The following is a 57,671-nucleotide window of genomic DNA, read 5'->3' on the forward strand; positions in this document are numbered from 1 at the left end:
CCTCAAGGCCGTGCTGCGCCGCGCCGGCCCGAACGATGGCGAACCCCCGATCGAAGTCGGCGGCCTGCTGCTCGACCAGATCAGCCACCGCGTGACCATCGACGGCCGTCCGGCCGAGATGGGCCCGACCGAATACCGTCTGCTGCAATTTTTCATGACCCACCAGGAACGCGCCTACACGCGCGGGCAGTTGCTGGATCAGGTCTGGGGCGGCAACGTCTATGTTGAAGAGCGCACCGTCGACGTGCACATCCGACGCCTGCGCAAGGCCCTCGGCGACGCCTACGAAAATCTGGTACAAACCGTGCGCGGCACCGGCTACCGGTTTTCCACCAAGGCCTGATCCGACCGCCAGACTCGCTGACAAGGACCGTATTTTCCGTGAATCAAAACTGGCATGGCACCCTGATTCGCCACATGCTGTTGCTGGTCACAGCGTGTCTGGTGATCGGCCTGATCACCGGCTACTACGGCTGGAGCCTCGCTGCCGGCCTGGGGATTTACCTGGCCTGGACGCTCAAGCAATTGCTGCGTCTGCACGAATGGCTGCGCCTGCACCAACCCGATGAAGCACCGCCCGACGGCTATGGCCTGTGGGGCGAGGTGTTCGACAGCATCTACCACCTGCAACGCCGCGACCAACGGGTACGCGGGCGTCTGCAAGCGGTGATCGACCGGGTGCAGGAATCCACCGCCGCGCTGAAAGATGCGGTGATCATGCTCGACAGCGACGGCAACCTGGAATGGTGGAACCGCGCGGCCGAAACCCTGCTCGGCCTCAAGACCCCGCAGGACAGCGGCCAACCGGTGACCAACCTGGTACGCCATCCGCGCTTCAAGGAATACTTCGAGCAGGAAAGCTACGCCGAACCGCTGGAAATCCCCTCGCCGACCAATGATCGGGTGCGCATTCAGCTGTACCTGACGCGCTACGGCAACAACGAACACTTGATGCTGGTGCGCGACGTCACGCGCATCCATCAGTTGGAACAGATGCGCAAAGACTTCATCGCCAACGTCTCCCATGAGCTGCGCACGCCGCTGACCGTAATCTGCGGCTATCTGGAAACCCTGCTCGACAATGTCGAGGAAGTGAACCCGCGCTGGAGCCGCGCCTTGCAGCAGATGCAACAACAGGGCGGGCGCATGCAGACGCTGCTCAATGACCTGCTGTTGCTGGCGAAACTGGAAGCCACCGATTATCCGTCGGACAACCAACCGGTGCAGATCGACACGCTGCTGCAATCGATCAAGAGCGACGCCCAGCAGTTGTCCGGGCAGAAGAACCAGAAAATCACCCTCGAAGCCGATGCGCGCATCCTGCTCAAGGGCAGCGAGGCGGAACTGCGCAGCGCCTTCTCCAACCTGGTGTTCAACGCCGTGAAGTACACCCCGGCCGAGGGCAACATCCGCATTCGCTGGTGGGGCGACGAGCAAGGCGCGCACCTGAGCGTGCAGGATTCCGGGATCGGTATCGACAGCAAACACCTGCCGCGCCTGACCGAACGCTTCTACCGCGTCGACTCCAGCCGCAACTCCAACACCGGCGGCACCGGGCTCGGCCTGGCGATCGTCAAACACGTGTTGCTGCGCCACCGCGCGCGGATGGAGATCAGCAGCGTGCCCGGTCATGGCAGCACGTTCACCTGCCATTTCGCCCCGGCTCAGGTGGCCCAGGCACGGGCCATCAGCGCCGCCGAGTGATACCGGCCAGCACGCGCCACTAGGCAATCACCATGTCAGCCGCTACATTGGCTGACTTGCGTCTGCCTTTCAGGCGCGATTTCTTCTCTCTTACGAATCACACGGAACCTGCAAAACTCCATCATGGACCCTTCCCCTGGCTTGTCCCTCGCTACGATTTTCGCCGACTTCGGCATGATTCTTTTCGCTCTGATCCTGGTTTTGCTCAACGGCTTCTTCGTTGCGGCGGAATTCGCCATGGTCAAACTGCGCTCGACCCGGGTCGAGGCCATCGCCGACAAGAACGGCTGGCGCGGGCATATCCTGCGCACCGTACACAGTCAGCTCGATGCGTACCTCTCGGCGTGTCAGCTCGGTATCACCCTCGCCTCCCTTGGCCTCGGCTGGGTCGGTGAGCCGGCGTTCGCGCACCTTCTCGAGCCGCTGCTGAGCGCGGTCGGCGTGCAGTCGCCGGAAGTGGTCAAGGGCATTTCGTTCTTCACCGCGTTCTTCATCATTTCCTACCTGCACATCGTGGTCGGTGAGCTGGCGCCCAAGTCGTGGGCGATCCGCAAACCGGAGCTGCTGTCGCTGTGGACGGCGGTGCCGCTGTACCTGTTCTACTGGGCGATGTACCCGGCAATCTACCTGCTCAATGCCAGCGCCAACGCGATTCTGCGGATCGCCGGCCAAGGCGAACCCGGCCCGCACCACGAACACCATTACAGCCGCGAAGAACTGAAACTGATCCTGCACTCCAGCCGTGGTCAGGATCCGAGCGACCAAGGCATGCGCGTGCTGGCCTCGGCAGTGGAGATGGGTGAACTGGAAGTGGTCGACTGGGCCAACTCCCGTGAAGACCTGATCACCCTCGAATTCAACGCGCCGCTGAAAGAAATCCTCGCGATGTTCCGTCGCCACAAGTTCAGCCGTTACCCGGTGTACGACAGCGAGCGCCAGGAGTTCGTCGGCCTGCTGCACATCAAGGACCTGCTGCTGGAACTGGCGGCGCTGGACCACATTCCCGAGTCGTTCAACCTGGCTGAACTGACCCGTCCACTGGAGCGCGTGTCGCGGCACATGCCGCTGTCGCAACTGCTGGAGCAGTTCCGCAAGGGCGGCTCGCACTTCGCCGTGGTTGAAGAGGCCGACGGCAACATCATCGGCTACCTGACCATGGAAGACGTGCTGGAAGTGCTGGTCGGCGACATTCAGGACGAACACCGCAAGGCCGAGCGCGGGATCCTCGCGTATCAGCCGGGCAAGCTGCTGGTGCGTGGCGACACGCCGTTGTTCAAGGTTGAACGCCTGCTCGGTATCGACCTGGATCACATCGAAGCCGAAACCCTCGCCGGGCTGGTCTACGAAACCCTGAAACGGGTGCCGGAAGAGGAAGAAGTGCTGGAAGTCGAAGGCCTGCGGATCATCATCAAGAAGATGAAAGGGCCGAAGATTGTGCTGGCGAAGGTGTTGATGCTGGATTGAGTGCAATGCGGGAAACCGCATTGCCTGCTAAAAGATCGCAGCCTTCGGCAGCTCCTACAGGGATATACATTCCAAAGTAGGAGCTGCCGAAGGCTGCGATCTTTTGCTTTCTACTGTTTGCCCAACGCAAAGTTGGGCAACGCCCCCAGCGGCTGGTTGAACTGATACGGAATCGATACCAGCCCCTGCCCCGTATTGCGCTGCACCACAAAGTGCAGATGCGGGCCGCTGCTGTTGCCGGTATTGCCTGATAGCGCCAGCGGGCTGCCGACCGTTACTCGCTGCCCTTCGCGCACGCTCACCGAACCTTGCTTGAGATGCAGGTACACACCCATGGTGCCGTCATCGTGCAGCACCCGGACGAAATTGCCGGAGGCATCATTGCCGCGTCCGCTCTGTGAATTTTCGGTTTTCACCACCACTCCGGCCCGTGCGGCAATGATCGGTGTACCCACCGGCATGGCGATGTCCATCGCATACTTGTTCTTCGGTCCGTAGTGGCTGTACTGGCCGTTGGCACCCTGACTCAGACGAAACGGCCCGCCCCGCCACGGCAACGGGTAACGATAGCTCTGCGCGGCGCCTGCAGGGTCACCCAGCGAATACTGGAATTGCGGGGAATACACCAGCGGCTGGCCGCTGGTTATCGCTGTGAGCAACGCCAAGCGGGTATTGCTGCGTGCCGGCAGCACCCGGCGGATGGTTTGCGCCGGGGCGCCACGCACATTGCTCATCCCGGTAAACGCCAGCGCCACCTCGACCGGCGCATACAGGTCATTGCGCACGAACACCACGTCGCTGCCCTTCTGCTTCTTGATGTCGAGATACACCTGACGCTCGAGGTGCTCGACCATGCGGTCCTGAAACACGAACACCTGCGAGCCTTTGCTCGGGCGGTCGCTGTACGAGACCACGCCGTTGGCATCGGTGGATTTGTAGATGGTCATGGCCACAGTCGAGGTGGAGGCCAGGAAAAGACCACAGAAAAACAGCAGGCGCGCGAGCATGGGCAAAGTTCTGTCGAGTAAGGCCTGGAAAAGAGCCTAGCAGCTGAGACAGACCAGGCTAGTCGACAGATGTTTCAAATTGGGCAGTCTGGAAAATGGACGTCGTCAGTGATGACCCCTTCGCGAGCAAGCCCGCTCCCACCTTGGAATGCATTTCAAAGGTGTGAGCGGGCTTGCTCGCGAAGGCGGTGTGTCAGGCGACGAAGATCAAGCGCCCGGAACGAAGTGCTTCTGCGCCGTGCCGCGGGCGATCAGGCGGGAGATGTAGTCGAGCTTCTGCGCATCCTGGTCGACGAAACGGAAGGTCAGCTGCAGCCAGTCGCTGTCGGCTTTCTGTTCGTGAGCGACGATGGCGTGCAGGTAGCCGTTGAGGCGGGCGATTTCGGCGTTGTCGCCCTGCTCCAGATCGAGCACGGCGCTGTCGAGAATCTGCGGCAGGGTGTCGGTGCGTTTCACCACCAGCAGCGCTTCCTTGATGCTCAGGGCCTTGATCACGCATTGCTGGGTGCCGCTTGGCAGGCGCAGCTGGCCTTGGCCACGACCACCGGCTGGCGCTTTCGAGGCAGCCGGTGCCTGTACCGGCGGGCTGTTGAGCAGACCCCGCGACGGCGCAGCGGCTGGCGTTGGCGCGACAACCGCTGGCTTGGCGAACGGATTGACCGCAGCAGCGGCCGCCGGCGCAGCACCGACCACGGCAGGCTTGCCACCGGTCAACGCGCTCAGGGAGTCGTTGCCGAACGCCGAGTTCATCTTGGTCGGCGCGCTGTTCATCAGGGTGTCGAGCTTGCCGACCTTGTTCAGCGCCTGCTTGACCTTGGTCAGCAGTTGTTCGTTGGTGAACGGCTTGCTGACGTAGCCGGAAACCCCGGCCTGAATCGCCTGGACGACGTTTTCCTTGTCGCCACGGCTGGTGACCATGACGAATGGCATGGTCTTGAGATTGTCTTGCTCGCGGCACCAAGTCAGCAGTTCGAGACCGGACATTTCCGGCATTTCCCAGTCGCACAGCACCAGGTCGAACGCTTCCCTGGCCAGCATGGCCTGAGCCTTTTTGCCGTTGACGGCGTCCTCGGTGCGGATCCCCGGGAAGTAGTTACGCAGGCACTTTTTCACCAGGTCGCGAATGAACGAAGCGTCGTCCACGACCAACACACTGATCTTGCTCATCCAACACCCCTATAAAAATCCCGGCAAGCATACCGCTTTGCTGATGGCACATTGCCAACAATCTTCAGTCACGCCGGGACTTTTCGTTCGCGGGTGCTGCTTTTCAATTCGATTCGCCCTAAACAAAAACGCCCGGCCAAAGGGCCGGGCGCTTTTCTCAGGCAATCTTACTTATCGTCAGCATCGCCCGGAACATTAGCGGTTTCGCCGCTTGTGCCTTGAACTTCTTCTTTCATGCGTTTGAGGCCCAGATGGCGCACATCGGTGCCGCGCACCAGGTAGATCACCAGTTCCGAGATGTTGCGCGCGTGGTCACCGATACGCTCCAGCGAACGCAGCACCCAGATAATGCTCAGAACCCGCGAGATAGAGCGCGGGTCTTCCATCATGTAGGTCGCCAGCTCGCGCAGGGCGGTCTTGTATTCGCGGTCGATGACCTTGTCGTATTGCGCCACCGACAGGGCCAGATCGGCGTCGAAGCGGGCAAACGCGTCCAGCGCATCGCGAACCATGTTGCGCACCTGGTCGCCGATGTGACGCACTTCGACGTAACCGCGCGGCGCTTCGCCTTCTTCGCACAGCTGAATGGCGCGGCGGGCGATCTTGGTCGCTTCGTCGCCGATGCGTTCCAGGTCGATCACCGACTTGGAGATGCTGATGATCAGACGCAGGTCAGACGCCGCCGGCTGACGACGGGCGAGAATGCGCAGGCATTCTTCGTCGATGTTGCGTTCCATCTGATTGATCTGGTCGTCGATCTCGCGCACCTGTTGGGCCAGGCCAGAGTCGGCCTCGATCAGCGCGGTGACCGCGTCGTTGACCTGCTTCTCGACCAGCCCGCCCATGGCCAGCAGGTGGCTGCGCACTTCTTCCAGTTCAGCGTTGAACTGCGCGGAAATGTGATGAGTGAGGCCTTCCTTAGAAATCATGTTGTTTGCTCCGCAAAAGCTTTGAGCTGCAAGCTACGAGCTGCAAGCTGAAATTTGTCGATACGCTGTACTGCTTTGACTTGCCGCGCGCGGCTTGAGGCTCGCAGCTGCATGGCTGAACGGCTAGCCGTATCGCCCTGTGATGTAGTCTTCGGTCTGCTTCTTCGCCGGGTTGGTGAACAGGGTGTCGGTGTCGCCGAACTCCACCAGTTTGCCCATGTACATGAACGCCGTGTAGTCGGAAACCCGCGCGGCCTGCTGCATGTTGTGGGTGACGATGACGATGGTGAACTTGGACTTCAGCTCGTAGATCAGCTCTTCGACTTTCAGGGTCGAGATCGGGTCGAGGGCCGAGCACGGTTCGTCGAGCAGCAACACTTCCGGTTCAACCGCGATGGTGCGCGCGATCACCAGACGCTGCTGCTGACCACCGGACAGGCCGAGTGCCGAGTCGTGCAGACGGTCTTTGACTTCGTCCCACAGTGCCGCGCCTTTCAACGCCCACTCGACCGCTTCGTCGAGGATGCGCTTCTTGTTGATGCCCTGGATGCGCAGGCCGTAGACCACGTTTTCGTAGATGGTCTTGGGGAACGGGTTGGGCTTCTGGAACACCATGCCGACGCGGCGACGCAGTTCGGCGACGTCTTCGCCCTTGCGGTAGATGTTGTTGCCGTACAGGTTGATCGCGCCTTCGACACGGCAACCGTCAACCAGGTCGTTCATGCGGTTGAAGGTGCGCAGCAGCGTGGACTTGCCGCAGCCGGACGGGCCGATGAAGGCGGTCACGCGCTGTTTCGGGATGTTCATGCTGACGTCGAACAGCGCCTGCTTCTCGCCGTAGAACAGGCTCAGGCCCGGGACTTCGATGGCTACGGTTTCCTGCTCGAGGCTCAAGCTCTGCTTGTCGCGACCCAGGGCCGACATGTTGATGCCGTGGGTATGTGTTTCGTGCTGCATGGGAGGCTCCCTGTGCTAACAAATTCGGTTCGGTTTTTGTAGGAGTGAGCCTGCTCGCGATTCAGGCGCTGCGGTTTATCTACGAAACCGCGGTGTTGCGATCGCGAGCAGGCTCACTCCTACATAAGAAATCAGCTATCCAGTGCTTTGTATTTTTCGCGCAGGTGGTTACGAATCCACACGGCCGACAGGTTCAACGTGGCGATCACCAGCACCAGCAGCAGCGCCGTGGCGTACACCAGTGGCCGTGCGGCTTCGACGTTCGGGCTCTGGAAGCCGACGTCGTAGATGTGGAAGCCCAGGTGCATGATCTTCTGGTCCAGGTGCAGGTACGGGTAGTTGCCATCCACCGGCAGCGACGGCGCCAGTTTCACCACACCCACCAGCATCAGCGGCGCCACTTCACCGGCGGCACGGGCCACGGCGAGGATCATGCCGGTCATCATCGCCGGGCTGGCCATTGGCAGGACGATCTTCCACAGCGTTTCCGCCTTGGTCGCGCCCAGTGCCAGCGAGCCTTCACGCACGGTGCGCGGAATACGCGCCAGACCTTCCTCGGTCGCCACGATCACCACCGGCACCGCCAGCAGCGCCAGGGTCAGCGAGGCCCAGAGCAGACCCGGCGTACCGAAGGTCGGCGCCGGCAATGCTTCCGGGAAGAATAGACGGTCGACCGAACCACCCAGCACGTAAACGAAGAAGCCCAGACCGAACACGCCGTAGACGATGGCCGGAACGCCGGCGAGGTTGTTCACCGCGATGCGGATGATCCGGGTCAGGGCGTTCTGCTTGGCGTATTCACGCAGGTACACCGCCGCCAGCACGCCGAACGGGGTGACGATCATGGCCATGATCAGAGTCATCATCACGGTGCCGAAGATCGCCGGGAAGATCCCGCCCTCGGTGTTCGCTTCACGCGGGTCGTCGGACAGGAACTCCCAGACCTTGCTGAAGTAGAAGCCGATCTTGGTCATCGTGCCCATGGCATTCGGCTGATAGGCGTGCACCACTTTGCCCAGGCTGATTTCGATCTCTTTGCCGTTGGCATCGCGGGCGGTCAACGCGTCGCGGTTGAACTGTGCATGCAGATCGCTCAGACGGGCTTCGATGTCCTGATAGCGCGCGTTCAGCTCGGCGCGCTCGGCGTCCATGTCCGCTTGCGCGGTGGCGTCGAGTTTGCCGTCGAGTTCCAGTTTGCGCCCGTGCAGACGGATGCGTTCCAGCCCTGCGTTGATCGCACCGATGTCGGTCTTTTCCAGCGACTTGAGTTGCGCGGCAAGGCCGTTCACACGGTTGATCCGCGCTTGCAGCTCAGGCCAGGCCGCTTCGCCTTCGGCGATCACCTTGCCGTCCTGTTTGACGTTGACCAGGTAGCCGTAGAAGTTGCCCCACTCGCGACGCTCGATCGCCATCAACTCGGGCGGCGTGGTCTGGTTGGTCAGCCACTCGCCGACGATCCAGGTGAAGTCATTGCCGTTCAAGTCACGGTTGCCGACCTTGATCAGCTCACGGGTCATGAATTCCGGGCCCTGATCAGGCACTGGCAGGCCGGCGCTCTTCAGACGGGCACGCGGCACTTCTTCTTTCTGTACTACTTCGCCGATGACCAGGTGATTGGCCTGGCCCGGTACGTCGTAGTTGGCGTGGATCAGGTCCGCCGGCCAGAAGTGACCCAGACCGCGCACGGCAATCACCGCCAGCAGGCCAATGGTCATGATGACCGCGATGGACACCGCGCCACCGCTGATCCAGACGCCTGGGGCGCCGCTCTTGAACCATCAATTCAGGGAGTTCTGTTTCACAGAATTCTACCTTTCTTAAAGCGACGAGTATTTCTTGCGCAGACGCTGACGAATCAGTTCTGCCAGGGTGTTCATGACGAAGGTGAACAACAGCAGCACCAGCGCCGAGAGGAACAGCACGCGGTAGTGGCTGCCGCCGACTTCCGACTCGGGCATTTCCACCGCGACGTTGGCGGCCAGGGTGCGCAGGCCTTCGAACAGGTTCATTTCCATGACCGGGGTGTTACCGGTGGCCATCAGCACGATCATGGTTTCGCCGACCGCACGACCCATGCCGATCATCAGCGCGGAGAAGATCCCCGGGCTGGCGGTGAGGATCACCACGCGGGTCATGGTCTGCCACGGCGTGGCACCGAGCGCCAGGGAACCGAGGGTCAGGCCACGCGGCACACTGAACACGGCGTCTTCGGCGATCGAGTAGATGTTCGGGATCACCGCGAAACCCATCGCCAGACCGACCACCAGAGCGTTGCGCTGGTCGTAGGTGATGCCCAGGTCGTGGGAGATCCACATGCGCATGTCACCGCCGAAGAACCAGTTCTCCATGAACGGGCTCATGTACAGCGACAGCCAACCGACAAACAGAATCACCGGAATCAGCAGCGCACTCTCCCAGCCATCCGGGACTTTCAGGCGGATCGACTCAGGCAGGCGACTGAAGGTGAAACCGGCGACCAGAATGCCGATCGGCAGCAGCATCAGCAGGCTGAAGATGCCCGGCAGATGCCCTTCCACATACGGCGCGAGGAACAGACCGGCGAAGAAACCGAGGATCACCGTCGGCATCGCTTCCATCAGTTCGATCACCGGCTTGACCTTGCGGCGCATGCCCGGGGCCATGAAGTAGGCGGTGTAGATCGCAGCGGCAACCGCCAGCGGTGCCGCCAGCAGCATCGCGTAAAACGCGGCTTTCAGGGTGCCGAAGGTCAGTGGCGAGAGGCTCAGTTTCGGTTCGAAATCGGTGTTGGCCGCGGTCGATTGCCAGACGTATTTAGGCTCGTCGTAGTTCTCGTACCAGACCTTGCTCCACAACGCGCTCCACGACACTTCCGGGTGCGGGTTGTCGAGCAGCAGCGGTTGCAGCTTGCCGCCGGCCTCGACGATCACCCGGTTGGCGCGCGGCGACAGACCAAACAGGCCCTGGCCTTCGGCGACCGGCTCGACCAGCAGGGTGCGGTGCGCGGTGCTGTGGAACACGCCGAGCTTGCCGCTGGCATCGAGGGCGAGGAAGCCCTTGCGGCGTTCTTCGGCGGTGATTTCAACGATTGGCGCCGAGCCCATCTGGAAGGTACGGATCTGCTTCAGGCGCAGCTCGCCATCGGTATCACGCGCCATGAACCACTGGGCCAGGCCACCCTTGGAGTCACCGATGATCAGCGAGATGCCGCCCACCAGTTGCGTGCTCGCGGTGACTTCGGCGTCAGCGTTTTCCAGCAGTTTGTAGCGACCGTTGAGGCTCTTGTCGCGCAGGCTGAACACGTCGGCCTGAGCACGCCCGTTGACCACGTAGAGCCATTGCTGGCGCGGGTCGACGAAGATGTTTTTCACCGGCTCAGTCATCTGCGGCAGCTCGATACGCTTCTGCTCGTTGGTGACTTCACCGGTCATCATGTTTTCTTCGCTGGTCAGCGACAAAACATTGAGTTGCGAACCGGTCGAGCCCACCAGCATCAGGGTCGTGTCGGTGGCGTTGAGGCTGACGTGCTCCAGTGCCCCGCCGCTCTCGTTCACCGCGATCGGCGTGTTGCCGTACGGGTACTCGATGGCCGGAGTAATGGTTTTCTTGCCATCGGGGTAGCTGACTTTATAGGTGTGACGGAACACCAGCGCCTGGCCGTTGGACAGGCCCACGGCCACCAGTGGATGACCTGGCTGATCTTCACCGATGGAAGTTACGGTAGCGCCGGCAGGAACCGGCAGATCGACGCGCTTCAATTCAGCGCCACTGTCGATGTCGAAGAACAGCGCCTGGCCCTTGTCGGAAACGCGCATCGCCACCTGATTCTGCTCTTCGAGCGAAATCATCAGCGACTTGCCGGCGTCCTGCATCCAGGCTGGGGTAATGGCATCTTTCGCGGTCAGGCTGGCACCGTGGAACAACGGTGCAACGACGTAGGCGAGGAAGAAGAAGATCAGCGTGATGGCTGCCAGCACCGCCAGACCGCCAACGAGGACGTACCAGCGGGTGAAGCGATCCTTGAGCGCGCGAATGCGGCGCTTGCGTTGCAGCTCAGGCGTATTGAAATCAATGCGCTTGGGAGGGGAAGTCGTAGTCATTGGGGAATTGGCCAGATCATTCATGCGCACACCCTAGCGATCCTGTATGACAGAAAGATGACAATGCAGTGACGCACCAAATCCACCGCCAGCGGGTACTGGAGGAGGATTGAAAATTCGATAGGTCGTTGGACCTTTTTTGGAACAGCCTGAAACCTGTGTAGGAGCTGCCGAGGGAACCGAGGCTGCGATCTTTTGATCTTGCAATCAGAGGCCAGATCAAAAGATCGCAGCCTCGTTTCACTCGACAGCTCCTACAGGGTTCCTGCAGGTTCGGGGCTCAGCCCGAACCTAGGGTGTTACTTCTTTGCGACTTCAGCGCCGCCTTCCTGCAGACCCAGGTCAGCCAGTGCTTTGGCAGCAACCTTGGCTGGCAGTGGGATGTAGCCGTCTTTCACCACAACTTCCTGACCCTGTTTGGACAGAACCAGTTTCACGAACTCGGCTTCCAGCGGGGCCAGAGGCTTGTTCGGTGCCTTGTTCACATAAACGTAGAGGAAGCGCGACAGCGGGTACTTGCCGTTCAGGGCGTTTTCTTCGGTGTCTTCGATGAAGTCAGTGCTGCCTTTCTTCGACAGAGCAACGGTTTTCACGCTGGCGGTCTTGTAGCCGATGCCCGAGTAACCGATGCCGTTCAGCGAGGAGCTGATCGACTGCACGACCGAGGCCGAACCTGGTTGCTCGTTGACGTTAGGCTTGTAGTCGCCTTTGCACAGGGCTTCTTCCTTGAAGTAGCCGTAGGTGCCGGATACCGAGTTACGACCGAACAGTTGCACTGGCTTGTTGGCCAGGTCGCCGGTCACGCCCAGGTCGCCCCAGGTTTTCACGTCGGCTTTGGCGCCGCACAGACGGGTGGACGAGAAGATCGCGTCAACTTGTTCCATGGTCAGGTGCTGGATCGGGTTGTCCTTGTGCACGAACACCGCCAGGGCGTCCACGGCAACCGGGATTGCGGTTGGCTTGTAGCCGTATTTCTGCTCGAAGGCCGCCAGTTCGGTGTCCTTCATCTTGCGGCTCATCGGGCCCAGGTTGGAGGTGCCTTCAGTCAGCGCAGGTGGCGCGGTGGCGGAGCCAGCGGCCTGAATCTGGATGTTTACGTTCGGGTATTCTTTCTTGTAGTTCTCAGCCCACAGGGTCATGAGGTTGGCCAGAGTGTCGGAACCAACGCTGGACAAGTTGCCCGATACACCGGTGACTTTGGTGTAAGCCGGAATTGCCGGGTCAACGCCAGCGGCTACCGCGTGGGCAGTCGCAACGCCAGCAGCGACAAAAGTCATTGCCGCCATCAAACGCTTCAGTTTCATGCCTTACTCCTAGCAGATAGGGTGTGTTAAGTCGGGGCCAAGTATCAGCAGGCCGTGTGAACACTCTATGGCTGAAATATGACAATTGGATGAAAGGCCAGTATCCGGGTTTTGCAAGATGATTCGACGATCTCAGAGAACAACACAGAACTAATGTGGGAGCGGGCTCGCTCGCGAAGAGGCCGTGTCAGCCTATTCATATGCAGACTGACACAACGCATTCGCGAGCAAGCCCGCTCCCAAAGGTGAAGATTTTCAGCGCCCCTTCTTCCAGAGCCACGCTCCCACCAGAATCCCCATCGTGCACAGTACCGCCACATAGTAAGCCGGGCCCATCGCACTCTCTTTAAGCAGCAGGCTGACCACCATCGGCGTCAGGCCACCGAAGATCGCGTACGCCACGTTGTACGAGAACGACAATCCGCTGAAGCGCACCACCGGCGGGAATGCCTTGACCATCACGTATGGCACCGCACCGATGGTGCCGACCAGCAGACCGGTCAGCGCATACAGCGGGAATAGCCAGTTCGGGTGATCGGCGAGGCTGTGATAGAAGGTCCAGGAGTTGATCAGCAAGCCCAGCGAACCGAAGACAAACACCCGGCCTGCGCCCAAGCGATCGGCCAGCGCACCGGAGATGATGCAACCGACGCTGAGGAACACGATCGCCAGGCTGTTGGATTGCAGCGCCACCGTTGGCGAGAAGTGATAGACCGTCTGCAGCACGGTCGGGGTCATCAGGATCACCACGACGATGCCAGCGGACAGCAACCAGGTCAGCAGCATCGAGATTGCGATTGCCCCACGATGGTCACGCAGCACGGCGCGCAGCGGCACTTCTTCGGCCAGCGCCTTGCGCAGTTGCAACTCGGCGAACACCGGAGTCTCGTGCAGCCAGCGGCGCAGATACACCGAGAACAGGCCGAATACGCCACCGAGCAGGAACGGGATGCGCCAGGCGTAATCCGCAACTTCCACCGGTGTATAAATGCTGTTGATCGCGGTGGCGACCAGCGAGCCGAGCAGGATACCCGCCGTCAGGCCGCTGGTCAGGGTGCCGCAGGCGTAGCCGATGTGCTTTTGCGGCACGTGTTCGGAAACGAAGACCCACGCCCCCGGCACCTCACCGCCAATCGCCGCGCCCTGGATCACTCGCATCAGCAACAGCAGGATCGGCGCCCACATACCGATCTGCGCATAGGTTGGCAGCAGGCCCATGATCAGGGTCGGCACGGCCATCATGAAAATGCTCAGGGTGAACATCTTCTTGCGTCCCAGCAGGTCGCCGAAGTGCGCCATGACGATGCCGCCCAGCGGCCGCGCCAGATAGCCCGCGGCGAAGATGCCGAAGGTCTGCATCAGGCGCAGCCACTCGGGCATGTCGGCCGGGAAAAACAGCTTGCCGACCACGGTGGCGAAGAACACGAAGATGATGAAATCGTAAAACTCCAGCGCACCGCCCAGGGCCGATAGCGACAAAGTCTTGTAGTCATTGCGGGTCAGGGGGCGTGCAGGTTGCTCGGGCTGCGCGAGGCTCGAAGGCGCTGTGGTCATGGCAAGGGCTTCTCTTATAGGCGGATCTACCGCCACAACAACGCTGGCTGTGGCTTGGGCAGGTTCGGCACCATAGCAAATTGTTCGAAAAAGCACATAGAGGCGCGTATTTGCCGGTCAAAATCAGAACCCGAAGGTCGTCGCGGAGTCTACCGACCGATATACTCGCAACCTTGCTCCGGTTTGTAGGGGGTTGCTGTGCGAAAACGTCGTTGGCCCGGCCTTTGAACGGGATCAGCCGGTTTCGCAGAGTTTCCCCTTTAGGCGCCTATGGAAAACGTGACGAACGCAGTATGTTCGGTGCTGAATCGTTTTTCCTGAAGACGGCTACCACCAGCAATACCAACGAAGAGTCACGGGTCAGAGGCACCCCCGGCATGATAGAGCTCGAACAAGAAGATCCGATCCCGCAAGGCGACCTGGCCCTGCAAATTACCGCACTCCCCCGCGAAACCAACGGCTTTGGCGATATTTTCGGCGGCTGGCTGGTGGCGCAGATGGATCTCGCGGGTACCGCGATGGCCAGCCGCGTGGCCGGTGGCCGTGTGGCGACCGTGGCCATCGACCGCATGGCCTTTCTGGTGCCGGTCGCGGTGGGCGCGCAATTGTCCTTTTATACCCAGACCCTGGAAATCGGCCGCAGCTCGATCCAGATGATGGTCGAAGTGTGGAGCGACGATCCGCTGTCCAGCGAATGGCGTAAAGTGACCGAGGCGGTGTTCGTCTTCGTCGCCATCGACGGCAGCGGTCGCACCCGCTCGGTACCGCCGCGCGCGCGTTAAACCTCACCGCGGTTTTGCGGTCGATAGTCGTCCCAAGTGTCTGATCGAGAGTTGTCCCATGAACACGCCCAATGTTGAAGCCGTGAAACTGGATGAACTGAACTGCTGGCGCATCCGCCACGGTCAGGCCGAAGTGCTGGTGGCCCAGCAAGGCGCGCATATCCTCAGTTATCAGATCGACGGCCAGCCGCCGATCATCTGGCTCAACGACAAGGCCGTGTTCAAGACCGGCAAGAGCATTCGCGCTGGTGTCCCGGTGTGCTGGCCGTGGTTCGGGGTCTTCGCGCGCAACCCGCAAAGCGTGCAGGAAATGCGCGTCAGCGAAGAGCCGGCACAGGCCCACGGCTTTGTCCGCGCGATGGACTGGGAGCTGGGCGGTATCGAGGCCGAAGCCGATGGCATCAAGGTCGAGTTCAAGCTGCCCTACCCCGAAGGTGGCTTCCCGGGTTGGCCGCATCAGGTCGACCTGACCCTGACCCTGCATCTGAATGATCAGTTGCACATCAGCCTGACCAGCCACAATCGCGGTGCCGAAAGCGTCAGCATCAGCCAGGCATTGCACAGTTACTTCGCCGTCAGTGATGTGCGCAACGTGCACGTCGACGGTGTGGACGGTCTGGATTACATCGAGACCCTGGACAACTGGAACACCCACCACCAGCAAGGCGATCTGCGCTTCGCCGGCGAAACCGACCGCATCTACCTCGACGCTCCACCGCAGTTGAGCATCGTCGACCCGACCTGGGAGCGACGCCTTGTGCTGACCGCTACCGGTTCGCGCACGGCAGTGATCTGGAACCCGTGGATCGACCGTGCAGCGGCGTTCAGCGACATGGACAACGATGGCTGGCAGCGCATGCTGTGCATCGAGACGGCGAATGTGCTGGATGATGTGGTGAACCTGGCGTCGGGTGCGAGCCATACCATGGGCGTCAGCGTCGGCAGCAAACCGCTGTAACCAGCACCGCAATCAATGTGGGTGAAAGCCTTTGTGGTGAGGGGATTTATCCCCGATGGCCTGCGGAGCAGGCCCCTGCCCTTGATGCAAAGCGGGGGTCGCTTCGCAACCCATCGGGGATAAATCCCCTCGCTACAATTGTTCAGGTGTTAGAGATCGGACTCCTGCACCACCCGCACCTTGTCCGCTTCCAGCGCATACGCCGCATCGGCCAGATCGTTGCTGACCTTTTCGATCTTCAGCGTGCCGGTCACCCACAGCGGTGTGTAGATGTCATCCAGCTTCAAGCCTTTGGGATAACGCACCAGCACCAGTTGATTCGGTGGCGGTGGCGGTACGTGGATGCACGCGCCCGGGTACGGCACGAGGAAGAACAGCGTGCTGCGGCCCTTGGCGTCGGATTCCAGCGGCACCGGATAGCCGCCGATGCGGATGTGCTTGTCGTTCATCGACGCCACGGTCTTGGTCGAATACATCACCGCCGGCAGGCCCTTGGCCTGTTTCATCCCGCCCTTCTCAGTGAAGGTGCCGGTGGCTTCCGGGGAGTTGTGATCGATTTCGGGCATGGCCTCGAGGGCTTTCTGGTCCGACTTGGGCATCAGTTCCAGCCAGTCGGTTTCCGGCAGTTCGCCGGCGTGGGCCAGACCGCTGCCCAGCAAAAGGAGAGTCAACAGAAGACGGCGCATGAAGGTGCTCGGTAAAAGATGCTCGGATAAAGGAAGGACGTTGAATCGCCGAGCATTCTAGCCCTCCCTGCCGCGCTGGCAGAGAGGACTTGGTCGCTTGGATCAGTTCTTTTTGATCAGGCCGTAGATCACCAGCAGCACGATCGCGCCGACCAGTGCACCGATGAAGCCCGCGCCCTGACCGGCCTGATAGATACCCAGAGCCTGGCCGCCGTAAGTGGCCGCCAGCGAACCGCCGATACCGAGCAGGATGGTCATGATCCAACCCATGCTGTCATCGCCCGGTTTGAGGAAGCGTGCCAGCAGGCCGACGATCAAGCCGATAAAGATGGTTCCGATAATTCCCATGGCATTTCCCTCTGACGCTGAATAGTAGATATGCCAAAGCCTAGTCAGACTTTGGCATCCTGCCATGAGAGAACGACGGTGCCTGAATGGTTCCGCCGCTGCCAGATGAAACTGTCGTTACTCGGCGATCAGCGCTTCGACCTTGACGATCTGCGCCTGCAGCGTGGCCATGTCGGCGCAGCGCAGGTTGGCGTGACCGACCTTGCGCCCGGCCTTGAAGGCTTTGCCGTAGTGGTGCAGATGGCAATCTTCGATAGCGATGACCTTCTCCACCGGCGGAACCACGCCGATGAAGTTGAGCATGGCGCTCTCGCCGACCTTGGCGGTCGAACCCAGCGGCAGGCCGGCAACGGCGCGCAAGTGGTTTTCGAACTGGCTGCACTCGGCGCCTTCGGTGGTCCAGTGCCCGGAGTTGTGCACGCGCGGGGCGATCTCGTTAGCCTTCAGGCCTCCGTCGACTTCAAAGAACTCGAACGCCATCACGCCGACGTAATCCAGTTGCTTGAGCACGCGGCTGGAATAGTCTTCAGCCAGCGCCTGTAGCGGGTGATCGGTACTGGCCACCGACAGCTTGAGGATGCCGCTGTCGTGGGTGTTGTGCACCAGTGGATAGAACTTCGTTTCACCATCGCGGGCACGCACGGCGATCAGCGAGACTTCGCCGGTGAACGGCACGAAGCCTTCCAGCAGGCAGGCCACGCTGCCCAGCTCGGCGAAGGTGCCGACCACGTCTTCCGGCTTGCGCAGGACTTTCTGGCCCTTGCCGTCGTAACCCAGAGTGCGGGTTTTCAGCACGGCCGGCAGACCGATCGAAGCCACGGCGGCGTCCAGGTCGGCTTGCGATTGAATGTCGGCGAAGGCCGGGGTCGGGATGCCCAGGTCCTTGAACATGCTCTTCTCGAACCAGCGGTCACGAGCGATGCGCAGGGCTTCGGCGCTCGGGTACACCGGGACGAATTGCGAGAGGAACGCCACGGTTTCGGCCGGGACGCTTTCGAACTCGAAGGTCACCAGATCGACTTCATCGGCCAGTTGACGCAGGTGATCCTGATCGCCGTAATCGGCCCGCAGGTGTTCGCCCAGCGCGGCGGCGCAAGCGTCCGGCGCAGGGTCGAGGAAAGCGAAGTTCATGCCCAGCGGAGTGCCCGCCAGCGCCAACATGCGGCCCAACTGGCCGCCACCGATTACACCGATCTTCATCTCAACAACCTCAGGCAATACGTGGGTCTGGATTGTCCAGGACGCTGTCTGTCTGCTCGGCACGGAAGGTTTTCAGTACCGCGTGGAACTGTGGATGCTTGGCGCCGAGGATGCTCGCCGAGAGCAGCGCGGCGTTGATCGCGCCGGCCTTGCCGATGGCCAGGGTGGCAACCGGAATGCCCGCCGGCATCTGCACGATCGACAGCAGCGAATCGACGCCCGAGAGCATCGACGACTGCACCGGAACGCCCAGCACCGGCAGGTGGGTCTTGGCCGCACACATGCCTGGCAAGTGGGCTGCGCCACCGGCACCGGCGATGATCACCTCGATGCCGCGGCCCTCAGCCTCTTCGGCGTACTGGAACAGCAGATCCGGGGTGCGGTGGGCAGAAACCACCTTGACCTCGTACGGGATGCCGAGCTTTTCCAGCATATCGGCGGTGTGGCTAAGGGTGGACCAATCGGACTTGGAGCCCATGATCACGCCAACCAGTGCACTCATCGTCGCGCCTCTTCTCTCTGGGCGCCCGCAGGCGCGTCAAAAACAACAAGCCACGCAGGATTGCGTGGCTTGATTGTACGAAAAATGGCCGGACGTACCGGCCGAAGGCCGCGCAGTATACCGCAAAGAAAGCAATAAACAGCCCCCGAAACGACCATCTGTCAAATCAGCGAAAGGCCCGGTTTTATTGACCTGAAGGTCAGCCGACAAACACCACGAATCCCCTGTAGGAGTGAGCCTGCTCGCGATGGCGGTGTATCAGTCACATCATCAGTGAATGTACAGACGCTATCGCGAGCAGGCTCACTCCTACAAGGGCTCCGCGCAAGCTCAAGAAGCCTGTGCGGCGCCGCCTTCAAGCTTGCGCCAGAGCAGGCGCACGTTGGCCTTGCGCACCAGTGCGCAGCGGTACAGGCGAATCTCCAGCGGCACATGCCATTGCGGGCCGCCGCAGACCACCAGTTCGCCCCGCGCCAGCTCGGCGCGCACGCTCAACTGCGGCACCCAGGCAATGCCGAGGCCTTCCAGCGCCATGCTCTTGAGGCTGTCGGCCATGGCGGTTTCGTAGATCGTGGTGAAGCGCAACTGACGCTGACGCAAGAGACCATTCACCGAACGTCCGAGAAACGCCCCGGCACTGTACGCCAGCAGCGGCACACTGGCCTCGCCTTCCAGATCGAACAGCGGTTTGCCCTCGGCATCCGCCGCGCACACCGGGAGCATTTCGGTCTGACCCAGGTGCAGCGAGGGGAAGATTTCCGGGTCCATCTGCATTGCCGCGTCCGGGTCGTAGAACGCCAGCATCAGATCGCAGCCACCCTCGCGCAGCGCGTGCACCGCGTCGCCGACGTTGGTCGCCACCAGCCGTGTGGCGATGTTCAGCCCTTCGTTGCGCAGTTGCGCGATCCAGCGCGGAAAGAAGCCCAGCGCCAGCGAGTGCGCCGCCGCGACCTGGATCACCTCGCCCTGCCCGCCTTCCAGGTGATGCAGATGACGCAGCACTTCGCCGAGCTGTTCGACCACGGTGCGCGCAGTTACCAGAAACAGTTGCCCGGCCGCCGTCAGCTCGATCGGCGTGCGCGAGCGGTTGACCAGCGTCAGCCCCAGCGCCGCTTCCAGGCTGCGAATCCGCCGACTGAACGCCGGCTGAGTCACGAAGCGTCGTTCGGCCGCCTGCGAGAAGCTGCGGGTGGCGGCAAGAGCACTGAAGTCCTCGAGCCATTTGCTTTCCAGATTCATCACGTCCTCCCGGACACGCACCAAAACAGGTCACACGTCTGCCGCGCACGCGGCGTCACACGGGCATTATGCCGAATGTGCATAGGCCAGTGTTTAACAGCATTGGCCCAAAAAATCCCGGAAGCCTAGCATTCGCAGCGTTCCGGCATAGACCGGGTCCATATCGAGATGATTTCTATCATGTCCTCCGCTGCATCTTTCCGCACAGAAAACGACCTGCTTGGCGCCCTCGAAGTACCGGCTCAAGCGTATTACGGCATCCAGACCCTGCGAGCGGTGAACAACTTCCGTCTCTCCGGCGTCCCGATTTCGCATTACCCGAAACTGGTTGTCGGTCTGGCGATGGTCAAACAGGCCGCCGCTGACGCCAACCGTGAACTGGGTCATCTGAGCGAAGCCAAGCACGCTGCCATCAGCGAAGCCTGTGCCCGACTGATCCGCGGTGATTTCCACGAAGAGTTCGTGGTCGACATGATTCAAGGTGGCGCCGGTACCTCCACCAACATGAACGCCAACGAAGTGATCGCCAACATTGCGCTCGAAGCAATGGGTCACCAGAAAGGCGAGTACCAGTACCTGCACCCGAACGACGACGTCAACATGGCGCAGTCGACCAACGACGCCTACCCGACCGCGATCCGCCTGGGTCTGCTGTTGGGTCACGACGCGCTGCTGGCCAGCCTCGACAGCCTGATTCAGGCCTTCGCGGCCAAGGGTGAAGAATTCAACCACGTCCTGAAGATGGGCCGTACCCAGTTGCAAGACGCCGTGCCGATGACCTTGGGTCAAGAATTCCGTGCTTTCGCCACCACCATGGGCGAAGACCTGGCCCGTCTGAAGACGCTGGCCCCGGAACTGCTGACTGAAGTGAACCTGGGCGGCACCGCGATCGGCACCGGCATCAACGCCGACCCGCGTTATCAAGCGCTGGCCGTTCAGCGTCTGGCGCTGATCAGCGGTCAGCCGCTGGTGCCAGCCGCCGACCTGATCGAAGCCACTTCCGACATGGGCGCCTTCGTGCTGTTCTCCGGCATGCTCAAGCGCACCGCGGTCAAGCTGTCGAAAATCTGCAACGACCTGCGCCTGCTGCAACGCGCCATGGACATGCTGCGCGAGCACTGCATCGTCGGCATCACCGCCAACGAAGCGCGCTGCCGCGAACTGGTCGAGCACTCGATCGGTCTGGTCACCGCGCTGAACCCGTACATCGGCTACAAAAACGCCACCCGCATCGCGCGTATCGCTCTTGAAAGCGGCCGCGGCGTGCTGGAACTGGTGCGCGAAGAAGGCCTGCTCGACGAAGCCATGCTCGCCGACATCCTGCGCCCGGAAAACATGATTGCCCCGCGTCTGGTTCCGCTCAAAGCCTGAGCCGACGCGTTATTTGTAGCACCGCTCACCAGGTCGAGGGACTAGACACCTCTCACCTTTTGAGGGCTTGGGGATCAGTCCCCAAGCCCTTTTTTTTAACTTCTTTGCGGGCAGGACGTTAAATGTTTTGTGTATTTGATACCGCCAAGATCGCAGCCTTCGGCAGCTCCTACATGAATGACGTGCACCTGTAGGAGCTGCCGAAGGCTGCGATCTTTTGATCTTGCAGCACCCTCGTTTCGTCGCTTGCACCACTACCGTGCAGACGGGCGCGTCACTGATCGGTATAGTGCCGCCCCTCTTCGCGTGAGCGGTCGTCGGTAACGAGGCCATAACCCATGCGAAACCCGAACTAATAACAAACCCGCGAAATGGATCCGGGACGAAAACTTCGCCTCACCTGTTGTGCCGCGCGCAAACCGGTGTAACGCGATGTTTCTGAACATCCAGTATTTGCTTACACAAAAAACAGCGAGGAAAAATCCATGCTCGAAGTCATCAACGACTTCCTCTCAGGGAAAGTACTGATCGTGCTCATTGTCGGGCTCGGTAGCTACTTCACGATTCGCTCGCGTTTCGTTCAATTGCGGCACTTCTTCCACATGTTCGCGGTGTTCCGCGACAGCCTCAAAAGCAGCGGCGGCCAACTCAGCTCGTTCCAGGCCCTGATGCTCAGCCTCGCCGGCCGTGTCGGTGCAGGCAACATCGCCGGTGTCGGCATCGCCGTGACCCTCGGTGGGCCGGGTGCGGTGTTCTGGATGTGGGTGACCGCACTGGTCGGCATGTCCAGCAGCTTCTTCGAGTGCACCCTGGCGCAGGTCTACAAGCGCGCCGAAGGTGACGGTCTGTACCGTGGCGGTCCTGCCTACTACATCCAGCACGGCCTGAAACTCAAAGGCATGGCGGTGGTGTTCTCGATCCTGCTGCTGGTCACCTACGGCTTCGCCTTCATCGGCCTGCAGTCCTACACCGTGACCCACTCGCTGCAAAACGCCTTCGCCTTCGACCCAAGCCACACCGGGATCGTCCTGGCAGTGCTGCTGGCCATCACCTTCATCGGCGGCATCAAGCGCATCGCCGCAGTGTCCGACCTGCTGGTACCGGTCAAGACCCTGGCCTACATCGGCGTGACCCTGTATGTGATCGGCACCCAGATCGAACACGTGCCAGCCATGCTGGAAACCATCTTCAAGAGCGCCTTCGGTCTCGACCCGGCCTTCGGCGGCCTGCTCGGCAGCGCCATCGTCATGGGCGTGAAGCGTGGCGTGTTCGCCAACGAAGCGGGCCTGGGCAGTGCGCCGAACGTCGCCGCCGTGGCCTCGGTGAAACACCCGGGCGCTCAGGGCGTGGTTCAGGCTTTCAGCGTGTTCCTCGACACCTTCGTGATCTGCACCTGCACCGCGCTGCTGATCCTGTTGTCGGGCTTCTACACCCCGGGCTTCGAAGGTGACGGCATCGTCCTGACCCAGAACTCGCTGGCCGCCGTGGTCGGTGACTGGGGCCGCATCTTCGTCAGCGTCGCGCTGTCGCTGTTCGTCTTCACCTGCATCCTCTACAACTACTACCTGGGCGAGAACAGCCTGCAGTTCCTCAGCCGCAACCGCGTGCTGCTGATGGTTTTTCGCGGTCTGGTCCTGGCGCTGGTGGTATGGGGTTCGATGCAGGACCTGTCAACCGTGTTCGCCTTCGCCGACATCACCATGACCTGCCTGGCCTTCGTCAACCTGATGGCCCTGGCCATGCTGTTCAAGGTCGGCATGCGCGTGATGCGCGACTACGACGAGCAGCGCCGCGCCGGCATCAAGCAACCGGTGTTCGACTCCAGCAAATTTGCCGATCTGGACCTGGACCTGAAGGCCTGGCCGGCCGAGGCGCCAGCCGCCGGCAAGACCGAAGTCGAGCCGCAAGGCATCCCTGCAGCGCAACGCTGACAGGTGAATGACGGGCGCACCCCCTGCGCCCGTCAGTTATTGTGATGCAATACCTGTAGGAGTGAGCCTGCTCGCGATAGCTGTCTTTCAGCCAACATTAATGTTGAATGATGAACCGCTATCGCGAGCAGGCTCACTCCTACAATGTCATCTCTTGCGGAGACCCTCAGATGATTGCCAATACCTTCCCCGCCGCCCAACACGTCATGGTGCTCTACACCGGTGGCACCATCGGCATGCAGGCCAGCGCCAACGGCCTGGCCCCGGCCTCCGGTTTCGAAGCACGGATGCGCGACTATCTGCACAGCCAGCCTGAACTGGTGGTGCCGCAGTGGCGCTTCCAGGAAATGGCGCCGCTGATCGACAGCGCCAACATGACCCCGGCCTACTGGCAGCAACTGCGCGAAGCGGTGGTCGATGCGGTGGACGTGCAAGGCTGCGACAGCGTGCTGATCCTGCACGGCACCGACACCCTGGCCTACAGCGCTGCGGCGATGAGCTTCCAGTTGCTCGGCCTGAATGCCCGCGTGTGTTTCACCGGCTCGATGCTCCCAGCCGGCGTCACCGACAGCGATGCCTGGGAAAACCTCGGCGGCGCGCTGGTTGCCTTGGGCCAGGGTCTGGCGCCGGGCGTGCACCTGTACTTCCATGGCGAGCTGCTGGCGCCGACCCGTTGTGCGAAAGTGCGCAGCTTCGGTCGCCATCCGTTCAAGCGCCTGGAGCGTCAGGGCGGCGGGATGAAAGCGCCGTCGATTCCGGCCGCACTGAACTACAACCAGCCGAAACACCTGGCCAAGGTTGCCGTGCTGCCACTGTTCCCCGGCATCGGCGCCGAGGTGGTTGATGGCCTGCTGGCCAGCGGTATCAAAGGTCTGGTGCTGGAGTGCTACGGCAGCGGCACCGGGCCGAGCGACAATCCCGAATTCCTCGCCAGCCTCGGTCGCGCGCGGGACAACGGTGTGGTGGTGGTCGCGGTCACGCAGTGCCATGAAGGCGGGGTCGAGCTGGATGTGTACGAAGCCGGCAGCCGTTTGCGCGGCGCTGGCGTGTTGTCCGGCGGCGGCATGACCCGTGAAGCGGCGTTCGGCAAATTGCAGGCGTTGCTGGGTGCCGGTCTGGAATCGGCTGAAGTGCGCCGACTGATCGAACTCGACCTGTGTGGCGAACTGATCTGACACCACCCGCCCCCTTGCAGGAGTGAGCCTTTGTGGCGAGGGAGCTTGCTCCCGCTCGAGTGCGCAGCAGTCGCAGTGTTTTGGCGCCGCTGCGCGCCCCAGCGGGAGCAAGCTCCCTCGCCACAACAGCCCTCACACAGTTTGATCTTCACCCGGCATATAACTTGCTGCGCTTCAGCCATCCCCAAGGCTGGAAGATCCCATGCTCCACTCCCACCTCACCACGCTCAACGCCGTCTCGCTGATCCTCAACACGTTCAAGACCGAGGGCCTGTCCAGCGACGCCCTGCTGGCTGGCAGCGGCATCAGTGCGGCGGATCTGGCCCGTGCCGACACGCGCATCACCACCAATCAGGAAATGCAGGTCTGCGCCAACGCCGTCGCGCTCAAGCATGACATCGGCCTCGAACTGGGCCGGCGCATGCACGTCTCCTGCTACGGCATCCTCGGTTACGCGCTGCTGACCTGTGCCACCTTCGGTGACGCTTTGCGTCTGGCGATCCGCTATCCGGCGCTGCTGGGAACACTTTTCGAACTGAGCCTGGAAGATGATGGCGAGCGGGTCTGGTTCGTCGCCGCCGATTACCGCGAGAGTCCGTCGATGGCGGTGTTCAACGCGGAATTCTGCCTGGTGTCATTGAAGGTCATCTGCGACGACCTGCTCGGGCATGCGCTGCCGTTGCTGGCGACACGCTTTGAACATGCCGCGCCGGATTATCGCGACAGCTACGGCGAGCACTTCAACAGCCCGCTGCATTTCGCCGCCAAGGACAACGCCTTCGCCTTCGACCGGCGCTGGCTCGATCAACCGTTGCCATTGGCCGACAGCATCACCCACCAGGCCATGGCCGAACGCTGTCGCAAGCAGAACCTTGAATTCACCGGGCGCCAGGCGTGGCTGGGGCGGATTCGCCAGTTACTCAGTGCGCAACTCAATGCCGCACCGGGCCTGGAAGGGCTGGCCCAACAGATGAAGTGCTCGCCGCGCACCTTGCGCCGACACCTCAAGGACATGGGCAGCAGCTATCAGGAATTGCTCGATGAGCTGCGCTTCGAGCGCGCCAAACAGATGCTGTGTGAGGATCAGTTGCCGATCTATCGGATTGCCGAAACGCTGGGCTTCAGCGAGACCGCGAGTTTCCGTCATGCGTTCGTGCGCTGGAGCGGCGTGGCGCCGAGCCAGTTTCGCCCGCACTGATGTTCCAATGTGGGAGCGGGCTTGCTCGCGAATGCGCAGTGTCAGTCGCGATCAATTTATCTGACATATCGTATTCGCGAGCAAGCCCGCTCCCACCGGGACGCATTTCATGCCTGAATCGAAGCAAGGCTGTACTGAAAAGAGGGGCGAATTGCGGTCAGAGTTTTTGGCCATTTCCATCCCCTTTTGGCCTTTCCTGCCGTTCTCCGATTCGCCGCGCGCCGCAACACTGGGCACAACCGAATCAGCCCCCTGCGGAGAACAACAAATGCTGACGATCTACTCGGACGATCACCACCTGCACCACGGCCGCTGCGAACTCATCGACGGCCAGCTCAAGCCGTGCTTCGAGATGCCGTCGCGCGCCGACCACGTGCTGCAACGGGTCAACCGCCAGAACCTCGGCCCGGTGGAGGCACCGAAAGATTTCGGCCTCGAGCCGATCGCGCGCGTCCACAGCCGCGACTACCTCGACTTCTTCAAAGGCGCGTGGGATCGCTGGACCGAATTCAACACCGACGGCGACCTGCTGCCGTACACCTGGCCGGCGCGCACCCTGCGGCAGATCAAACCGACCAGCCTGCACGGCCAGCTCGGTTACTACAGCTTCGACGGCGGCGCGCCGATCACCGCCGGCACCTGGCAGGCAGCGTACAGCGCAGCACAGGTGGCCCTCACCGCCCAGGCCGAAATCCAGCGCGGTGCACGCAGTGCCTTCGCCCTGTGCCGGCCACCGGGACACCACGCCGCCAGCGACTTGATGGGCGGTTATTGCTACCTCAACAACGCCGCCATCGCCGCCCAGGCATTCCTCGACGCCGGCCACAAGAAGGTTGCGATTCTCGACGTCGACTATCACCACGGCAACGGCACCCAGTCGATTTTCTATGAGCGCAGCGACGTGCTGTTCACCTCGATCCACGGCCATCCGGAAGCCGAGTTTCCGTTCTTCCTCGGCTACGAAGATGAACGCGGCGAAGGTGCCGGTGCAGGCTTCAACTTCAACTATCCGCTGCCGGCCGGCTCCGGCTGGGACACCTGGAGCGCGGCGCTGGAACAGGCCTGCAACGAGATCGACAGCTACGGCGCCGACATCATCGTCGTGTCGCTGGGCGTCGACACCTTCAAGGACGATCCGATCTCGCAGTTCAAGCTCGACAGTCCGGATTACCTGGCCATGGGCAAACGCATCGCCGCCCTCGGCAAACCGACCCTGTTCGTCATGGAAGGTGGCTACGCCGTCGAGGAAATCGGCATCAACGCGGTGAACGTGCTGGAAGGTTTTGCACAATGAACTGACTCAAGCACTGCATGGCGCCAGCCCTGTGCGCGGCGCTGCTCAGCGTCGGCACCCACGCCGAAGAACCAACCGCTGCCGCGGGATGCCGAACACGCCCGGGCCTGGACCAAGATCAAGTCCGGCACCTGAGCCGACGCTGAATACAAGACCCGCACCGGTGCGGGTCTTTTTTTGCCGGCGATATCTATGTACCACCCGACGTCCTGACCAGCATCCTACCTTCGCCCTTGTCCGGCACTGCACATCGCAGGCCGCCAACGTCAGACAAGGATTTGGTCATGCCCGAAAGCACCGCCCCCAGCGCTGTCGATGTACTCATCCAATTGGTCAGCGGTCCCTCACTCACTGAAGTCGCCTCGGGGGCCCTGCGCCCCGCTCTCGCCGGAATGGACCCGCCGCTGACCATCGACCCGGCATTGGCGCTGATCGCCACCCCGACCTGGCTGGTCGATGACCACGGGATCGAGGTCGGGCCTTACCAGATCGAATCGCTGACCGATGCGCTGGTCCGCCTGAGCCTGTCGGGTGCAGCGGTCACCTTCATCGGCGGCGAACACTTTCTGACCCAGGAATCGGGTCTCCAGCTACCCGTGAAGATCGAGGCCATCGGCGCCCTGCTCAACGAACTCGCCCCGCTGTTGTTCAAAGCCTATCAGGAGCAACAGGTCGACTACTGGAACGATGTCGTCAGCCCCTCGGTACCGCGTTGGCATCAGCTCTCGCAGGCGTTGCAGCAGTTATGGAACGTCAGCGACGACAACGACTGGGACACCGATCAACGGGCCATGGCGCGTGCTTTGTTCAAGCAGCCGGACAAACGCCTGCGCGCCGTCACTGACGAATTTCAGATCCGCGCCTGCCTGATTGATCTGGACCTGGATGAAACATCCACCCGCCGCCACCTCAATATTCTCGACACGGTCGTGCTGGTTGGAACCGTCGGCACGCGCACCCTGCTCATCACCCACTCGATACCCCGAGGTTTCCAGCGCTTCGACAGCTTTGCCGAACTGCAGCAATCACTGAACTGGCCCGTGGAAGGCGGCATTGGCGACATCCACGTGAAATGGCGGCTGTTCGAACCGCAGGGCAATTTTTTCGATCACCAGGCCTGCGCGCTGATTGCACTGGAAGCCCAGGCGATTGGCGACATCGACTTTTTCCAGCGCTCCGGCCGTGGGATATCGAGCTCGCCTGGCGATGACGGCCGTACCGCCCAACAACCCTTGCCCGCCGTCGCACGCGCCGAGCATTCGTTACCTTCATGGCTCGCCAGCGCTGCGCCCGCCGACCAGGCTCGCTACAGCCGCCATCTGCTGGATCTGGTCGCCGTGCAGCAACAAAACGCCGGAAAAACCTTCCAGACCGAAGTTCCGGGCATTCAGGCATTCACCCTGGAAAAGTTGAATGACGCCATTCATCAAGCACCGGCCAGGGACTTCGCATTGCAGGAGGTGGAACTCACCGACACCAGTGTCGTGGTCTGGGGCACTTTCGTGGCACCGGGGCATGAACAGACCCTGACCCTGTCACTGGTTGAACTGGCGTTGCAGAATCTGACAGGCCTGCCGTTGGGCAACCTCACCGTGCGCTACCGCGATGGCGTCACCGCCGTTCCACCCTGGATGACCCCGTCTTATCTGAAAAGCCTGGTGACCACAGTGGACATCGGCCAGGCCTACCCCAAGTTGCTGAAAAACCGCCTGATCACCGACTCGACCCAGGCCGCGCGCCTGCGCCAGCTCTACAGCCGCCAGTTACCGATCGAACTGCCGCTGCTGGCGTTGCAACACAAGATCCGCGGTGAAGCCGGCGTGGATGAACTGGGTTATCGCTACGTGGCCGCCGCGCTGGCGACCGAGCCGTCGGATCGCCGGGTCGACGGACAGGACATCGTGATTCGCCCGCTCGCCTTCGTCCTCGGCAGCAACAGCGACGAGGTGCTCAATATGTTCGTGATCGGCCCGCGCGCGACGGACACCGGCCCGTGCCTGCTGTATCGCCCGCTGCTCGACGCACCGCTGCTGCAGTACCCGTCGACCGCCAATCTGCTGTACGCCATCAAGCATTCGCGAGCTTTGCGCCAGTCGGTGCTGGCCTGGCTGCCGGACAGTGTGCGCTTCAACTATTCCCAGTATGTGTTCCCCGGGGCGCTGCCTTCGGTGTGGACGATCCCGCAGCTGTTGATCGACCCGTCGGCGGCGCCCGAACCGGACGCCAATGTGACCCTCGGCACCCGCGTACTGACCGGCGACCTGCTGGCGACCCTGTTCCAGCGTAACGCCGAGGCGCTGATCACCCAGGCCGATCGCAGCAGCACTTCGAATGCCGAAGCGCGTTGGGCCAGCCTCAAGCAGGGCGGCTGGGCGCTGTTCAATGCGGCGCTGCCGTTTCTGGGACGCGGCGTCGGCACCGCTGCGTGGATTTGGCAAATCCTCGATGACCTGCAAAACCTCGCCGACACCGAGGAACAACAGCAGACGCTGGACTGGACAGCACTGACTGACCTGCTGCTGTCGCTGGGCATGGTCCTCGCCCATCGCGCCGCCACACGCAAACCGGTATCGCACAAGGCCGTCGAAATCACCCCGGAAAAGAGCCGCCCGATCAGCAGCCCCACCACCCGCCCGCTGATCCGTGTCACCCGCCTGCCGGACATCGACGGTGCGCAACTGCCGGAAGACCATCAGCTGTCATTGCATGTATTCGGCGCCTTGCACCCTGCGGCCCCGGACCTGGGCACCTTCCTCGACAGCCTGAAAGTCAGTCGCCCCGAAGCGTTGGCCGAACCGGCCAGCGAAGGCCCGCATCGCCATCTGCGCAGTGCCGGACAACAATGGTACGCCGAGGTGGGTAGCCGCTGGTTCGAGGTCACACTCAACGACAACGATGACGTGCAGATCATCGACAGCCGTCAGCAACCGCCCCGCAGCGGTCCCCTGCTGGTCGGCAATGCCCGCGGTGAATGGTTCATCGACCTGCGCCTGCGCCTGCGCGCCGGTGGCCTGAAGAGCCGGCGCAAGCAGCTGCAGCAGGCGAACGCGGAAAAATTGCGCCAGAAAAAACAGGCCATTCGTGACTTCGACGCGAGCCTTGAGGGTCAGCGCAGTCAATTGGTCACCGTGCGCCGCGCCATGCTTGAGGCCACGCCGCAGACTGCCGAAGCCGCGCGCCAGCAGTTTCTCGAGACCCTCGAGAGCCAGATGCAGGACTACAGTGCGCACATTGACAACCTCAAGGAGCTGAACATCCTTGAAGCGATACCCAACTACCGCACCGCGATGGTCGACCGCATCTCCCTGCAACTGTTTCTGATGCAGTCGTGGATCGACGAAACCTACCCGGTGTTCCGCCAGAGCCTGGCAGCCACCCTGGGATTACTCGATGAAACCGCCGACGCAGCGGCCAGCGATCGCAACGATCCCTTCGAGAAAATGGCCGAACTGACCAAGGGCATCATTGATAAAATCGAGTTCGCCCACGAGCGCTTCGCCGAGCTGAGCCTGCTGGGCAAAGAGGCCGTGGAGATCAGCCGCCAGTACAAGGCGCGGCTGCCGCAGTTCTCCCTCAACGACCTGAAGCTGCTGCAGATTACCCTGGGACAGGAGCTGTGCCTCACGGCCGAGCCGGGCGAGTTTCGCGCGCAAGCCCGTGTCGATCTGGAACGCCTGATCGAAGATGCCTCGCTGAATATTCAGAGCACACTGGACCTGAGCGCCGAAGAGAGCCTGGAACAGCTCGGCGAACGTATCGACGCGCTGAACAACCTGGTGGAGCAGTTCGACGTCATCGAACAGCGCTTCACCGACCTCGTCACCGAGTATCCGCAGGAGCTGATGGCCGAACGCCTGGAGCCGATCAAAAAACGCGTGGGCGGATTCCAGCAGGACGCCGTACAGCAACTGTCCAACCTGCTGCGCGAACAACGCCTGGTGGAACCGGTAGCCGGCCCCTCGAAATCGCCGGCAACCCCGGTGCGCAAAATCATCAAGACCCGCTACAAGGGCACGCTGGTCGGCCAGCCCCGGCGCAGTGCCGACGGCAAGGACGGCGATCTGGTCGATGTGCGCGCCCCGCTGACTGGCCGGGTGATCGCCACGTTCCACGAAAAGACGCCGGGCAACTGGGTCGAGCGAGTGCCGGCCAGACCGGTGACATCGCCTCGCCCGAGTCCCGATCTGGCGAAAAGCCTGCAGGCCGGGCAAACCCTGATCGACGGCTTGCCGGTGTTTCGCCAGCGGACCCAGGCGCACATTGATCGGGCACAGCGCAATCCGACGGAGATCGAGGAAATCTACTTTCTGCACGCCACGCGATTGCGCGAGGCCATGGAAAAAGTCGATCAGGCACTGGTCGCCGGCAATCACACCGAGAGCCGCACGGTCTCTGCGGCGGCGCTGCGCCAGCAACTCGAGACCGAGGCCAAGGCGCTGTATGCCACAGGGCGCAGCGCCCGAATCAGCCTGACCAAACAACAAGCGCCCACCGCCGCGCGCGTCGAATGGCTGCTCGGCAAGGGCGAAGCAAGCATCGGCAAAGCCACCGAGCGCCGGCGCCTCAAAGGGCCGCGCAAGGACTACCTGCTGGAATACCCGATTCTCGACCGGCCGACCGGCCGAGTCCTGTGGTACGCGCACTTTCACTACGCCGCCCCGACGGACCCGCTGACTGCCTTCACCGCCGCACACCTGAAAACCGTTGCGCAACGGCACTTGGGCGGCGCCTACGTCGAACGCGACAACCGCAGCAATCAGGAGCTGATCGCCATCCACCGCAGCAGCATCAGCCATACGCAAGCCGCTGCAATGTTCTTCGCCTGACCGGCATCCAGACCCGCGAGCGCCGCGCGCGGGTCTGGAGGCGGCCCATACATATCTACCACCAGAGACGGTGAGGGCCTCGCTACTGTCGGTTGCACGCGGCAGCTGCCGCGCCATTCCCCTCCTACCGGTGCAGATTTCATGAGTGACACAACCCGAACCAATGTTGCCCCCCAACTGCAGAACAAAAGTCGCCTGATCGCGCAGACCAGCGGCGGACCGGTTCTCCACGACGCCGCCGCACAGCTGTTGCGCATCCGCCTGAAGCAGCATCTTGCGCAGCTGCCGATCGACCCGGACACAACCATGCTGATCACCCCGCTCTGGCAAACGCAGGGAGATCGCCTGGAGAGCCACAGCAGCCGCTTCGAGTCGCTGACCCATGCGCTGGCGCGGCAGGCGTTCACCCAGGACAGCGCCAATTACATCGAAGGCGAGCATTTCCTCACCCTGTCTCCGGCAGATGCCGAGCCGGTGCACCTGCCGGTCGGCATGGACGCGATCACCACACTGCTCAACGAAACGGCCCCGGCGCTGTTCCTCGGTTTCGCCGAAAGCCAGTTGCACTACTGGAATGAAACCGTCGACCGCCAGCCGCGCTGGCAACAGCTGTCCGACAACCTGAAAAATGCCCTGAACGTACACACCGCCAACGGCTGGACGGCTGATGAGTGCAGCCTCGCCCGACATGTTGCCCAACACCCGGACAAGGCGCTGCGCGCGAAAGACAGCGGCGGTCTGACCAACCTGCGCGCGCGCCTGGTTGACCTCGATCTGGTCTTCGACATGGCGGAGAGCAGCCGGACCCGGCACCTGATGCTGGCCGGCGCGCTGGTGCTGACCGCGACAGCCGGCAATCGTGAGCTGATCGCGCTCTACACCATCGAAGATGGCTACGAGTCATTCGATTCAATGGCGCAACTGGGCGCCACATTGCCTGAGCGCATCGACATGGACTTGAGCGGACGAGGGTTGAAGTGGCGGTTGTATGAACCCGACGGCAATATTTTCGATGCCATGGTCCAGGCGCTGGTGGGTTGTCAGCTCGATGCGATCGAATCGCTGGATCCCGCCAGCCGTTCGCCACTGGCCCGGTTCGGCGCACGCCAGCCCTATGGCGAGGTCATCGAGTCCCAGGACAACGCGCACTTCGAACAACTGGAACAGGCGATCCCCGAATGGCTCAAGAACGCATCGCTTGAAGATATTCAGCGCTACAGCAGAGACCTGAGCGCCTTGGGCAGCCTGCGCGGCGGCACCGGCAGCGACGCGTTCGATATCACGGACGTCCCGCTGATCCTCGACTATGCCGAGCAGCAGATGCGCGACGCCATCCTCGCCGAGCAGCCTCTTGAACAGGTTTCACCCCTGCGCCTGGATGACCTGCGGATCACCCTCACTGACAGCTTCGAGGCCGGCGGATTCGTTCTGCCCGATCCGCACAGCATCCGCGAGTTGAGCCTCGGCGAATTTGCCCTGCGCAACACGCCTGCCTACCTCACGACCATCGCCTACGCCGATGGTACGTCCGCGCCTGACTGGCTGACCGTGAAGCGGCTGCAACGCATCGCCAGCGACGTCGACATCGGCAAACACTACCCGCAGTTGATCAAGCGCACCCTGATTGATGACCCGGTTCAAGCCCGGCGCCACAAGACCCGCTACTGCCGCCAGTTGCCAGGGTTGCTGTCGATCCTGGCGCTGGAGTGCAAGCTCAAGCGTCAGGGGGATGTCGACGAGCAGGGTTATCGCCTGGTTCGCCAGTTGCTCGATTCGATCACCGCGCAGACGCCGGTCGCGCAGAGGCCGGTGCAGATCCGCCCGTTGGCGTTCGTCCCGCGCTTTCGCCTGGGCAATACGCCCGACACCGTGACGAACATGTACGTCATCGGCCCACGGGACGGCAGCAGCGGTCCGTGTCTGCTGTATCGACCGCTGCTCGAACAACCGCTGCGCCAGTTCCCCTCCGCGCAGAACCTGCTGTATGCGTTTTACCAGCCCGGCGAACTGCAGGATTCGGTTCTGGCCTGGCTGCCGACCCGCGCACTCAGCTTCGAGTATGCACAGTACGTGTTTTCCAGCGGCCTGCCCTCGCCATGGACCGTGACCGAACTGGCCTTCGAGCCGTTCATTCACCTCGACCTGACCCCCGCCGTCGACCTCGCCAATACTCCCTTGAATGGCGATGTCTTCGCCACCCTGTTTGCCAGCCACAGTCAGGCGATGGCTGACCTTGCCGATCGCCAGTCGACCTCCAACGCCGAGCGCCGCTGGAACTTGCTGGTGGACAGCGGCTGGGCGATGTTCGGCGTTGCCGCCAACTTCCTCAGCGGCCCGACGGGAGCGGCCATCTGGGTCTGGCAAACCATCAGCCAGATTCAGCAGGCGCTGGATGCCCATGAACAAGGCGCAACCTCGGTTGAATGGTCATCGGTCGGCGACGTGCTGCTGGCGCTGAGTATCCTGCTGGTGCAGAAGTCAGCGATCCGGCGGATCCAGCCCTCCGGCCCGCGCAGCGAAAACACTGCGGGATACCGCCTGCGATCCGACCGATTGCCAACGATCGCGCTGCCCCACGAGAGCGCACCCAGCGTCGTTCACGACCCCGTGGAACTGACCTCCGTTGATCGCGCGCCACAGCCATCGCTACTGGTATCCACCCCGCTCACGCGCAACACGCAGGCCTCGTTCCTGCTGACGATCGAGCGCTTGAAAGTGCCGAGGCCGGCCCTTGCCGCCACCGCTCAGGCCAACGCTCGTCACCTCTACGAGTTTGCAGGAAAGCTGTACGCCCAGGTCGGCGAACGCTGGTTTCAGGTTCGCGCCGAGGCGGACGAGCCGGTGCAGATCCTCGACCCGGAGCATCCGGCGCGCCCCGGCCTGTGCATCCAGCTCGACCCCAAGACCCTGCGCTGGCACTGGGATTTGCGCCTGCGCCTGCGCGGCGGTGGTCCCACGGGGCGTATCGAAGCGCTACGCCGCAAGCGGGCGGCGCGCAAGGATGAAGCCTGGGCGGCACTGCATCGTTTTATCGAGCAGGAGACCACGCTCAAGGCCGGTCTCGACCAGGCCTTGTCGCCACTGGACACCGGCGACCAGAACACGCCATTGTCGGAAGAGGCGATCAGCACCTACATCGCCAAGGCCGACGAATTGTCCACCGCTTACCGTCAGGCTCTGGCGCAGCTGGAGAGTTGGCGCGAGGCGGGCGGGGCCGGGGCGTTTTATCAAGCACAACTGATGCGCATGACCGTCGAACAGCACCGCTTCCTCAGCGGCTGGATGCGCATGAAGTTGCGCGAGTACGCGCACATTGTCGCGCCGCAGATCAACCCGCTGGACCCGGCGCTGGCCCGTTCGCGGCCGGTGCAGATGCAAACCGCGCGCAAGGCCATCGCCGTGAGCGACGAAATGGTCGAGCGTCTCGAATATCTGCACAGCTCGCTGAACACCCTGCAAAACCACACCGGCAGCACGCGCAAGGTGGCCGCCGATCTCAAACGGCTGATGCCTTCGTTCACCCGTCGCGACCTGCACGCCAATGAAATCGGCATGTCCATCGAACTGTCGATGCTGGAGGCACCGGACAGCGTGCTGGAACCATTACGGGAGCTGATCGGACCGATTTTCGAGAACGCGGCGGACGCTGGCCATCAACTGGTCGAGCGGCGTCACCCGCGTAAGCTGAACGTCGAGCAAATGAGCAGCGTGGTCGACCGGCTGGCCGATGCACAGCGCCGCCTGGAGGATGTGTTTGCCGGTTCGTCGGCACAGCTGGAGCCGGTTCGTTTCCAGCGCATTCAGTATCTGGTCAGCGATTTTCACCAGATCGCGCGCGAGCACTTGCTCAAGCTCTTGCCGGAACCGCAAGAGTTGCCGGCGACCGTCACCGCCAGAGCCGAACCCACGCCCTCCACTTCACGCGCCACGGGCAAGGTCAACAAGTCTCGGCCACGGATCATCGAAACCCCGAGAACCGCGTCCACCGAAACAACCACGGCGCCGGCACGGGAGGAACTGCCGCTGATCCGCACCATCGCCAGACAACCGGTAGCGACCCCGAACCTCAGCGATGAGGAAATGGTCAGCGGCGCCATGCAGATGCTCGAGGAACTGGAGCCGCTGATCCGGCGCTTGCGCACCGATGCCCAGCGCCCGTCGCGCATTCCCGCCGACATGCAGGATCTCTTCGACCAGCAGGCCACCCGCCTCGATCAGCGCGCGACGGATATCGACGCGATCCTCGCCCGGCGCCGCGCCGAACTGCCGGTGGGAAGTCTCGCTACCGAGCTGCGCGAGGCCGCGGCGCGCTCGCGTCGTGAAGGCATCAGCGTCTACGCCAGCATGCTCACCGGGCGCAGACCCCGGGAGATTTATCTGCAATGGTTGCATCAACACGGTCTGGTACAGATCGTCAAAAACGACCACGGGCGGATCCGCACCACTCAGCGCAAGGACTACTTTCAGGAGTACCAGATTCTCGACAAGCGTCGCCAGAACAAACCCTTGTGGGTCGCCCATTTCCACTACGACTCACTGACCGATCCGAGCGACCGCTTTACTGCCGCGCACCTGAAAATCGCCGATGGTTATCTGCAGGATTTGCCGACTAAAACCCGGCTGGAGCTGGAGCGATTCGATGCGGTGGACAACGCGCTGCGCCGGATCGTCAGCCCGGCCATCAGGGATCTGTTTATCCACCCCCGCCAGCAAGACCCGGCCGCAGGCTGAAAAGCGCCGACGCGATCAGTCGCACCAGACCCTGTGCAGCCGTGCCAGAGCCGCTTGAATGTCGGCCTCCGGCACGGCGGCGAAACCCAGCACCAGACCCGCGCGCCGCTCCATCGGGGTGCGCGAGTCCGGCAACCAATAGCTGCTCAGGCCATTGATCTCGACGCCGACGCTCTCGGCCTGGGCAATCAGTTCGCGCTCACGGGCAATACTGTCCACGGCGACCGTCAGGTGCAAACCGGCGGCCACCGCAGGCAACCCGCCGACGCCTTCGATGGACTCCGGCCAGTGCGCCAGCAGGCAGTTGCGCCGACTCAGGGCGGCGCGGCGCATGCGCCGGATATGCCGTTGAAAATGTCCGGCGGCCATGAATTCGGCCATCACCGCCTGAGTGCTGACTTCCGAATGCCGCACGTCCACCGCCCGGCGTCGGGCGAAGGCCTGCACCAACCCCTGTGGCAACACCAGATAACCCAGACGCAGCGCCGGAAAGGCGACTTTGCCGAAGGTGCCGACGTAGAGCACCCGACCCTGACGGTCCAGTGCCGCCAACGGTGCCAGCGGTGCCCCGCTGTAACGGTACTCGCCGTCGTAATCGTCCTCGATGATCCAGCCCTGGCTGCGTTCGGCCCAGGCCAGCAGTTCAAGCCGACGGGCGAGGCTCATGACCACGCCGGTCGGATACTGGTGGGAAGGTGTGACATAGGCCAGGCGGCAGTCGGTAATCTGCGTCAGGGCGGCGCAGTCGATTCCCTCCTCATCCACTGGCACGCCGTGCAACCGTGCCCCGGCTACGGCAAACGCATGACCGGCTGCGCGGTAGCCCGGATTCTCGATGCCCACCGCAGCGCCCGGCTCCACCAGCAGCTGTGCACAAAGGCTGATGCCCTGCTGCGCGCCACTGGTGATCACTATTTGCTCAGCCGTGCATTGCAGGCCGCGTGAGCTGCGCAAATACGCGGCGATCAATCCGCGCAGACGCTGATCCCCGGCCGGATCGCCGTAACACAGTTGCTGCAGATCGGGTTTGCGCCAGAAAGCCGCGTTGAGCTTGGCCCAGACCTCGAACGGGAACAGATCAAAGGCCGGAACACCGACCCGAAATGCCTTCGGCGGGCCACTCGGCGGTAACGATAAATGGTTGTTTTCCAGACGCTGCACAGCACCGCTGTGGATAACTTCACTGGATGAAACCACAGGTAAATCCAGCCAATTTGTGGATAAGGCTGTGGGTAAGCCTGTTGAAAACCCTGTGGATACTTTTGTGGATAGTTTTTCCGTGGGTAGCGCGCTTTGCGGCAATCGGGCGACATACGTGCCATCCCCGACCCGGCCTTCGATGAAGCCTTCGGCGTACAACTGATCGTAGGCGCGCACCACGCTGTTGCGGGAAATCGCCAATGCCGCCGCCAGATCACGGCTCGCCGGCAGCCGCGTGCCACTGGCCAGACGCCCGTCCAGCACGCGCAGCCGCAGCGCCTGATAGAGCTGGCGGCTCAAACCCTGACGGCGGTCGAGTTCGATACCGGCCGGATTGAACGGCATGGACAGCGTGGGCGATTCGGGCATGACAATGGACCTATGAAATTGGTCATCAATGGCTCTTACAACAGACCAATAGCCTGCCTAGGATGCAGGCATTCGCCAAGGAAAATCTGTCCATGTACACGCCCCGCGCCTTTGCCATCGACGAACTGTCGCAACTGCACGAACTGATCCTCGCCACCCGCCTCGCGATTCTGGTGAGCCACGGTGAAAACGGCCTGCAAGCCAGCCACGTGCCGGTGCTGCTGCACCGCGAACAGGGTCCGAACGGCACGCTGTACGGGCACTTGGCCAAAGCCAATCCGCAATGGAAAGACCTGCGCGACGGCGCTGAAGCGATGCTGATATTTGCCGGTCCCGACGCCTACGTCAGCCCGGGGTTTTACCCGAGCAAGGCCGAGCACGGCAAAGTCGTGCCGACCTGGAACTACGTCGCCGTGCACGCCTACGGTCACGCCGAGACCTTCAGCGACGGCGGGCGCCTGCTCGACATCGTCAGCACGCTGACTGATCGCCATGAAGCCGGTCGCGCGCAACCGTGGAAGGTCGACGATGCGCCGGCCGACTATATCGACGGCATGCTCAAGGCCATCGTCGGTTTTGCCATTCCCATCGACCGTCTCGAAGGCAAGCGCAAGCTCAGCCAGAACCGCAGCGCCGAAGACATCGCCGGCGTGCGCGAAGGCCTGGCTGCCAGCCCCGACATCAATGACCAGACCCTCGCCCACTTGATGCGTTAAGGAAATCAGCATGAGTCAGATCGACATCCGCCCTGTCACCGCCGGCGACCACGCCGCCTGGCTACCTTTGTGGCAAGCCTATCTGAGCTTCTACAAAGGCGAACTGCCCGACGCCGTGACGCACAGCACCTGGCAGCGTTTCCTCGACCCGAGCGAACCGACCCACGCCGCCCTCGCCTGGGCCGATGGCAAGGCAGTGGGCATGGTGCATTTCATCTACCACCGCTCGAACTGGAGCATCGAAAACTCCTGCTACCTGCAGGATCTGCTGGTGGCGCCGGAAACCCGTGGCACCGGCGTCGGTCGCTTGCTGATCGAACACGTCTACGCCACCGCCAAGGCCGACGGTTGCTGCAAAGTGCATTGGCTGACTCACGAAACCAACGCCACCGCGATCCAGCTCTACGAGCGCATCGCCGAGCGCCCAGGATTCATCCAGTTTCGCAAAGCCATTTAAGGAGCCGCGTACATGACCACTTCACTTGCCGACTGGAAAGGCGTCCCCGCCCCCACCGCGACCTTGCTCGAAGGCCGTTTCATCCGCCTGGAACGCCTCGACCCGGCGCGCCATGGCGACGAGCTGTTCAACGCCCTTGAAGGCCCCGGCGCCGATCCGAAGCTCTGGGATTACTTGCCTTATGGGCCGTTTCCCGAGCGCAGCGTTTTCAATGATTGGCTGAACAGCCATGCGGCCAGCAGCGATCCGTATTTCTTCAGCGTCATCGACCGCGCTACAGGCCAGGTACAGGGCATCCTCAGCCTGATGTCAATTGTCCCGGCGCAGGGTCGCATCGAGATCGGCCACGTCACCTTCGGCGCGCCGATGCAACGTTCGCCGAAGAGCACCGAAGCGGTTTACCTGCTGGCCAAATATGCCTTCGAACTGGGCTACCGGCGCCTGGAATGGAAGTGCAACAACGACAACGCCCGCTCCAAATACGCCGCCGAACGCCTGGGCTTCAGCTTCGAAGGTGTGTTCCGCCAGCACATGGTGGTCAAGGGACAGAACCGCGATACCGCGTGGTACTCGATTCTGGATTCGGAGTGGCCGGCGATTGCGGCAGGGTTCGAGCAGTGGTTGAGCGATGCCAACCAGACGCCGAGCGGGCAGGTGAAAGGTTTGGTCGAGTGCCGTAGTTAAATCGTCAACGCAAAAGATCGCAGCCTTCGGCAGCTCCTACAGGGTGAACGTCAATCCAATGTAGGAGCTGCCGCAGGCTGCGATCTTTTGATCTGTTGTTTACCCTAACTTCTGCGCCAGAACCGCAATGTGTTCCGGCCCGATCCCACAGCAACCGCCCAAATGGCTGGCGCCCCGCTGCTGCCAATCCTGCGCCCAGTGCAGATACCCCGGCGGATCCAGATCGTCGCGCAACGGATCGAGGCCGTCGTTGGCCGTCGCCTCTTTCGGTTGCGGCGGAAACGCGTTGGCATACGCGCCGATGTGAATCTGCACGCCCAGACGCTCGAAGGTATCGCGCGCCGCGTCAATCGCCGCGCCGATCACTTCCGGCTGGCTGCAGTTGAACAGCAGCGTCTCGACGCCCAACTCGGCCGCCACCGCCGCTGCCTCAGCCACCGGCTCACCGGAACGCAGGCGCGGCACCTCGTCGGTGTCTTCGTCCTTCAGGGTAAACGACAGCCAGAACGGCTTGCCGTCCTGCGGCAGACCGGCGCGGATGGAGCGCGCCTCGATAATCGAACTCTGGGTCTCCGCCAGCCACAGGTCGACATGCGGTGCCAGGCCGGTCACCAGTGGCGTCAGCAATTCGTTCACCCGCGCCGTTTCGAACAGATCCGGGCGATAGGAACCGAACAGCGGCGGCAACGAACCGGCCACGCGCACCGCTTTGCCCGACGCCTGCACTGCACGCTTCGCCAGCTCTCCGGCCAACGCCGCGAGTGCCTGAGCTTCAGCAGCAAACCGCGCCTCGCCAATATGAAACGGCACGACCGCATAACTGTTGCTGGTGATCACATTGGCGCCGCTGGCGATGTAAGCGGCGTGCACCGCTTCGACCGCTTGCGGCGCTTCGATCAAGGCCAGCGCCGACCACTCGGGCTGCCGAAACGGTGCCCCGGCGCGTTGCAACTCACGGCCCATGCCGCCATCGAGAATTACCGTGCTTGCTGTGCCCATATGCTTTTCGCTCATATGCTTATGAAAATAACTCACTACCAGAGTGTTTCTTATAACTATTTAATACGCACCATCCGGTTAATAACAACCCCTTTTTCAGGTGTCGATTGTGAAACTTCAACCGTTACTGGCCCTGGGCCTGACGATTCTGGCCGTGTCCACTCATGCCTTCGGCGGCGCCACACTCGATCGCGTCGAACAGAAAAAACAACTGGTCGGCGTGCTGATGGAAAGCTACCCACCCTTCTCGTTTCTCAATGACCAGAACCAGCTCGACGGCTTCGACGTGGACGTCGCCAAAGCCGTCGCGGACAAGCTGGGGGTCAAGCTGCGCCTCGAAACGCCGTCCTGGGACGTCATTGCTGCCGGGCGCTGGAGCGGGCGCTATGACATCTGCATCTGCTCCATGACCCCGAGCAAGGCCCGCGCCGAGGTGTTCGATTTCCCGGTCGAGTATTACGCCTCGCCGGCCGTGATCGTGGTCAACGCCAAGGACGATCGCATCCACGGCGCCAACGACCTGAGCGGCAAGAAAGTCGGCCTGACCAGCGCCTCCAGCTACGAAAGTTATCTGAACAAGAATCTGGTCATCGAAGGCGCCGAAGACACGCACCTGGAATACCCGTTCGAAGATGTGCAGATCGCGCCGTACGATACCGACAACGTCGCCTTCCAGGACCTGGGCCTGGGCGCCGGTGTGCGCCTGGACGCCATCCTCACCAACCTGGTGACCGCGCAGCCGCGCCTGAATCAGGACCAGCGCTTCAAACTGGCCGGCGCGCCGCTGTACTCGGAACCGAACTCGGTGGCCATCGAAAAGGGTGATGCCGAGTGGGACGCCAAAGTGCGCGAGGTGTTCGCGCAACTCAAACAGGACGGCACGCTGAGCAAGCTGTCGCAGAAATGGATCGGCGCCGATATCAGCCAATGACTGCCTTCCCGACACCTCCACAGCCGCCGCAACCGGTGACTGAATCGCGCCTGCAACGGCTGTTTGGTTTCCGCACGCGCCTGTACCTGACATGGGCGGCGATGTTCAGCCTGTTCGCCGGGTTTTTCCTGAGCTTCGATTTGAAGCTCTCGATCATCCTCGACAAGCTGCCGAATCTGCTCGGCGTGCACTTGGCGCCCAACGGCTTTCTGCAGGGTGCGGCACTGACCCTGTTTCTCTGCGCCTGCGCAATCGTGGCTTCGTCCTTGCTGGGCTTCGTCACCGCCCTCGCGCGCCTGTCGAAAAGCGCCGTGGCGTTCGGGATCGCCAGTTTCTACACCTCGTTCTTTCGCGGCACGCCGCTGCTGATCCAGATCCTGCTGATCTACCTCGGCCTGCCGCAACTCGGTGTCGTACCCGGCGCAGTGGTGGCAGGGATCATTGCCCTGTCACTCAACTATGGCGCCTACCTCAGCGAGATTTTCCGCGCCGGCATCCTCGGCGTGCCCTACGGCCAACGCGAAGCTTCGCTGGCGCTGGGCATGCGCGAGAGCGTGATCTTCTGGCGCATCACCCTGCCCCAGGCGATGCGTACGATCATCCCGCCCGCCACCAACCAATTCATCTCGATGCTCAAGGACTCGTCACTGATCTCGGTGATGGGCGTCTGGGAAGTGATGTTTCTGGCGCAGTCCTACGGACGCTCGAGCTACCGCTACATCGAGATGCTGACCACGGCGGCGATCATTTACTGGCTGATGTCGATCGGCCTGGAACTGATCCAGGCGCGCATGGAGCGGCATTACGGAAAAGCGTATTTGCAAAATCGATAAGTTATCGGCAGATAAAGTATTTACCCACAAATGAAACGGGGAGTCGTACTCCCCAAAATCAAGCACTTGTTCAATGTAAAAATTTTCTAAATTATTTAGATTGCGCCGCTAGGACATTAAGCTTTGATAGCCGGCTCACACCACTTTGTAGCAACACGAGATTTTCCGGTTCAGACATAAACCATGCAAAGGATCCCCACGCCAAACCGGTTACAGTCTTCTTGAATCCGGCCGCCTCCCTATCCGCATAAGCGGTTAAAAAAGCCACTTGTGATCTACAAAAGCCGCCTTTATCAGTAATCGCGTACAAAGCCTCCTGCCTACGAGGGGTAATCGCACCATCAGTTGCTACGACCTCAACAAAGACTATAAATGGCTCGACAGGCCCAAGATCCACCAAAATCAAGTCAGGAAGGTTTTTGTGAGCCTCAATATCGAGCCCAATTGCTAGAGCAAGCTTAAGATCGGGATGGGCGACCTTATTTCCTGACTCACTTAGCCAGATGACGCCTGGACTTTCTAAAAACTTGACTGCAAAAACCTCAACAACTGCTTTTGAAATATCTGAGCTAGGCCCTGAAACGAGCCGACGGGTATCGCCATTAGGGAAGTGAACCAAAGTTCCTTCTTTCCCCGCTGTACCTGCCCGCATTAGCGATACACGTGCTCTTGCACTACGTGAGAGATTTTTTTCCTGCCAAGAAACGATAGCGACGTCTAAATCATCGTCCGAAAGATCAGGATCGAAAAGAGCCGCAAGGTCAGACTTCAGCGCGTAACGAGGCGCACCTGAAGTTGTAGGTACATCTGCTCGCTCGAGTACAGCGCCTACAACGAGTAAACCTTCTCTTAACGTTTCGTCTCGAATAGGTTCTCGGGTGTTGTCTGCATACCAGCGATTACCTGGGACCAGAAAAGATTTTTTGCGTAAATTCACGCGGTAATCCAAACGAGAGGCCTCACAGCAGTCTTGCGCTTGCATATCGGTCATTCGATAAACATGTACGGGACCAAGCCAGACATCCGCCCCTTCGACTGCGCCGATGTATAGCATTGCGAATATAGTGCTCGCAGCAAGCTCACGCGTACAATAAGAACGATTAGGCGTTCCCTCTGGAAAAATCAGAGACAGCCTTTCAGATATCAACGCACGCGAAACATAAGGTGGTAGCACTATTTCTTCCTTAGAAAAGTTTTGAACAGGCTATTTCGATGCACTCCTTCGAACCTCCGACCTCAACCAGCTTCGTTAATTCTTTCAAGGCTTTCGGCGCGGGTAATGGCAACGACTCCAACTCATAAGCAGAAACTGCAACGGAACCGCTAACACAGCGGAATGCCCGATCAGCCGCACCACTGTTAAGAAATGCTGCGAGCACTGCCGAACTAACTGCGGGAGAGTCACTGAGAGGTCTAACCATATTGATGTGGTTCTCAATCACCACGCCACCATGTTGCTGTAAAAACTCAATGGGTAAAGCCGTCGCAATTAAACGACGGTTTTGCTCTTTAGCAGTCGTACGCTGCAAGATCACACAAGGTTTATTAGTAACCAACCATTGATCCGATGATTTGAGCTCGAAATACGGAGCATGGTTCTTCTTTTCCGCTCTGAAAATAAACTTTCCATCAGCAGTAATTGCTTCTGCCCAGATAAGCGGTAGCCGATTCCTACCTGGTTGATATGCCAGTTGTGATTTGTGTCGGTTCCAGACCAATGGTCCGGTACTAACTCCATAACCCCAGTCAGCAAGTCGGCTAGGCATTTCAACTAGCTTCTGGACAAGTGCTGTTTGGCTAAAGTTTCTCGGAAGCAGCCATGGCAGCGTGAGATCCTCCGGAAGCGTAATCGAACCCGTTTCTTGTGCTACGACCACACCTTCAGACGCTGTAATTTCAGACACAACTATCGGAGCGGCTTTGCCGCCTCTGCGATAGGTAGTGAGCGCCATTTCCTGAAGAACATCATCAAAAACGCCTTTGCGGGCTGCTACAAAATCAATAGAGATCGGAGGTGCCTCTCGGCCAATCAATGAGCGAAGATTTTTGAAGTAGCCTCCTGCCAGAAAAGAGGTCGGGGTGACATAAGCAATAAGGCCGCCGGGTTTGGTTTGACGAATTGCAAAATCAGTGAATAGTCCATAGAGATTGGCATGCCCATACAACGAACGCTTATATAGACCTCGGGTCTCGGAATCTAGTTTGGCTCTTCCATATGGAGGATTGCCAATGACCAAATCGAATTCGTCTTTTGCAGGGCTGTTCCGCAATGAATCACAAACGGTGACCATTACAGGCAGCCGAAGGCCCGACGAATTACTAATCGGTAATAGCACCGCATCCAACGTGACTTGACTAAGCCAAGCGCCAAATGGGTCTATCTCGAAGCCATGCAGGCGATTACCGATGCTTTGTAGCAGCAACCTAGGACTGCAGTGAGACAGCTCCTGCACTATTCTTTGCGCGATCGGTGCTAGGAACGCGCCACCACCGCAGGCGGGGTCCAATACGCGACACTTAGCCCAATCAACATTTGCCGATGTGGCCTGATCAATGAGCCGAGCAGTCAGAGCTGGCGGGGTATAGAAAATCCCGTACTCACCGCGATGCTCAATGGGGAGCATGCTGGTATAGGTCAGGCCAATTTGATACGCAGCCGTTTCAGCATCGAATTTAGATGCTGCCAAGCCAATCTGCTCCGCCAATAGGCTGGCTGAGTTTGTGAGCATCGAAGTCTCAAATATGGCGATAGGAGTACGAAGGTCTTGAGGAGCTACCGCGTTCTCGTTGAGTCCACGCCACCAAGCTTCAATAAGCCGAACGCCAAAAGATCTTGCCAAGACAAGCTGATCATCTGCGGGGAGAGTAGTAGCCATTGTCCGAGCCATCGCTCTAGCCGCCGCCAATGACTGGGCAGGAGCCTCCAACACAAACGGATTTTCCGACTCAGCAAATTTGATTTGCGCCTCTTTTGCCATACATCCCCCCATTGCGGGTCGCGATTCTACCTTGCTTTAAAGGTCTAGGCGTCCCGCCTATCGCTGTTACGCGATGTTGCGTGAAAAAAAGATAATCAACAATTGGCAAATGATCAGCTAAAAATTTGAGCGACAGTCAAAAACCAAAAATAAGCTGTATGAATATACAGCTTTATCATTTTCATGCCATCTCATCGGCTGGATGGTTATCCTGCCCGCCTCGCCGGATCGACCAGCAAGTGGAAAAATCCCAGTACACGCATCTGAGTACAATGTCGCAATCGGGAAAGGCACCAATATTCAAAAGACATCATTCTGTAAAAACCCATCGCTATACAGGACGGCCCGCTTATAACAAAAGGCCGTCCATCCATGCTCTTCTCGCCCCAGCGCTTGTCCCTCGCCATTGCCTTGCTGATCTCGGCAACCGCCGCCCACGGCAAGACCTTACAGATCGACACTGCCACTACTGCCGCGCAAACCCTTGGCGGCAGTGACACGCTGACGATCTCGGCACCGGGCAGCATCACCAACAGCGGCAAGGCGGTGAGCCTGAAGGACAAGACCAGCGGCGCCGGCGTGGTCATCGATAACGCCGGGAAAATCGTTTCCAGCGGTGGCCGGGCCATCGACAGCAGTGGTGACGAAACCAAGGCACGCAATTATCAGATCTACAACCGCAGCGGCGGGCAGATTCTCGGCGCCAATGACGCTTTGCGCATCGACAGCAACTTCGTCAGCGGCAGCCTGTTGATCGACAACAGCGGCGTGATTCGCTCGAGCACCGGCCAAGGCCTGGACCTTGATGCGCTGCGCAGCGACGGCGTCAAAACCACCCTCATCAACCGCGCTGGCGGGCTGATTCGTGGCAATGCCAGCGACGGCATGAAGACCGGCGCCAACGCGACGATTACCAACTACGGCGAGATCTCCACCGGCGACTCGCACAACGCCGATGAGAAATTCGACGGCATCGACATCGACTCGGCCAGCGGTGTCAGCGTGACCAACTACGGGGTGATTTCCGGCGGCCGCCATGGCATCACCACCGACCTCGGTGCGACGCTGCTCAACTACGGGCAGATTACCGGCCGCAATGGTTCCGGATTCGGTTCCGACGGCGATGGTACGGTGATCAACCACGGCACCATCACCGGTGCTTACTCAGGCTTGCAGGCGAACGGGGACGGTGATGGCGTGGACATCGACAAGATCGCTCACATCGAAAACTACGGCACCATTCAGGGCGTCGGTGCCGGTGGTGTGGACAAGGGCGGATTCGCCAACGGCAGCGAGGGCATCGCCCTCGGCGGCGGCTACATTCTCAACGCGAGCAACGCACTGATCAGCGGCGCCAACAGCGCGATTCTGGTGGACGACGGCAGCGGAGGTTCAGGGCTGGCAGCCACCACCCTGGAGAACTACGGCACCATTCAAGGCCTCGACGGCTTCGGCGTGAAGTTCGTCGGCGAATTCGCCGACAACGTGATCAACGGCGGCACCATCAGCGGCAGCAACGGCCTGGCACTCGACCTGGGTGGCGGCAACGACAGCCTGACCCTGCGCAATGGCAGTCGCTTCGTCGGCGTGGTCGATGGCGGCAGCGGGTACGACCGGGTGGTGATGGATGATGCGGCGGGTGGCAGCTTCGGCGCCAGCCGCAATTTCGAATGGCTGGAGGTCCGGCAAGGTGCGTGGACACTCACCGGCAGCGGCGATTTCAGCGATGGCGGTGCGGTGCGCAATGGCGCGACCCTGATCAACCAGGGCGGCATTGCCGGCAGCCTGAGCGTGGACGCCGGCGGTGTGTATGCCGGTGGCGGCTCGGTGGGCAATCTTACCGTCAACGGCACGCTGCGTACCGACACCGGCCTCGGTCGCGCAACCATCGTCCATGACTTGAATATGGGCAGCGGCTCGACCCTCGTCTATGGCGTCAACGCTGATGGCAGCAGCGCCCCGGTTCAGGTCGGCGGCGCCGCCAACCTCAACGGTGCAACCCTGGCGGTGAATCCCGGCAGCGGCACTTATCCGTGGCAGAGCCAATACACCGTGCTGCAAGCCGCCAACGTCAACGGCACCTTCGGCACCGTCACCAGCAACTACGCGTTCCTCACGCCGACGCTGGCCTATACGCCGACACAAGTCGACCTGACTTACACCCGCAATGACGTGGCCTTCAATCAGTTCGCAGCGACCGGCAACGGCAGCAACGCGGCCAACAGCCTGGCCACGATGGGCAAAAACAACGCGCTGTACAACGCGTTGCTCAGCACCACTCAAAGCACGGCCGGCGCGGCGATCGAGCAACTGGCCGGCGCCAGCAACGCCAATTTGACCAGTGCCACGCTCGGCGCCAGCAGTCAGGTGGGCAACAGCATGCTCTCGGCGATGCAACAAATGGGCGGCAGCCCGGGGTTGATGGTCGGCCTCGATCAACGCGATACCCCGGTGCTGGCGGCCAACGGCGTGCCGTCCGAGGCGCGCAACCTGAATGACCCGAACGCGCGCGGACGCCTGTGGCTGCAAGCCATCGGCGGCTACGGCAAGCTCGACGGCGAGCACGGCAACAGTGGTCTGGAACAACGCACCAAGGGCAGCGTACTGGGTGCCGACTGGGCACTGAATCCACAGTGGCGCCTCGGCGTACTCGGCGGCTATTCGAAGACTGATCTGGACGCGACCGGCGTCGATGGCAACGTCGAGAGCTGGCACGCCGGCGTCTACGCACTGCGCCAGAGCGGCCCGTACTCGCTGCGTCTTGGCGCGGCCTACAGCGGCCATCAGGGCGAAAGCAAACGCACGGTGGTGTTCAACGGTTTCAGTGATCGACCCAAAGGCGATTACGACGCCAACAGCCAGCAGGCCTTCGCCGAACTCGGCTACGCCATGGGCAGCGGTCGCCTCAGCGCCGAGCCGTTCGCCAGCCTCGGCTACCAGCGCTACCAACGCGACCGTTACCAGGAAAAGGGTGGCGCCGCCGCACTGGACGTCGACAGCCAGACCCAGGACAACTTCAGCAGCACCTTCGGCCTGCGTCTGGCGCACCTGAGCAGCCTCGACAACGGCATGAGCCTGACCCCGCGCATGGCCGCTGGCTGGAAACACACCTACGGCGAGGTCAGCAGCTCGACGCGTCAGGCATTCGTAGTCGGCGGCAGCGCATTCAATGTCGATGGCAGTTCGCTGGACCGCGACAGTCTGGTGCTCGAAGCCGGGCTGGATCTGGGGATTTCCGCCCGGCATACATTGGGCGTCGGCTACAGCGGCGAGATCGGCAGCAACAGTCGCAACCACGGGTTGATCGGGCAGTGGCAGATGAGTTTCTGAGATTTCGCCAATCGATACTTCAGCAGGTGTTGTAGGCAAAGTCGTCTGGACAGTCGGGTAAACAAGGCAGATTCAAAACTTGCCAGCGACCCGGCTACAGAACCAGCCCGCAAAACCTGCACTCCACTCGGAATCGCCCGGCATCGGCGCACCGGCATCGACTTTTAGAGTTTGGTCTCATTCTTCGAGAGACCAAGTGCATGCCCATTCACACCTACAAGCTTCAACATCTGGTCCTGGCCGTTGCATTGGCTGTCGGGTGCGTAGAGTTTTCACTGGCCGAGCAAACGGAACCTCAGGTCAACGCCGAGGTGAAGCCCAAGAAGCCGCGCAAGAAGGCGGAAAAGCCCGTTACAGCGAAGCCGATGGACGCTGGGGAAACGGCAGCAAAGAGCGATCCGCTGCCAGAAAAAACCGCCGACCGAGCGCAGACGCCTGCGGCGCCAGACCAGCCGCCGGGTGAGGCTCCGCCGAGGAAAATCGTCCCGACAGAAAACGGCAGTGCGATCAAAAAAAGCATTCAAAAACCAGCCTCGTCGCCCGAACCGGTGCAGGCGAAAAAGGCCGAGACTGGGCATGCCCCGGCACCTGAGCCCGCCCGGCAAATAGCTGCACCGGACAACGCGGCGGTCGAGGCCCTGCAGACAGCTGACCAGACCGCCACCGTCATCGCCCTCGAACAACTCGCCGCCGGCAGCAACGCCAACCTCGCCAAAGCCACACTGAGCAGCGTCAATCCGCTCAGCGCCAGCATGCTCTCGGCGATGCATCAACTGGACAACCGCGTCGGAGCGCAGGGCGTGGCGAATGCTCCGCGCTTGGCGACTGGCGGCGAAGGCAGCGGGCGGGTCTGGCTACAAGCTCTGGGAAATGGCGGCAAGGTCGACCGGGACGCCGACAGTGTCCTGAAGCATTCCACCCACGGTCTGGTCATGGGGGCCGACTGGCGATTCGACGAGCAATGGCATGTCGGCCTGATGGGCGCAAAAGCGCAAACCCGCTTCGATGCCCGGCAGTTCGACGGCGATCTCGACAGCTGGCACCTCGGCGCCTACGCGTTGCGTCAGGATGGCCCGTTCGCCTTGCGCCTGGGTGCCTCCTATGGCGGTCATGACGGCAGTGGCAAACGTCGCGTTGCCTTCAATGGTTTCAGTGACCGACTCAAAAGCAGCTACGACGCCAGCACCCAGCAGGCCTTTGCCGAAGCCGGCTACAACCTCGGCCGTGGCAACGTCAGCATCGAACCGTTCGCCAGCGTCGGTTATCAACGCTACCAGCGTGACGGTTACACCGAGAAAGGTGGCGATGCGGCGCTCAAGGTGCATGGTCAGACGCAGGCGAATCCGAACAGCACCTTCGGCGTGCGCCTGGCGAACACCAGCCAACTGTCCAACGGCATGCAGTTGACGCCGCGCTTGAGCGCGAGCGTGAAACACACCTACGGCGATCTCGATAACGAAACGCGCCAGCAACTGGTCAGGGGTGGCAAAAGCTTTGAAGTCACCGGAGCCGAGATGGATCGCAACAGCTTTACCTTGGATGCAGGTCTGGACCTTACGCTGTCCGCACGCCACACCCTGGGCGTCGGCATCAGCGGCGAGGCCGGCAGCGACAGCCGCAGTTACGGCGTGATGGGCCAGTGGCAGATATCGTTCTGACACAACGCTATGTGTAGGAGCTGCCGCAGGCTGCGATCTTTTGACTTTGCTCTTGAAGATCAAAAGATCGCAGCCTGCGGCAGCTCCTACAGAGGACGGTAAATTGCAGGCAAAAAAAAGGGGAGCACATGCCCCCCCGAGGTTTAAAGCGTTTGATCGCGGCAGTTATCTCAGCCTTCGATCTCGATCAGGATTTCGCCAGGATTGACCCGGTCGCCCTTGGCCACATGGATGGCGGTGACCTTGCCTGCAACAGCGGCTTGCACTTCGGTTTCCATCTTCATCGCTTCGGTGATCAGCACCGCCTGGCCGGCCTTGACGGTGTCGCCTTCCTTGACCAGCACATCGACGATGTTGCCCGGCATGGTGGTGCTGACGTGGCCCGGTGCGGAAGCCTGTTTGCGTTTGCTGCTGCCGCCGCCGACGAATTCGTTGAGCGGTTCGAACACCACTTCTTCCGGCATGCCGTCGATGGACAGGTAGAAATGCCGTTTGCCTTCGGCCTTCACGCCGACACCGGTGATGTCGACGCGGTAGGTTTCGCCGTGGACGTCGATGACGAACTCGGTCGGTACGCCTTCGCCGCCAGCCTTGGCCACACCGCCGGCCTCAGGGATCGGCAACAGCACTTCCGGAACCAGGGTGCCGGCGGCGCGCTCTTCGAGGAACTTGCGGCCGATGTCCGGGAACATGGCGAAAGTCAGCACGTCTTCTTCGGACTTGGCCAGTGCGCCGATGTCGGCACGCAGCTTGGTCATTTCCGGCTTGAGCAGATCGGCCGGACGCACGTCGATCACCTCTTCGCTGCCGATGGCCTGACGACGCAGTTTTTCGTTAACCACACCCGGCGCCTTGCCGTAACCGCCTTGCAGGTACAGCTTCACTTCGTTGGTGATGGTCTTGTAGCGCTCGCCGGCCAGCACGTTGAAGAACGCCTGAGTGCCGACGATCTGCGAAGTCGGGGTCACCAGTGGCGGGAAACCAAGGTCTTCACGCACCCGCGGGATTTCCGCCAGCACTTCGCCCATGCGGTTCAGCGCGCCCTGTTCTTTCAACTGGTTGGCGAGGTTGGAGATCATCCCGCCCGGCACCTGGTTGACTTGCACACGGGTATCGACTGCGGTGAATTCACTTTCGAACTGGTGGTACTTCTTGCGCACGGCGTAGAAGTACAGACCGATTTCCTGCAGCAGTTCCAGGTTCAGACCGGTGTCGTACTCGGTGCCCTTGAGCGCAGCGACCATCGACTCGGTACCCGGATGGCTGGTACCCGAGGCGAAACTGGAGATCGCGGTGTCGATGTGGTCGGCGCCGTTTTCAATAGCCTTGAGCTGGCACATGGTCGCCAGGCCGGCAGTGTCGTGCGAGTGGATGAATACCGGCAGCGACTGCTCGGCTTTCAACGCGCGGACCAGTTCACCGGTGGCGTATGGGGTCAGCAAACCGGCCATGTCTTTGATCGCCACCGAGTCGCAACCCATGGCTTCCATCTGCTTGGCTTGCGCCACAAACGCGTCGATGGTGTGCACCGGGCTGGTGGTGTAGGCGATGGTGCCCTGGGCGTGTTTGCCAGCAGCTTTCACCGCTTCAATGGCCACGCGCAGGTTACGCACGTCGTTCATCGCGTCGAAGATACGGAACACGTCGATGCCGTTGACCGCGGCCTTGGCGACGAAGGCTTTGACCACGTCGTCGCTGTAGTGGCGGTAGCCCAGCAGGTTCTGCCCACGCAGGAGCATTTGCAGACGGGTGTTAGGCAGCGCGGCACGCAGTTGGCGCAGGCGCTCCCACGGGTCTTCTTTCAGAAAGCGTACACAGGCGTCGAACGTCGCGCCGCCCCAGCATTCCAGCGACCAGTAGCCGACTTTGTCGAGCTTGTCGCAGATCGGCAGCATGTCTTCGGTGCGCATGCGAGTGGCGAGCAGCGATTGGTGAGCGTCGCGCAGGATGGTGTCGGTTACGAAAATTTTCTTGGACATTGTTGTATTCCTCACAGGCCTGCGTGGGCGGCGATGGCGGCGGCGATGGCCAGGGCCAGCTCTTCGGGTTTGCGCTTGATCGAGTAGTTGGTCAGTTCAGGGTGGCTTTCAACGAAGCTGGTGTTGAACTGGCCGCTACGGAATTCCGGGTTGCGCAGGATTTCCTGGTAATACGCGGCGGTGGTTTTCACGCCTTGCAGACGCATGTCGTCCAGCGCCCGCAGGCCACGGTCCATCGCCTCTTCCCAAGTCAACGCCCAGACCACCAGTTTCAGGCACATCGAGTCGTAGAACGGCGGAATGGTGTAGCCGGTGTAGATTGCCGTGTCGGTGCGCACGCCCGGGCCGCCGGGGGCGTAGTAGCGGGTGATCTTGCCGAAGCTCGGCAGGAAGTTGTTTTTCGGGTCTTCGGCGTTGATGCGGAACTGCAACGCGAAACCACGGTGCTGGATGTCTTCCTGCTTCACCGACAGCGGCAGGCCGGAGGCGATGCGGATCTGTTCGCGGACGATGTCGATCCCGGTGATTTCTTCGGTGATGGTGTGTTCTACCTGCACCCGGGTGTTCATCTCCATGAAGTACACCTCGCCCTCGGCGAGCAGGAACTCCACGGTGCCGGCGTTCTCGTAACCCACGGCCTTGGCTGCGCGCACCGACAGGTCGCCGATGTAGGCGCGCTGTTCCGGGGTCAGTTGCGGGCTCGGGGCGATCTCGATCAGCTTCTGGTTGCGGCGCTGGATCGAGCAGTCACGCTCGAACAGATGCACCACGTTGCCGAAGCTGTCGCCGAGGATCTGCGCTTCGATGTGTTTCGGGTTAACGATGCATTTTTCCAGGAACACTTCCGCCGAACCGAAGGCCTTGGTCGCTTCGGAGATAACCCGGGGGAAATTCTGTTCGAGTTCTTCGCGGCTGTTGCAGCGACGGATACCGCGCCCGCCCCCACCGGAGGTGGCCTTGAGCATCACCGGGTAACCGATGCGGTCGCCCTCGGTCAGGGCTTCTTCGATACCCGACACGTTGCCTTCGGTGCCCGGGGTGACCGGTACACCGGCCTTGATCATGCTGCGCCGGGCTTCGGTCTTGTCGCCCATGCGGCGAATGACTTCTGCCGACGGGCCGATGAATTTGATCCCGCGTTCAGCGCAGATGTCTGCCAGCTCTGCGTTTTCCGAGAGGAAGCCGTAACCGGGATGCAATGCGTCACAACCGGTTTCCACCGCCAGGTTCACCAGCTTGCGCGGGTTGAGGTAACCGGCCAGTGGCTCGGCACCGATGCTGTGGGCTTCATCCGCACGCTTCACATGCAAGGCATGACGGTCGGCGTCGGAAAAAATCGCAACCGAGCGAATGCCCATCTCGGCGCAGGCCCGCACGATTCGTACGGCAATCTCACCACGGTTGGCGATCAGGATCTTTTTTATCACTTGGAAATTCCCTTGAGCCGGTGGCACCACGACCTGCTAGACCCAGGTCGACGCGTGACCAAATGTTTCAATCTGGTCGCGACCCCACACTAGCCCTCACAAGGGATTAACAAAAATGAATAAAAATTGGGTCAGGCATAAGCAAAGACTTATAGTTAAACCATCAGCCCGCCGTCAGAGCCTATAATAAATGCGTAAGTCCTTGATGCGTATGACATTACGTCAATTGCAGATCTTCAACGAAGTGTGTGATTTACGCTCCTACAGCCGCGCCGCCGATGAAATGTCGCTCACACAACCGGCCGTCAGCCTACAGATTCGTCAGCTTGAAGAGCTGATCGGCCAGCCATTATTCGATTATGTCGGCAAAAAACTCTACATGACCGAGGCTGCCGAAGCCCTGCAACGTGCCAGCCGGGACATCTTCGGCCGCCTGGAAAACCTCGACATGCAGCTGTCGGACATGCAGGGATCACTGCAGGGCCAGTTGAAACTGGCAGTGGAATCCAGCGCCAAATACTTCGTGCCGCACCTGTTCGCCGCGTTCAAGCGCCAGCATCCGGAAGTTAATCTGCAACTGACGGTGGTCAACCGCGGCCAGGTGATCCGCCGCCTCTCGGACAACCGCGATGATCTGGTGATCATGTCGATGGTGCCGCAGGACATGGGCCTGGAATTTCTGCCGTTCCTGAACAATCCGATCGTCGCCGTGGCGCGCCCGGATCATCCGCTGGCGCATATGGGGCCGCTGCGTTTGCAGGATCTTGAACCTTACACGCTGCTGATCCGCGAACCGGGTTCGGGCACGCGACTGGCCTGCGAAGAGTATTTCAAAGAGAAACGCGTGCACTTCACCCAGACCCAGGAAGTGGCCTCGGCCGAAGCCCAGCGCGAATGCGTGGTGGCGGGTCTGGGCCTGGCGCTGTTGACGCGCCACGCCCTGAACCTGGAGCTGGCGACCGGCGGCCTGGTCGAGCTGCCGGTCGAAGAGTTGCCGCTGTTTCGCAGCTGGTGCCTGGTGCAAGCCAAGGCCAAACGGCTGTCACCGGTAGCGCATGCCTTCCTGGCGTTTATCCGTAGCGAGCGGGTGCAGATCAGCGCGCTGGTTGAGCGCTTCGACGGGAAGCTGCCGGTGCGGCCTGCCAGTAGTTGAGTTCGATGTCCTCGGGAAAATCGCTGATTTCGCTTTGAAGCTGGCGAAGTTCGAAGCGATCTTCAATGGCGCGACGGAATTCCATGCGGCGCTGGTCTTCCTGTTGACGACGGGTTTTCGCGGCGCTGTTGCGTTCTTCGTAGGGCTGAGCCATTTCGAGTCTCCCAAGGCGAGTACGGGAGTTTCACGATAGGCGTGGGGGATGACGGTTTGGCTGCGCGGGGATGACAGTGCGATGAAACTTTGCCGATTGCGTTTCATTGTGGCGAGGGAGCTTGCTCCCGCTGGACTGCGAAGCAGGCCCGGCCTTTCAGGGCCGCTGCGCGCCCCATCGGGAGCAAGCTCCCTCGCCACAAAAGCCGGCTTCAGTCATCCAGCGCTTTTGCAGCTTTCGGGGACAGCCGCAAGCTGCGCAGACTGCGCTTCACGCTCTTCAGGTGATTGACCAGGCTCGGCCCGCGCGCCATGGCCACGCCCATCGCCAGCACGTCGATCACCACCAGATGGGCGATTCGCGAGGTCAGCGGCGTATAGATTTCGGTGTCTTCGTGCACATCGATCGCCAGGTTGACGGTCGACAGCTCGGCCAGTGGCGTCTGGCTCGGGCACAGGGTGATCAGCGATGCACCGCTCTCGCGAACCAGGTTGGCGGTGATCAGCAGGTCCTTGGAGCGCCCGGACTGGGAAATGCAGATCGCCACGTCGGTCGGCTTCAAGGTCACCGCCGACATCGCCTGCATGTGCGGGTCGGAATACGCCGCCGCCGTCAGCAGCAAACGGAAGAACTTGTGCTGCGCATCCGCCGCCACCGCGCCCGACGCGCCAAAGCCGTAGAACTCCACGCGCTGGGCTTGGGACATCAGCGTCACCGCGCGTTGCAATTCTACCGGATCGAGTTTCTCGCGAACCTCCATCAGGGTGTGCAACGTGGTGTCGAAAATTTTCAGACTGTAGTCGGCGACCGAATCGTCTTCATGGATCGCGAACTGGCCGAAACTGGCACCGGCGGCCAGGCTTTGCGCCAGTTTGAGTTTGAGATCCTGAAAACCGGAACAGCCGATGGCCCGGCAGAAACGCACGATGGTCGGCTCGCTGATGCCGACGCTGTGAGCCAGGTCGGCCATGGAACTGTGCATCACGGCCGCAGGGTCAAGCAGCACGTGGTCGGCGACCTTGAGCTCCGACTTGCGTAACAGGTGACGTGACTGGGCGATGTGTTGCAGCAGATTCAAGGGGCTGGACTCTTCTTATGGGCAAGGATGTAGCACGCTTGTAGTTATACTACATGAATTGGCTTTTTGCCTGCTCAATGCGTAACTCCATGTCCCCGTATCAGGCGCGATGGAGTGCATGTAGCCCTTAAGGCGGATTGCCCTGTTCGCGCAAAAGCCCGGCCAGACGGTCGGCCTCCACCGGACGACTGATCAGATACCCCTGCACTTCGTCGCAGCCCTCGGCACGTAAAAACTCCAGCTGCTCTTGCCGCTCGACTCCTTCGGCCACCACTTTCAACGACAGCCCGTGAGCCATGGCAATGATCGCCCGAGTGATCGCCGCATCCTCGCTGCCCTGCCCCAGCCCGCGAATGAATGCCTGATCGATCTTCACGTAATCCACCGGAATCCGTTTGAGGTAACTCAGCGACGAATAGCCGGTGCCGAAATCGTCGATTGCCAGCTTCACCCCCAGATCGCGCAACTGCTGGAAGGTCGCGATGATGTGTTCGACGCTGTCCAGCAGTTGACTCTCGGTGAGTTCCAGTTCGAGGTAGCGCGGCGCCAACCCGGTTTCTTCCAGCACCTGGCGCACCAGACTGACCAGTTTGCCCTGACGCAGTTGATGCACCGACAGGTTCACCGATACCCGAATCGGCTCCAGCCCCTGGCGCTGCCATTCGCACGCCTGCCAGCAGGCCTGGCGCAGCACAAATTCGCCGATCGGGCCGATCAGTCCGGTTTCCTCGGCCAGACCGATGAAGTCCCCCGGCGGCACCCGGCCCATGGTCGGATGATCCCAACGCACCAGCGCTTCCGCCGCATTCAGGCGCCCGGTTTGCAGGCACAGCTTCGGCTGGTAGAACACCTTGAGCTGCTTGTCTTCGATGGCTTTGCGCAGCTGGTTCTCCAGTTGCAGACGCTCAAGGGTGCTGGCCTGCAGGCTGTCGGTGTAGAACTGGAAATTGTTGCCGCCCAGATGCTTGGCGTGTTGCATGGCCATGTTCGACTGACTGACCAGCGCGGAAATCTCCCGAGCATTGTCCGGCAGCATGCTGATGCCCATCGAGGCGCTGACCACCAGCTCATGCCCTTCGACTGTCAGCGGCAGACGCAGCTTGCTCGACAGCCGCGTGGCGACCCGCGCCAGGCTCGACAGGTTGCCGTAGGCATCGAACAGCACCGCAAATTCATCACCGGACAGCCGCGCGATGGTGTCGGCCTCCGGCAAGGCGTTGACCAGGCGCCGGGCCATTTTCTGCAATAGCTGGTCCGCCACCTCGTGACCGAGGCTGTCGTTGAGCAGCTTGAAGCGATCCAGATTAATGTGCAGCAGC

42 protein-coding genes (1 of these 42 running past the window's edge) are annotated in these 57,671 nt (G+C 61.3%); 20 read left to right on the forward strand and 22 right to left on the reverse strand.

The features are described from left to right. From ACIOUG_RS06685 to ACIOUG_RS06695, 3 genes are all read left to right on the forward strand, one after another. Positions 1 to 343: winged helix-turn-helix domain-containing protein (locus tag ACIOUG_RS06685; protein ID WP_401063611.1), on the forward strand; the 343-nt coding region annotated here is incomplete at its 5' end. 74 nt (positions 344 to 417) lie between these two features. Then, positions 418 to 1,704 (forward strand): phosphate regulon sensor histidine kinase PhoR, encoded by a 1,287-nt coding sequence (gene phoR / locus ACIOUG_RS06690; protein WP_247839951.1) that lies wholly within the window; start codon positions 418 to 420, stop codon positions 1,702 to 1,704. A 123-nt stretch (positions 1,705 to 1,827) separates the two neighbouring features. Then, the gene (locus ACIOUG_RS06695; protein WP_007962298.1) at positions 1,828 to 3,168 is read left to right on the forward strand and encodes a hemolysin family protein; all 1,341 of its coding nucleotides are present in this window, start codon (positions 1,828 to 1,830) and stop codon (positions 3,166 to 3,168) included. 110 nt (positions 3,169 to 3,278) lie between these two features. Here the strand turns inward: ACIOUG_RS06695 and ACIOUG_RS06700 are convergent, their stop codons facing one another. From ACIOUG_RS06700 to ACIOUG_RS06735, 8 genes are all read right to left on the reverse strand, one after another. Beyond that, complete coding sequence (locus ACIOUG_RS06700; RefSeq protein ID WP_401063613.1) at positions 3,279 to 4,175, reverse strand: peptidoglycan DD-metalloendopeptidase family protein; 897 nt, start codon at positions 4,173 to 4,175, stop codon at positions 3,279 to 3,281. A gap of 207 nt (positions 4,176 to 4,382) precedes the next feature. After that, positions 4,383 to 5,342 carry a response regulator gene (locus ACIOUG_RS06705; RefSeq protein WP_202369221.1) on the reverse strand — a complete coding sequence of 320 codons (960 nt, stop codon included), beginning with the start codon at positions 5,340 to 5,342 and terminating at the stop codon, positions 4,383 to 4,385. Between the two features lie 167 nt (positions 5,343 to 5,509). After that, a complete protein-coding gene (gene phoU, locus ACIOUG_RS06710) occupies positions 5,510 to 6,271 on the reverse strand; it encodes a phosphate signaling complex protein PhoU (protein ID WP_007962290.1) in 762 nt (253 codons plus the stop codon). 123 nt (positions 6,272 to 6,394) lie between these two features. Further along, positions 6,395 to 7,228: a phosphate ABC transporter ATP-binding protein PstB gene (gene pstB, locus ACIOUG_RS06715; protein WP_007962289.1), complete on the reverse strand. Its 834-nt coding sequence runs from the start codon at positions 7,226 to 7,228 to the stop codon at positions 6,395 to 6,397. 131 nt (positions 7,229 to 7,359) lie between these two features. Continuing rightward, the gene (gene pstA / locus ACIOUG_RS06720; protein ID WP_401063803.1) at positions 7,360 to 8,976 is read right to left on the reverse strand and encodes a phosphate ABC transporter permease PstA; all 1,617 of its coding nucleotides are present in this window, start codon (positions 8,974 to 8,976) and stop codon (positions 7,360 to 7,362) included. 69 nt (positions 8,977 to 9,045) lie between these two features. After that, the gene (locus tag ACIOUG_RS06725; RefSeq protein ID WP_401063616.1) at positions 9,046 to 11,331 is read right to left on the reverse strand and encodes an ABC transporter permease subunit; all 2,286 of its coding nucleotides are present in this window, start codon (positions 11,329 to 11,331) and stop codon (positions 9,046 to 9,048) included. Between the two features lie 275 nt (positions 11,332 to 11,606). Beyond that, complete coding sequence (locus ACIOUG_RS06730) at positions 11,607 to 12,611, reverse strand: phosphate ABC transporter substrate-binding protein PstS (RefSeq protein ID WP_086792482.1); 1,005 nt, start codon at positions 12,609 to 12,611, stop codon at positions 11,607 to 11,609. Between the two features lie 255 nt (positions 12,612 to 12,866). Continuing rightward, on the reverse strand, positions 12,867 to 14,165 hold the full coding sequence (locus ACIOUG_RS06735; RefSeq protein WP_401063619.1) for an MFS transporter: 1,299 nt from the start codon (positions 14,163 to 14,165) through the stop codon (positions 12,867 to 12,869). A gap of 377 nt (positions 14,166 to 14,542) precedes the next feature. Here ACIOUG_RS06735 and ACIOUG_RS06740 point away from each other — a divergent pair, with 377 nt between their 5' ends. Together ACIOUG_RS06740 and ACIOUG_RS06745 are read left to right on the forward strand one after the other, a co-directional pair. Then, on the forward strand, positions 14,543 to 14,947 hold the full coding sequence (locus ACIOUG_RS06740) for an acyl-CoA thioesterase (RefSeq protein WP_003229628.1): 405 nt from the start codon (positions 14,543 to 14,545) through the stop codon (positions 14,945 to 14,947). Between the two features lie 58 nt (positions 14,948 to 15,005). Beyond that, complete coding sequence (locus ACIOUG_RS06745; protein ID WP_401063621.1) at positions 15,006 to 15,905, forward strand: D-hexose-6-phosphate mutarotase; 900 nt, start codon at positions 15,006 to 15,008, stop codon at positions 15,903 to 15,905. 149 nt (positions 15,906 to 16,054) lie between these two features. Here the strand turns inward: ACIOUG_RS06745 and ACIOUG_RS06750 are convergent, their stop codons facing one another. From ACIOUG_RS06750 to ACIOUG_RS06770, 5 genes are all read right to left on the reverse strand, one after another. Continuing rightward, complete coding sequence (locus tag ACIOUG_RS06750) at positions 16,055 to 16,591, reverse strand: DUF3299 domain-containing protein (protein WP_027610367.1); 537 nt, start codon at positions 16,589 to 16,591, stop codon at positions 16,055 to 16,057. A 102-nt stretch (positions 16,592 to 16,693) separates the two neighbouring features. Beyond that, the gene (locus ACIOUG_RS06755; RefSeq protein WP_003229635.1) at positions 16,694 to 16,939 is read right to left on the reverse strand and encodes a GlsB/YeaQ/YmgE family stress response membrane protein; all 246 of its coding nucleotides are present in this window, start codon (positions 16,937 to 16,939) and stop codon (positions 16,694 to 16,696) included. Between the two features lie 117 nt (positions 16,940 to 17,056). Then, positions 17,057 to 18,139, reverse strand: coding sequence for a 5-(carboxyamino)imidazole ribonucleotide synthase (locus ACIOUG_RS06760; protein ID WP_047596872.1), 1,083 nt, complete (start codon positions 18,137 to 18,139; stop codon positions 17,057 to 17,059). 10 nt (positions 18,140 to 18,149) lie between these two features. Further along, positions 18,150 to 18,641, reverse strand: coding sequence for a 5-(carboxyamino)imidazole ribonucleotide mutase (gene purE / locus ACIOUG_RS06765; RefSeq protein WP_003229641.1), 492 nt, complete (start codon positions 18,639 to 18,641; stop codon positions 18,150 to 18,152). A gap of 330 nt (positions 18,642 to 18,971) precedes the next feature. Beyond that, entirely contained in the window at positions 18,972 to 19,880 is a 909-nt protein-coding gene (locus ACIOUG_RS06770) for a LysR substrate-binding domain-containing protein (protein ID WP_150370025.1), read from the reverse strand. A gap of 180 nt (positions 19,881 to 20,060) precedes the next feature. Between ACIOUG_RS06770 and ACIOUG_RS06775 the strand changes: the two genes are divergently transcribed. From ACIOUG_RS06775 to ACIOUG_RS06805, 7 genes are all read left to right on the forward strand, one after another. After that, complete coding sequence (locus ACIOUG_RS06775; protein ID WP_401063626.1) at positions 20,061 to 21,251, forward strand: aspartate ammonia-lyase; 1,191 nt, start codon at positions 20,061 to 20,063, stop codon at positions 21,249 to 21,251. A 485-nt stretch (positions 21,252 to 21,736) separates the two neighbouring features. Continuing rightward, entirely contained in the window at positions 21,737 to 23,182 is a 1,446-nt protein-coding gene (locus tag ACIOUG_RS06780; RefSeq protein WP_401063629.1) for an alanine/glycine:cation symporter family protein, read from the forward strand. 170 nt (positions 23,183 to 23,352) lie between these two features. Further along, positions 23,353 to 24,357 (forward strand): asparaginase, encoded by a 1,005-nt coding sequence (locus tag ACIOUG_RS06785; protein ID WP_401063632.1) that lies wholly within the window; start codon positions 23,353 to 23,355, stop codon positions 24,355 to 24,357. Positions 24,358 to 24,559: 202 nt separating this feature from the next. After that, a complete protein-coding gene (locus ACIOUG_RS06790; RefSeq protein ID WP_401063634.1) occupies positions 24,560 to 25,555 on the forward strand; it encodes an AraC family transcriptional regulator in 996 nt (331 codons plus the stop codon). Between the two features lie 268 nt (positions 25,556 to 25,823). Beyond that, positions 25,824 to 26,849 (forward strand): histone deacetylase family protein, encoded by a 1,026-nt coding sequence (locus ACIOUG_RS06795; RefSeq protein ID WP_401063636.1) that lies wholly within the window; start codon positions 25,824 to 25,826, stop codon positions 26,847 to 26,849. Between the two features lie 284 nt (positions 26,850 to 27,133). Then, positions 27,134 to 31,675, forward strand: a complete 4,542-nt coding sequence (locus ACIOUG_RS06800; protein ID WP_401063639.1) for a dermonecrotic toxin domain-containing protein — start codon at positions 27,134 to 27,136, stop codon at positions 31,673 to 31,675. Between the two features lie 141 nt (positions 31,676 to 31,816). Beyond that, a complete protein-coding gene (locus ACIOUG_RS06805; RefSeq protein WP_401063641.1) occupies positions 31,817 to 36,406 on the forward strand; it encodes a dermonecrotic toxin domain-containing protein in 4,590 nt (1,529 codons plus the stop codon). Positions 36,407 to 36,421: 15 nt separating this feature from the next. Here ACIOUG_RS06805 and ACIOUG_RS06810 read toward each other — a convergent pair whose 3' ends face one another. Next, positions 36,422 to 37,975 (reverse strand): PLP-dependent aminotransferase family protein, encoded by a 1,554-nt coding sequence (locus tag ACIOUG_RS06810; RefSeq protein ID WP_401063644.1) that lies wholly within the window; start codon positions 37,973 to 37,975, stop codon positions 36,422 to 36,424. A 92-nt stretch (positions 37,976 to 38,067) separates the two neighbouring features. On the opposite strand from ACIOUG_RS06810, the gene ACIOUG_RS06815 reads away from it, so the two are divergent. Genes ACIOUG_RS06815 through ACIOUG_RS06825 form a run of 3 tightly spaced genes read left to right on the forward strand, consistent with a single transcriptional unit; the run spans position 38,068 to position 39,832 of the window. Further along, on the forward strand, positions 38,068 to 38,691 hold the full coding sequence (locus tag ACIOUG_RS06815) for an FMN-binding negative transcriptional regulator (protein ID WP_401063646.1): 624 nt from the start codon (positions 38,068 to 38,070) through the stop codon (positions 38,689 to 38,691). A gap of 10 nt (positions 38,692 to 38,701) precedes the next feature. Continuing rightward, positions 38,702 to 39,148: a GNAT family N-acetyltransferase gene (locus tag ACIOUG_RS06820; RefSeq protein WP_401063649.1), complete on the forward strand. Its 447-nt coding sequence runs from the start codon at positions 38,702 to 38,704 to the stop codon at positions 39,146 to 39,148. A gap of 12 nt (positions 39,149 to 39,160) precedes the next feature. Beyond that, positions 39,161 to 39,832, forward strand: coding sequence for a GNAT family N-acetyltransferase (locus ACIOUG_RS06825; protein WP_401063652.1), 672 nt, complete (start codon positions 39,161 to 39,163; stop codon positions 39,830 to 39,832). 99 nt (positions 39,833 to 39,931) lie between these two features. Here ACIOUG_RS06825 and ACIOUG_RS06830 read toward each other — a convergent pair whose 3' ends face one another. Then, positions 39,932 to 40,831, reverse strand: a complete 900-nt coding sequence (locus tag ACIOUG_RS06830) for a homocysteine S-methyltransferase family protein (RefSeq protein WP_401063655.1) — start codon at positions 40,829 to 40,831, stop codon at positions 39,932 to 39,934. Positions 40,832 to 40,940: 109 nt separating this feature from the next. Here ACIOUG_RS06830 and ACIOUG_RS06835 point away from each other — a divergent pair, with 109 nt between their 5' ends. Both ACIOUG_RS06835 and ACIOUG_RS06840 read left to right on the forward strand, forming a co-directional pair. Next, positions 40,941 to 41,762 carry an ABC transporter substrate-binding protein gene (locus ACIOUG_RS06835; RefSeq protein ID WP_401063657.1) on the forward strand — a complete coding sequence of 274 codons (822 nt, stop codon included), beginning with the start codon at positions 40,941 to 40,943 and terminating at the stop codon, positions 41,760 to 41,762. Continuing rightward, positions 41,759 to 42,595: an amino acid ABC transporter permease gene (locus tag ACIOUG_RS06840; RefSeq protein ID WP_401063659.1), complete on the forward strand. Its 837-nt coding sequence runs from the start codon at positions 41,759 to 41,761 to the stop codon at positions 42,593 to 42,595. The genes ACIOUG_RS06835 and ACIOUG_RS06840 overlap by 4 nt, the downstream gene beginning before the upstream one ends. 91 nt (positions 42,596 to 42,686) lie before the next feature. On the opposite strand, the gene ACIOUG_RS06845 is transcribed toward ACIOUG_RS06840, so the two are convergent. After that, positions 42,687 to 43,769: a BsuBI/PstI family type II restriction endonuclease gene (locus tag ACIOUG_RS06845; RefSeq protein ID WP_401063661.1), complete on the reverse strand. Its 1,083-nt coding sequence runs from the start codon at positions 43,767 to 43,769 to the stop codon at positions 42,687 to 42,689. A 10-nt stretch (positions 43,770 to 43,779) separates the two neighbouring features. Further along, positions 43,780 to 45,573 (reverse strand): class I SAM-dependent DNA methyltransferase, encoded by a 1,794-nt coding sequence (locus ACIOUG_RS06850; protein WP_401063664.1) that lies wholly within the window; start codon positions 45,571 to 45,573, stop codon positions 43,780 to 43,782. Between the two features lie 372 nt (positions 45,574 to 45,945). On the opposite strand from ACIOUG_RS06850, the gene ACIOUG_RS06855 reads away from it, so the two are divergent. Together ACIOUG_RS06855 and ACIOUG_RS06860 are read left to right on the forward strand one after the other, a co-directional pair. Beyond that, on the forward strand, positions 45,946 to 48,903 hold the full coding sequence (locus tag ACIOUG_RS06855) for an autotransporter domain-containing protein (protein WP_401063665.1): 2,958 nt from the start codon (positions 45,946 to 45,948) through the stop codon (positions 48,901 to 48,903). A gap of 200 nt (positions 48,904 to 49,103) precedes the next feature. Continuing rightward, positions 49,104 to 50,561 (forward strand): autotransporter domain-containing protein, encoded by a 1,458-nt coding sequence (locus ACIOUG_RS06860; RefSeq protein WP_401063667.1) that lies wholly within the window; start codon positions 49,104 to 49,106, stop codon positions 50,559 to 50,561. Between the two features lie 170 nt (positions 50,562 to 50,731). Here the strand turns inward: ACIOUG_RS06860 and oadA are convergent, their stop codons facing one another. Together oadA and ACIOUG_RS06870 are read right to left on the reverse strand one after the other, a co-directional pair. Then, complete coding sequence (gene oadA / locus ACIOUG_RS06865; protein WP_401063669.1) at positions 50,732 to 52,540, reverse strand: sodium-extruding oxaloacetate decarboxylase subunit alpha; 1,809 nt, start codon at positions 52,538 to 52,540, stop codon at positions 50,732 to 50,734. 11 nt (positions 52,541 to 52,551) lie between these two features. After that, on the reverse strand, positions 52,552 to 53,967 hold the full coding sequence (locus ACIOUG_RS06870) for an acetyl-CoA carboxylase biotin carboxylase subunit (RefSeq protein ID WP_027610345.1): 1,416 nt from the start codon (positions 53,965 to 53,967) through the stop codon (positions 52,552 to 52,554). A 190-nt stretch (positions 53,968 to 54,157) separates the two neighbouring features. Between ACIOUG_RS06870 and ACIOUG_RS06875 the strand changes: the two genes are divergently transcribed. Then, positions 54,158 to 55,120 (forward strand): LysR family transcriptional regulator, encoded by a 963-nt coding sequence (locus ACIOUG_RS06875; RefSeq protein WP_041073865.1) that lies wholly within the window; start codon positions 54,158 to 54,160, stop codon positions 55,118 to 55,120. Here ACIOUG_RS06875 and ACIOUG_RS06880 read toward each other — a convergent pair. The 3 genes from ACIOUG_RS06880 to ACIOUG_RS06890 form a co-directional block, all read right to left on the reverse strand. Then, entirely contained in the window at positions 55,062 to 55,274 is a 213-nt protein-coding gene (locus ACIOUG_RS06880; RefSeq protein WP_007962241.1) for a PA3496 family putative envelope integrity protein, read from the reverse strand. The two genes, ACIOUG_RS06875 and ACIOUG_RS06880, sit on opposite strands and share 59 nt — an antisense overlap. Positions 55,275 to 55,485: 211 nt before the next feature. Beyond that, positions 55,486 to 56,352, reverse strand: coding sequence for a transcriptional regulator HexR (hexR, locus tag ACIOUG_RS06885; RefSeq protein ID WP_007912071.1), 867 nt, complete (start codon positions 56,350 to 56,352; stop codon positions 55,486 to 55,488). 127 nt (positions 56,353 to 56,479) lie between these two features. Then, on the reverse strand, positions 56,480 to 57,671 hold the final stretch of the coding sequence (locus ACIOUG_RS06890) for an EAL domain-containing protein (RefSeq protein ID WP_401063672.1). 1,739 nt of this gene lie beyond the right edge of the window; 1,192 of the gene's 2,931 nt are visible here — the last part of the coding sequence; the start codon falls outside the window, past its right edge; it ends in the stop codon at positions 56,480 to 56,482.

The organism is Pseudomonas sp. NPDC087803, from assembly GCF_044742995.1.
In the GTDB taxonomy this organism is placed as follows: Bacteria; Pseudomonadota; Gammaproteobacteria; order Pseudomonadales; family Pseudomonadaceae; genus Aquipseudomonas.

Excerpts from the sequence above, each read along its gene's own strand:
- phoR (WP_247839951.1), top strand. The coding sequence starts at position 418 with ATGCTGTTGCTGGTCACAGCGTGTCTGGTGATCGGCCTGATCACCGGC.
- ACIOUG_RS06695 (WP_007962298.1), top strand. The coding sequence starts at position 1,828 with ATGGACCCTTCCCCTGGCTTGTCCCTCGCTACGATTTTCGCCGACTTC.
- ACIOUG_RS06700 (WP_401063613.1), bottom strand. The coding sequence starts at position 4,175 with ATGCTCGCGCGCCTGCTGTTTTTCTGTGGTCTTTTCCTGGCCTCCACC.
- ACIOUG_RS06705 (WP_202369221.1), bottom strand. The coding sequence starts at position 5,342 with ATGAGCAAGATCAGTGTGTTGGTCGTGGACGACGCTTCGTTCATTCGC.
- phoU (WP_007962290.1), bottom strand. The coding sequence starts at position 6,271 with ATGATTTCTAAGGAAGGCCTCACTCATCACATTTCCGCGCAGTTCAAC.
- pstB (WP_007962289.1), bottom strand. The coding sequence starts at position 7,228 with ATGCAGCACGAAACACATACCCACGGCATCAACATGTCGGCCCTGGGT.
- ACIOUG_RS06725 (WP_401063616.1), bottom strand. The coding sequence starts at position 11,331 with ATGAATGATCTGGCCAATTCCCCAATGACTACGACTTCCCCTCCCAAG.
- ACIOUG_RS06730 (WP_086792482.1), bottom strand. The coding sequence starts at position 12,611 with ATGAAACTGAAGCGTTTGATGGCGGCAATGACTTTTGTCGCTGCTGGC.
- ACIOUG_RS06735 (WP_401063619.1), bottom strand. The coding sequence starts at position 14,165 with ATGACCACAGCGCCTTCGAGCCTCGCGCAGCCCGAGCAACCTGCACGC.
- ACIOUG_RS06740 (WP_003229628.1), top strand. The coding sequence starts at position 14,543 with ATGATAGAGCTCGAACAAGAAGATCCGATCCCGCAAGGCGACCTGGCC.
- ACIOUG_RS06745 (WP_401063621.1), top strand. The coding sequence starts at position 15,006 with ATGAACACGCCCAATGTTGAAGCCGTGAAACTGGATGAACTGAACTGC.
- ACIOUG_RS06750 (WP_027610367.1), bottom strand. The coding sequence starts at position 16,591 with ATGCGCCGTCTTCTGTTGACTCTCCTTTTGCTGGGCAGCGGTCTGGCC.
- ACIOUG_RS06755 (WP_003229635.1), bottom strand. The coding sequence starts at position 16,939 with ATGGGAATTATCGGAACCATCTTTATCGGCTTGATCGTCGGCCTGCTG.
- ACIOUG_RS06760 (WP_047596872.1), bottom strand. The coding sequence starts at position 18,139 with ATGAAGATCGGTGTAATCGGTGGCGGCCAGTTGGGCCGCATGTTGGCG.
- purE (WP_003229641.1), bottom strand. The coding sequence starts at position 18,641 with ATGAGTGCACTGGTTGGCGTGATCATGGGCTCCAAGTCCGATTGGTCC.
- ACIOUG_RS06770 (WP_150370025.1), bottom strand. The coding sequence starts at position 19,880 with ATGAATCTGGAAAGCAAATGGCTCGAGGACTTCAGTGCTCTTGCCGCC.
- ACIOUG_RS06775 (WP_401063626.1), top strand. The coding sequence starts at position 20,061 with ATGTCCTCCGCTGCATCTTTCCGCACAGAAAACGACCTGCTTGGCGCC.
- ACIOUG_RS06780 (WP_401063629.1), top strand. The coding sequence starts at position 21,737 with ATGCTCGAAGTCATCAACGACTTCCTCTCAGGGAAAGTACTGATCGTG.
- ACIOUG_RS06785 (WP_401063632.1), top strand. The coding sequence starts at position 23,353 with ATGATTGCCAATACCTTCCCCGCCGCCCAACACGTCATGGTGCTCTAC.
- ACIOUG_RS06790 (WP_401063634.1), top strand. The coding sequence starts at position 24,560 with ATGCTCCACTCCCACCTCACCACGCTCAACGCCGTCTCGCTGATCCTC.
- ACIOUG_RS06795 (WP_401063636.1), top strand. The coding sequence starts at position 25,824 with ATGCTGACGATCTACTCGGACGATCACCACCTGCACCACGGCCGCTGC.
- ACIOUG_RS06800 (WP_401063639.1), top strand. The coding sequence starts at position 27,134 with ATGCCCGAAAGCACCGCCCCCAGCGCTGTCGATGTACTCATCCAATTG.
- ACIOUG_RS06805 (WP_401063641.1), top strand. The coding sequence starts at position 31,817 with ATGAGTGACACAACCCGAACCAATGTTGCCCCCCAACTGCAGAACAAA.
- ACIOUG_RS06810 (WP_401063644.1), bottom strand. The coding sequence starts at position 37,975 with ATGCCCGAATCGCCCACGCTGTCCATGCCGTTCAATCCGGCCGGTATC.
- ACIOUG_RS06815 (WP_401063646.1), top strand. The coding sequence starts at position 38,068 with ATGTACACGCCCCGCGCCTTTGCCATCGACGAACTGTCGCAACTGCAC.
- ACIOUG_RS06820 (WP_401063649.1), top strand. The coding sequence starts at position 38,702 with ATGAGTCAGATCGACATCCGCCCTGTCACCGCCGGCGACCACGCCGCC.
- ACIOUG_RS06825 (WP_401063652.1), top strand. The coding sequence starts at position 39,161 with ATGACCACTTCACTTGCCGACTGGAAAGGCGTCCCCGCCCCCACCGCG.
- ACIOUG_RS06830 (WP_401063655.1), bottom strand. The coding sequence starts at position 40,831 with ATGGGCACAGCAAGCACGGTAATTCTCGATGGCGGCATGGGCCGTGAG.
- ACIOUG_RS06840 (WP_401063659.1), top strand. The coding sequence starts at position 41,759 with ATGACTGCCTTCCCGACACCTCCACAGCCGCCGCAACCGGTGACTGAA.
- ACIOUG_RS06850 (WP_401063664.1), bottom strand. The coding sequence starts at position 45,573 with ATGGCAAAAGAGGCGCAAATCAAATTTGCTGAGTCGGAAAATCCGTTT.
- ACIOUG_RS06855 (WP_401063665.1), top strand. The coding sequence starts at position 45,946 with ATGCTCTTCTCGCCCCAGCGCTTGTCCCTCGCCATTGCCTTGCTGATC.
- ACIOUG_RS06860 (WP_401063667.1), top strand. The coding sequence starts at position 49,104 with ATGCCCATTCACACCTACAAGCTTCAACATCTGGTCCTGGCCGTTGCA.
- oadA (WP_401063669.1), bottom strand. The coding sequence starts at position 52,540 with ATGTCCAAGAAAATTTTCGTAACCGACACCATCCTGCGCGACGCTCAC.
- ACIOUG_RS06875 (WP_041073865.1), top strand. The coding sequence starts at position 54,158 with ATGCGTAAGTCCTTGATGCGTATGACATTACGTCAATTGCAGATCTTC.
- ACIOUG_RS06880 (WP_007962241.1), bottom strand. The coding sequence starts at position 55,274 with ATGGCTCAGCCCTACGAAGAACGCAACAGCGCCGCGAAAACCCGTCGT.